The sequence below is a fragment of the Rhodanobacter aciditrophus genome, assembly GCF_050026795.1.
Classification (GTDB): domain Bacteria; phylum Pseudomonadota; class Gammaproteobacteria; order Xanthomonadales; family Rhodanobacteraceae; genus Rhodanobacter_A.
On sequence record NZ_JALBWP010000012.1, the window covers coordinates 957,711 to 1,011,350 of the forward strand.

Annotated in this window: 59 protein-coding genes and 1 tRNA gene (2 of these 60 running past the window's edge); 30 read left to right on the forward strand and 30 right to left on the reverse strand. The window is 69.3% G+C overall.

Annotated features, from left to right (window positions below):
* The 3 genes from gluQRS to ACQGNW_RS17460 form a co-directional block, all read left to right on the forward strand.
* Positions 1-110, forward strand: the end of a protein-coding gene (gluQRS, locus tag ACQGNW_RS17450) for a tRNA glutamyl-Q(34) synthetase GluQRS (protein ID WP_426664652.1). 757 nt of this gene lie to the left of the window's left edge; 110 of the gene's 867 nt are visible here — the last part of the coding sequence; its start codon lies off the left edge, out of view; it ends in the stop codon at positions 108-110.
* A gap of 82 nt (positions 111-192) precedes the next feature.
* Positions 193-933, forward strand: a complete 741-nt coding sequence (gene phbB / locus ACQGNW_RS17455) for an acetoacetyl-CoA reductase (protein WP_426664653.1) — start codon at positions 193-195, stop codon at positions 931-933.
* 198 nt (positions 934-1,131) lie between these two features.
* On the forward strand, positions 1,132-2,466 hold the full coding sequence (locus ACQGNW_RS17460) for a diguanylate cyclase domain-containing protein (RefSeq protein WP_426664654.1): 1,335 nt from the start codon (positions 1,132-1,134) through the stop codon (positions 2,464-2,466).
* 9 nt (positions 2,467-2,475) lie between these two features.
* On the opposite strand, the gene ACQGNW_RS17465 is transcribed toward ACQGNW_RS17460, so the two are convergent.
* Positions 2,476-3,267, reverse strand: a complete 792-nt coding sequence (locus ACQGNW_RS17465; RefSeq protein WP_426664655.1) for a tRNA threonylcarbamoyladenosine dehydratase — start codon at positions 3,265-3,267, stop codon at positions 2,476-2,478.
* 104 nt (positions 3,268-3,371) lie between these two features.
* On the opposite strand from ACQGNW_RS17465, the gene ACQGNW_RS17470 reads away from it, so the two are divergent.
* On the forward strand, positions 3,372-3,761 hold the full coding sequence (locus tag ACQGNW_RS17470; protein WP_426664656.1) for a cytochrome c: 390 nt from the start codon (positions 3,372-3,374) through the stop codon (positions 3,759-3,761).
* Here ACQGNW_RS17470 and ACQGNW_RS17475 read toward each other — a convergent pair.
* From ACQGNW_RS17475 to ACQGNW_RS17500, 6 genes are all read right to left on the reverse strand, one after another.
* Entirely contained in the window at positions 3,758-4,060 is a 303-nt protein-coding gene (locus tag ACQGNW_RS17475) for an Mpo1-like protein (RefSeq protein ID WP_426664657.1), read from the reverse strand. The genes ACQGNW_RS17470 and ACQGNW_RS17475 overlap by 4 nt on opposite strands.
* A gap of 13 nt (positions 4,061-4,073) precedes the next feature.
* Entirely contained in the window at positions 4,074-4,949 is an 876-nt protein-coding gene (locus ACQGNW_RS17480) for a pirin family protein (protein WP_426664658.1), read from the reverse strand.
* 12 nt (positions 4,950-4,961) lie between these two features.
* Positions 4,962-6,020, reverse strand: coding sequence for an NADH:flavin oxidoreductase/NADH oxidase (locus ACQGNW_RS17485; protein WP_426664659.1), 1,059 nt, complete (start codon positions 6,018-6,020; stop codon positions 4,962-4,964).
* Between the two features lie 55 nt (positions 6,021-6,075).
* The gene (locus tag ACQGNW_RS17490) at positions 6,076-6,978 is read right to left on the reverse strand and encodes an alpha/beta hydrolase family protein (protein ID WP_426664660.1); all 903 of its coding nucleotides are present in this window, start codon (positions 6,976-6,978) and stop codon (positions 6,076-6,078) included.
* A 110-nt stretch (positions 6,979-7,088) separates the two neighbouring features.
* Complete coding sequence (locus tag ACQGNW_RS17495) at positions 7,089-7,298, reverse strand: cold-shock protein (RefSeq protein WP_426664661.1); 210 nt, start codon at positions 7,296-7,298, stop codon at positions 7,089-7,091.
* Between the two features lie 487 nt (positions 7,299-7,785).
* On the reverse strand, positions 7,786-7,995 hold the full coding sequence (locus ACQGNW_RS17500; RefSeq protein WP_367845585.1) for a cold-shock protein: 210 nt from the start codon (positions 7,993-7,995) through the stop codon (positions 7,786-7,788).
* Positions 7,996-8,253: 258 nt separating this feature from the next.
* Here ACQGNW_RS17500 and ACQGNW_RS17505 point away from each other — a divergent pair, with 258 nt between their 5' ends.
* A complete protein-coding gene (locus ACQGNW_RS17505; RefSeq protein ID WP_426664662.1) occupies positions 8,254-8,616 on the forward strand; it encodes a hypothetical protein in 363 nt (120 codons plus the stop codon).
* Position 8,617: 1 nt separating this feature from the next.
* On the opposite strand, the gene ACQGNW_RS17510 is transcribed toward ACQGNW_RS17505, so the two are convergent.
* A complete protein-coding gene (locus tag ACQGNW_RS17510; protein WP_426664663.1) occupies positions 8,618-9,877 on the reverse strand; it encodes a winged helix-turn-helix domain-containing protein in 1,260 nt (419 codons plus the stop codon).
* A 148-nt stretch (positions 9,878-10,025) separates the two neighbouring features.
* Between ACQGNW_RS17510 and ACQGNW_RS17515 the strand changes: the two genes are divergently transcribed.
* The 3 genes from ACQGNW_RS17515 to ACQGNW_RS17525 all read left to right on the forward strand — a co-directional run bounded on the left by ACQGNW_RS17515 (position 10,026) and on the right by ACQGNW_RS17525 (position 12,129).
* A complete protein-coding gene (locus tag ACQGNW_RS17515) occupies positions 10,026-10,385 on the forward strand; it encodes a hypothetical protein (RefSeq protein WP_426664664.1) in 360 nt (119 codons plus the stop codon).
* A 123-nt stretch (positions 10,386-10,508) separates the two neighbouring features.
* Positions 10,509-11,588, forward strand: a complete 1,080-nt coding sequence (locus tag ACQGNW_RS17520; RefSeq protein WP_426664665.1) for a phospholipase A — start codon at positions 10,509-10,511, stop codon at positions 11,586-11,588.
* A 79-nt stretch (positions 11,589-11,667) separates the two neighbouring features.
* Positions 11,668-12,129, forward strand: coding sequence for a GNAT family N-acetyltransferase (locus ACQGNW_RS17525; protein WP_426664666.1), 462 nt, complete (start codon positions 11,668-11,670; stop codon positions 12,127-12,129).
* On the opposite strand, the gene ACQGNW_RS17530 is transcribed toward ACQGNW_RS17525, so the two are convergent.
* Positions 12,126-13,298, reverse strand: coding sequence for an FAD-dependent oxidoreductase (locus ACQGNW_RS17530; RefSeq protein ID WP_426664667.1), 1,173 nt, complete (start codon positions 13,296-13,298; stop codon positions 12,126-12,128). The genes ACQGNW_RS17525 and ACQGNW_RS17530 overlap by 4 nt on opposite strands.
* 21 nt (positions 13,299-13,319) lie before the next feature.
* Positions 13,320-13,802: an FKBP-type peptidyl-prolyl cis-trans isomerase gene (locus tag ACQGNW_RS17535; protein ID WP_426664668.1), complete on the reverse strand. Its 483-nt coding sequence runs from the start codon at positions 13,800-13,802 to the stop codon at positions 13,320-13,322.
* 221 nt (positions 13,803-14,023) lie between these two features.
* Here ACQGNW_RS17535 and dacB point away from each other — a divergent pair, with 221 nt between their 5' ends.
* On the forward strand, positions 14,024-15,547 hold the full coding sequence (gene dacB / locus ACQGNW_RS17540; protein WP_426664669.1) for a D-alanyl-D-alanine carboxypeptidase/D-alanyl-D-alanine endopeptidase: 1,524 nt from the start codon (positions 14,024-14,026) through the stop codon (positions 15,545-15,547).
* Positions 15,548-15,553: 6 nt separating this feature from the next.
* Here dacB and ACQGNW_RS17545 read toward each other — a convergent pair whose 3' ends face one another.
* Positions 15,554-16,039, reverse strand: coding sequence for a glutathione peroxidase (locus ACQGNW_RS17545; protein WP_426664670.1), 486 nt, complete (start codon positions 16,037-16,039; stop codon positions 15,554-15,556).
* A 79-nt stretch (positions 16,040-16,118) separates the two neighbouring features.
* Here ACQGNW_RS17545 and ACQGNW_RS17550 point away from each other — a divergent pair, with 79 nt between their 5' ends.
* From ACQGNW_RS17550 to ACQGNW_RS17560, 3 genes are all read left to right on the forward strand, one after another.
* Positions 16,119-17,126 carry a methionine ABC transporter ATP-binding protein gene (locus tag ACQGNW_RS17550; RefSeq protein WP_426664671.1) on the forward strand — a complete coding sequence of 336 codons (1,008 nt, stop codon included), beginning with the start codon at positions 16,119-16,121 and terminating at the stop codon, positions 17,124-17,126.
* Positions 17,123-17,806, forward strand: coding sequence for a methionine ABC transporter permease (locus ACQGNW_RS17555; protein WP_426664672.1), 684 nt, complete (start codon positions 17,123-17,125; stop codon positions 17,804-17,806). Before ACQGNW_RS17550 ends, ACQGNW_RS17555 begins: the two co-directional genes overlap by 4 nt.
* 144 nt (positions 17,807-17,950) lie before the next feature.
* Entirely contained in the window at positions 17,951-18,739 is a 789-nt protein-coding gene (locus ACQGNW_RS17560) for a MetQ/NlpA family ABC transporter substrate-binding protein (RefSeq protein ID WP_426664791.1), read from the forward strand.
* A gap of 95 nt (positions 18,740-18,834) precedes the next feature.
* Here the strand turns inward: ACQGNW_RS17560 and panD are convergent, their stop codons facing one another.
* The 5 genes from panD to pcnB all read right to left on the reverse strand — a co-directional run bounded on the left by panD (position 18,835) and on the right by pcnB (position 22,890).
* Positions 18,835-19,221, reverse strand: coding sequence for an aspartate 1-decarboxylase (panD, locus tag ACQGNW_RS17565; RefSeq protein WP_426664673.1), 387 nt, complete (start codon positions 19,219-19,221; stop codon positions 18,835-18,837).
* 101 nt (positions 19,222-19,322) lie between these two features.
* Positions 19,323-20,168 carry a pantoate--beta-alanine ligase gene (gene panC, locus ACQGNW_RS17570; protein ID WP_426664674.1) on the reverse strand — a complete coding sequence of 282 codons (846 nt, stop codon included), beginning with the start codon at positions 20,166-20,168 and terminating at the stop codon, positions 19,323-19,325.
* Positions 20,169-20,183: 15 nt separating this feature from the next.
* Entirely contained in the window at positions 20,184-20,993 is an 810-nt protein-coding gene (gene panB / locus ACQGNW_RS17575) for a 3-methyl-2-oxobutanoate hydroxymethyltransferase (protein WP_426664675.1), read from the reverse strand.
* Positions 20,994-21,061: 68 nt separating this feature from the next.
* On the reverse strand, positions 21,062-21,544 hold the full coding sequence (folK, locus tag ACQGNW_RS17580) for a 2-amino-4-hydroxy-6-hydroxymethyldihydropteridine diphosphokinase (protein ID WP_426664676.1): 483 nt from the start codon (positions 21,542-21,544) through the stop codon (positions 21,062-21,064).
* A complete protein-coding gene (gene pcnB / locus ACQGNW_RS17585; protein ID WP_426664677.1) occupies positions 21,541-22,890 on the reverse strand; it encodes a polynucleotide adenylyltransferase PcnB in 1,350 nt (449 codons plus the stop codon). Before pcnB ends, folK begins: the two co-directional genes overlap by 4 nt.
* Before the next feature lie 142 nt (positions 22,891-23,032).
* On the opposite strand from pcnB, the gene ACQGNW_RS17590 reads away from it, so the two are divergent.
* Together ACQGNW_RS17590 and fdxA are read left to right on the forward strand one after the other, a co-directional pair.
* A tRNA-Glu gene (locus tag ACQGNW_RS17590) sits at positions 23,033-23,108 on the forward strand.
* Between the two features lie 820 nt (positions 23,109-23,928).
* Positions 23,929-24,252: a ferredoxin FdxA gene (gene fdxA / locus ACQGNW_RS17595; RefSeq protein WP_426664678.1), complete on the forward strand. Its 324-nt coding sequence runs from the start codon at positions 23,929-23,931 to the stop codon at positions 24,250-24,252.
* Between the two features lie 126 nt (positions 24,253-24,378).
* Here the strand turns inward: fdxA and ACQGNW_RS17600 are convergent, their stop codons facing one another.
* Both ACQGNW_RS17600 and dapA read right to left on the reverse strand, forming a co-directional pair.
* Positions 24,379-24,948, reverse strand: a complete 570-nt coding sequence (locus ACQGNW_RS17600; protein WP_426664679.1) for a hypothetical protein — start codon at positions 24,946-24,948, stop codon at positions 24,379-24,381.
* A gap of 51 nt (positions 24,949-24,999) precedes the next feature.
* Positions 25,000-25,926, reverse strand: a complete 927-nt coding sequence (gene dapA, locus ACQGNW_RS17605) for a 4-hydroxy-tetrahydrodipicolinate synthase (protein WP_426664680.1) — start codon at positions 25,924-25,926, stop codon at positions 25,000-25,002.
* An 83-nt stretch (positions 25,927-26,009) separates the two neighbouring features.
* On the opposite strand from dapA, the gene ACQGNW_RS17610 reads away from it, so the two are divergent.
* The 8 genes from ACQGNW_RS17610 to ACQGNW_RS17645 all read left to right on the forward strand — a co-directional run bounded on the left by ACQGNW_RS17610 (position 26,010) and on the right by ACQGNW_RS17645 (position 32,377).
* On the forward strand, positions 26,010-26,570 hold the full coding sequence (locus tag ACQGNW_RS17610) for a glycine cleavage system transcriptional repressor (protein ID WP_426664681.1): 561 nt from the start codon (positions 26,010-26,012) through the stop codon (positions 26,568-26,570).
* Positions 26,571-26,675: 105 nt separating this feature from the next.
* Positions 26,676-27,140 carry a peroxiredoxin gene (locus ACQGNW_RS17615; protein WP_426664682.1) on the forward strand — a complete coding sequence of 155 codons (465 nt, stop codon included), beginning with the start codon at positions 26,676-26,678 and terminating at the stop codon, positions 27,138-27,140.
* 82 nt (positions 27,141-27,222) lie between these two features.
* The gene (locus tag ACQGNW_RS17620; RefSeq protein WP_426664683.1) at positions 27,223-28,602 is read left to right on the forward strand and encodes a PhoH family protein; all 1,380 of its coding nucleotides are present in this window, start codon (positions 27,223-27,225) and stop codon (positions 28,600-28,602) included.
* Positions 28,603-28,677: 75 nt separating this feature from the next.
* Positions 28,678-28,971, forward strand: coding sequence for a GIY-YIG nuclease family protein (locus tag ACQGNW_RS17625; protein WP_426664684.1), 294 nt, complete (start codon positions 28,678-28,680; stop codon positions 28,969-28,971).
* A gap of 118 nt (positions 28,972-29,089) precedes the next feature.
* Positions 29,090-29,875: a bifunctional hydroxymethylpyrimidine kinase/phosphomethylpyrimidine kinase gene (gene thiD / locus ACQGNW_RS17630; protein ID WP_426664685.1), complete on the forward strand. Its 786-nt coding sequence runs from the start codon at positions 29,090-29,092 to the stop codon at positions 29,873-29,875.
* Positions 29,876-29,945: 70 nt separating this feature from the next.
* Positions 29,946-30,884 (forward strand): aspartyl/asparaginyl beta-hydroxylase domain-containing protein, encoded by a 939-nt coding sequence (locus ACQGNW_RS17635; RefSeq protein WP_426664686.1) that lies wholly within the window; start codon positions 29,946-29,948, stop codon positions 30,882-30,884.
* Between the two features lie 58 nt (positions 30,885-30,942).
* Complete coding sequence (sigJ, locus tag ACQGNW_RS17640) at positions 30,943-31,869, forward strand: RNA polymerase sigma factor SigJ (protein WP_426664687.1); 927 nt, start codon at positions 30,943-30,945, stop codon at positions 31,867-31,869.
* Positions 31,870-31,918: 49 nt separating this feature from the next.
* Entirely contained in the window at positions 31,919-32,377 is a 459-nt protein-coding gene (locus ACQGNW_RS17645) for a carboxymuconolactone decarboxylase family protein (protein WP_426664688.1), read from the forward strand.
* 118 nt (positions 32,378-32,495) lie between these two features.
* On the opposite strand, the gene ACQGNW_RS17650 is transcribed toward ACQGNW_RS17645, so the two are convergent.
* Positions 32,496-32,642 carry a hypothetical protein gene (locus tag ACQGNW_RS17650; protein WP_426664689.1) on the reverse strand — a complete coding sequence of 49 codons (147 nt, stop codon included), beginning with the start codon at positions 32,640-32,642 and terminating at the stop codon, positions 32,496-32,498.
* Positions 32,643-32,882: 240 nt separating this feature from the next.
* On the opposite strand from ACQGNW_RS17650, the gene ACQGNW_RS17655 reads away from it, so the two are divergent.
* Positions 32,883-34,271 (forward strand): serine hydrolase domain-containing protein, encoded by a 1,389-nt coding sequence (locus ACQGNW_RS17655; protein ID WP_426664690.1) that lies wholly within the window; start codon positions 32,883-32,885, stop codon positions 34,269-34,271.
* Here ACQGNW_RS17655 and ACQGNW_RS17660 read toward each other — a convergent pair.
* From ACQGNW_RS17660 to grxC, 4 genes are all read right to left on the reverse strand, one after another.
* Positions 34,234-35,379 (reverse strand): helix-turn-helix domain-containing protein, encoded by a 1,146-nt coding sequence (locus tag ACQGNW_RS17660; protein WP_426664691.1) that lies wholly within the window; start codon positions 35,377-35,379, stop codon positions 34,234-34,236. The genes ACQGNW_RS17655 and ACQGNW_RS17660 overlap by 38 nt on opposite strands.
* 144 nt (positions 35,380-35,523) lie before the next feature.
* Entirely contained in the window at positions 35,524-36,537 is a 1,014-nt protein-coding gene (locus ACQGNW_RS17665) for an isocitrate dehydrogenase (RefSeq protein WP_426664692.1), read from the reverse strand.
* Between the two features lie 239 nt (positions 36,538-36,776).
* The gene (locus ACQGNW_RS17670) at positions 36,777-37,187 is read right to left on the reverse strand and encodes a carboxymuconolactone decarboxylase family protein (protein WP_426664693.1); all 411 of its coding nucleotides are present in this window, start codon (positions 37,185-37,187) and stop codon (positions 36,777-36,779) included.
* Positions 37,184-37,447 (reverse strand): glutaredoxin 3, encoded by a 264-nt coding sequence (gene grxC, locus ACQGNW_RS17675; protein ID WP_426664694.1) that lies wholly within the window; start codon positions 37,445-37,447, stop codon positions 37,184-37,186. The genes ACQGNW_RS17670 and grxC overlap by 4 nt, the downstream gene beginning before the upstream one ends.
* A gap of 290 nt (positions 37,448-37,737) precedes the next feature.
* Between grxC and ACQGNW_RS17680 the strand changes: the two genes are divergently transcribed.
* The 7 genes from ACQGNW_RS17680 to lpxH all read left to right on the forward strand — a co-directional run bounded on the left by ACQGNW_RS17680 (position 37,738) and on the right by lpxH (position 47,102).
* Positions 37,738-39,423 (forward strand): M48 family metalloprotease, encoded by a 1,686-nt coding sequence (locus tag ACQGNW_RS17680; RefSeq protein WP_426664695.1) that lies wholly within the window; start codon positions 37,738-37,740, stop codon positions 39,421-39,423.
* A 190-nt stretch (positions 39,424-39,613) separates the two neighbouring features.
* A complete protein-coding gene (gene phoB / locus ACQGNW_RS17685) occupies positions 39,614-40,303 on the forward strand; it encodes a phosphate regulon transcriptional regulator PhoB (RefSeq protein WP_426664696.1) in 690 nt (229 codons plus the stop codon).
* A gap of 94 nt (positions 40,304-40,397) precedes the next feature.
* Entirely contained in the window at positions 40,398-41,654 is a 1,257-nt protein-coding gene (phoR, locus tag ACQGNW_RS17690; protein WP_426664697.1) for a phosphate regulon sensor histidine kinase PhoR, read from the forward strand.
* Positions 41,655-41,708: 54 nt separating this feature from the next.
* Positions 41,709-43,802: a polyphosphate kinase 1 gene (ppk1, locus tag ACQGNW_RS17695; protein WP_426664698.1), complete on the forward strand. Its 2,094-nt coding sequence runs from the start codon at positions 41,709-41,711 to the stop codon at positions 43,800-43,802.
* A 55-nt stretch (positions 43,803-43,857) separates the two neighbouring features.
* Positions 43,858-45,375 (forward strand): Ppx/GppA phosphatase family protein, encoded by a 1,518-nt coding sequence (locus tag ACQGNW_RS17700; protein ID WP_426664699.1) that lies wholly within the window; start codon positions 43,858-43,860, stop codon positions 45,373-45,375.
* Between the two features lie 292 nt (positions 45,376-45,667).
* On the forward strand, positions 45,668-46,366 hold the full coding sequence (locus ACQGNW_RS17705) for a peptidylprolyl isomerase (RefSeq protein ID WP_426664700.1): 699 nt from the start codon (positions 45,668-45,670) through the stop codon (positions 46,364-46,366).
* 7 nt (positions 46,367-46,373) lie between these two features.
* Positions 46,374-47,102, forward strand: coding sequence for a UDP-2,3-diacylglucosamine diphosphatase (gene lpxH / locus ACQGNW_RS17710; RefSeq protein WP_426664701.1), 729 nt, complete (start codon positions 46,374-46,376; stop codon positions 47,100-47,102).
* Positions 47,103-47,176: 74 nt separating this feature from the next.
* Here lpxH and ACQGNW_RS17715 read toward each other — a convergent pair whose 3' ends face one another.
* From ACQGNW_RS17715 to sufB, 7 genes are all read right to left on the reverse strand, one after another.
* Positions 47,177-47,797, reverse strand: a complete 621-nt coding sequence (locus tag ACQGNW_RS17715; protein ID WP_426664702.1) for a sterol desaturase family protein — start codon at positions 47,795-47,797, stop codon at positions 47,177-47,179.
* A gap of 199 nt (positions 47,798-47,996) precedes the next feature.
* Positions 47,997-48,884, reverse strand: a complete 888-nt coding sequence (locus ACQGNW_RS17720; protein ID WP_426664703.1) for an acyltransferase — start codon at positions 48,882-48,884, stop codon at positions 47,997-47,999.
* Positions 48,885-48,993: 109 nt separating this feature from the next.
* Entirely contained in the window at positions 48,994-50,235 is a 1,242-nt protein-coding gene (locus tag ACQGNW_RS17725; protein WP_426664704.1) for a cysteine desulfurase, read from the reverse strand.
* Between the two features lie 109 nt (positions 50,236-50,344).
* A complete protein-coding gene (gene sufD / locus ACQGNW_RS17730; RefSeq protein ID WP_426664705.1) occupies positions 50,345-51,637 on the reverse strand; it encodes a Fe-S cluster assembly protein SufD in 1,293 nt (430 codons plus the stop codon).
* Positions 51,634-52,401, reverse strand: coding sequence for a Fe-S cluster assembly ATPase SufC (sufC, locus tag ACQGNW_RS17735; protein WP_426664706.1), 768 nt, complete (start codon positions 52,399-52,401; stop codon positions 51,634-51,636). The genes sufD and sufC overlap by 4 nt, the downstream gene beginning before the upstream one ends.
* 17 nt (positions 52,402-52,418) lie before the next feature.
* Positions 52,419-52,922 carry a GNAT family N-acetyltransferase gene (locus ACQGNW_RS17740; RefSeq protein ID WP_426664707.1) on the reverse strand — a complete coding sequence of 168 codons (504 nt, stop codon included), beginning with the start codon at positions 52,920-52,922 and terminating at the stop codon, positions 52,419-52,421.
* A protein-coding gene (gene sufB / locus ACQGNW_RS17745; RefSeq protein ID WP_426664708.1) for a Fe-S cluster assembly protein SufB crosses the window boundary here: on the reverse strand, positions 52,919-53,640 show its end. It continues 751 nt past the right edge of the window; 722 of the gene's 1,473 nt are visible here — the last part of the coding sequence; its start codon lies off the right edge, out of view; the stop codon is at positions 52,919-52,921. Before sufB ends, ACQGNW_RS17740 begins: the two co-directional genes overlap by 4 nt.

The window sequence follows — 53,640 nt, forward strand, 5'->3', positions numbered from 1 at the left end:
GCCAGCCGGTGCCCACGGACGCCCCCGACGCACCGGCGCTGCTGGCGGCGGCCCTGTCCCGCTTCGATCCGGCGCTTATTCCACGACGCAGCGGTTGCTTTGCCGGCTGAGCGGTTATAAATCTCTCCTTGGGCCAACGCCGGTCGCCGATCGTCGTGACGCGCGCCCGCAGCGAACCCAAGGAGACTGGACATGATGCAACGCACGGCTTTGGTCACGGGTGGTACCGGCGGCATCGGCAGCGCGATCGTGCGCTATCTGGCCCGGCAGGGGCACCGGGTCGCCACCAACTACCGCAACGCGGACAAGGCCGAAGCCTGGCGCAAGGCGATGGCCGCCGACGGCATCGAAGTGTGCATGGTGCCCGGCGATGTCTCCGACCCCGCTTCCTGCGCGGAGATGATCCGGGCGATCGAGGCGCAGTGCGGCCCGGTAGAGATCCTGGTCAACAACGCCGGCATCACCCGCGACACCACCTTCCACAAGATGAGCTACCAGCAGTGGATCGAGGTGGTGAACACCAACCTCAATGCCTGCTTCAACGTCACCCGCCCGGTGATCGAGGGCATGCGCGCGCGCAAGTGGGGCCGCATCGTGCAGATCAGCTCGATCAATGGCCAGAAGGGCCAGTACGGCCAGGCCAACTACGCCGCCGCCAAGGCCGGCATGCACGGCTTCACCATCTCGCTGGCACAGGAAAGCGCGAAGTTCGGCATCACCGTCAACACCGTCTCGCCGGGCTACGTGGGCACCGACATGGTGATGGCGGTGCCGGAGGAAGTGCGCGAGAAGATCGTGGCGCAGATCCCGGTGGGTCGTCTCGGCAAACCCGAGGAGATCGCCCACGCGGTGGCCTTCTTCACCACCGACGAGGCAAGCTGGATCACCGGTGCCAACCTCGCCATCAACGGCGGGCATTACATGGGCTGGTAGATGCTGCATTTGCGGGATGCGTCGAAGCGCACCCCGCACAGGGACTGCGAGGCCAGGCAGGATGCCGAACGGGCGGCATCGCCGGAATGCCCGTCCGCCGTACGCGGGGACCAGCAGGGCGAGGCGGCGACGCCGCCCTGCAATGGCACAGGACGTGCCCACCGATTCCGGCAGTGCGCCACCACCCGTCTGGAACCGATGGCAACGACCGAACTCACCCCGCTGGACAAGATCCTTGATCTCCTGCTGGATGCCATCTGCGTCGTCGACGCCGAGGGACGCTACGTGTTCGTCAGCGCCGCCTTCGAGCGCATCTTCGGCTACGCCCCCGCGGAGGTGGTCGGCAAGCAGATGATCGATTTCGTGCATCCGGATGACCGCGCCATCACGCTGCGCACCGCCGCGGCGATCATGGGCGGCAGGCCCGAATCCAACTTCCAGAACCGTTACCTGCGCAAGGACGGGGAAGTGGTGCACATCATGTGGTCGGCGCGCTGGTCCGAGGCCGACCGCGTGCGGATCGCCGTCGCCCGGGACATCACCGCGCTCAAGCGCGGCGAATCGATGCGGCAGGCGCTGCACGCCGTTTCCGAGGCAGCGCATGCTGCGCAGGACCTGCCGTCGCTGTTCGAGCAGCTGCACCGGATCATCGGCGGCATCCTGCCCGCGACGGACTTCCTGGTCGCCCTGCACGATCGTGCGACGGACCGCCTGCAGTTTCCGTACGTGGCCCGCGGGTGTGCGGTCCCGCCCGGGCATACGGAGCCCGCCGTCGACGCGCGCATCGCCGAGGTGATCGGCAGCGGCCGGGTCGTGCAGTCGACCGCGACCGTGGCGGAGGCATCCACGCACTGGCTCGGCGCCCCGCTGCAGTCAAAGGACGGCACGATCGGCGCGCTGGTGGTCGAGCATCGCGGCAAGGTCGGCTACACCGGCGCCGACGGCGAGCTGCTGCAATTCGTCGCCACCCAGGTGAGCACCGCGATCGAACGCAAGCAGGCCCAGGCGCAGCTGCACCATCTTGCCCTCCACGATCCCCTGACCGACCTGCCCAACCGCAACCTGTTCCGCCACCGCCTGAAGGCCACGCTGGAAAGCGCGGCGAACGCGAAGACGCGCGTGGCACTGCTCTACATCGACCTGGACGGGTTCAAGCAGGTCAACGACCGTCACGGCCATCCTGCCGGCGACCTGGTGCTGTGCGAAGTCGCCAGCCGCATCCGCGGCTGCCTGCGCGGGCACGATCTCGCCGGCCGCATCGGCGGCGACGAGTTCGTGGTGCTGCTCGATGCGCTTGCCACTCCGGAACAAGGCATGGACATCGCGGAACGGATCCGTGCCGCGCTCGGCCCGGCGTTCCAGCTGCGTGATTGCCCGGTCCACGTCTCGGCGAGCATCGGCGTGGCCATCTTCCCCATCGATGGCGAGGACATCGAGCAACTGGCCAAGGCTGCCGACCACGCCATGTATCTCGCCAAGAAAGCAGGCGGCAACCGTATCCGGCCCGCCAACGGCGATGCGGCCGGCCGCTGACCGTCGCGCCTAGTCGCCGGCCTGCAGCAGCCGCTCCATCACCTTGCCCACCGCAGCGAACGCGAACGCACCGGTGACGTGGGTGGCGGCGCCGAGGCCGCCGCCGCAGGCGAGGTTCAGCGCGTCGCCGCCGGGCGGACGGGTGCCGCAGACGGTACCGTCCGGCTGCGGGTACTGCACGTTCTGCAGCGAGTACACCGCTGGCACTCCGAAGTAGCGCTGCGGGCTGCGCGGGAAGTTGAAGTCGCTGCGGAGCTTCTTGCGGATCAGGCTGAACATCGCGTCGTGCTCGGTGCGCGAGAGGTCGCGCACGCGGATCTGCGTGGGGTCGGTGCGCCCGCCAGCCGAGCCCACGCTGACGATGGGCAGCTTGCGTCGCCGGCACCAGGCGATCGTCTCCAGCTTCACGCGGAACGCGTCGCAGGCGTCCAGCACCGCGTCGTAGCCGCGGTCGAGCAGCTCGTCGAGCGTGGAGGTGGTGAGGAAACGCTCGATCGCCTCCAGCCGCAGCGCCGGGTTGATCGCATGCAGCCGCGCGGCCATCACGCCCACCTTGGGCTTGCCGAACTCGCCGTCCAGCGCATGCAGCTGGCGATTGGTGTTCGATACGCACACCTCGTCGGCATCGATCAGCGTGAGCCGCCCCACGCCGCTGCGCGCCAGCGCCTCGGCGGCCCACGAGCCCACGCCGCCGATGCCCACCACGCAGACGTGGCGCTGCGCCAGCCTCGCCACGCTGCCGGCGCCGTACAGGCGCTCGATGCCGGCGAAACGTTCGTGCGGGAAACGGGTATCGCTCATCGTCACACTCGGGCTGCCGCGTTGCGCAAAGCACCGATTCTATCGTCCCCTCCCGGCGATCCGGGGTATCCTCGCCGGCCTGTCTCCGCAATGGAACCCGTGCGATGCGCGCAGCCCTCCTGATCCTGCTCGGCCTGGCCATCGGCGTGGTCGGCACCGTCAACGTGATGAACGCGCTGGCGGCACGCAACCCCATGCCCGCCGCGGTGATGCATACCATGGGCTACCACATGGGCGAGCTGAAACAGGCGCTCAAGGCGCAGCAGTGCGATGCGGCGAAGGTCCAGCACCACCTGCTGCGCCTGCAGTCCACCGCCACCGACATCCTGCCCACCTTCGGCATCGCCGACAAAGCCTTTGCCGACGACGCGAACCAGCTGCAGACGCGCCTGCAGCAGGCCGCCGTGTCCGCGCCGGCCACCTGCGCGGCGCTGGCCGCGGCGCTGAAGCCGGTGGGCGAAACCTGCCAGAGCTGCCACCAGCAGTACCGCTAGAAACTGACCTTGCCGCGCAGCATCTGCGCGTACATCACCCAGTCACCCATCAGGCTGTAGAACGGGTGGCGGAACGTGGCCGGCCGGTTCTTCTCGTAGACGAAGTGGCCGATCCACGCGCAGCCATAGCCGGCCACCGGCAGCAGCCACAGCCAGGCCCAGCGCCCGCTGGCGACAGCCAGCAGCAGGATCAGCAGCACCAGCGTGCTGCCGACGAAATGCCAGCGCCGGCACATCCGGTTGCCGTGCTCGGCAAGGTAATAGGGGTAGAACGCGCGGAAGCTGGCGAATTCGGGCATCGGGAGCTGCTCCTCAACCGGGCGGCAGCGGAATGAATTCTTCCTCGTCGCCGGGCACCGCGGGGAAGCGTCCTTCGCGCCAGTCGGCCTTGGCCTGCTCGATGCGCGCGGTGTCGGCAGCCACGAAGTTCCACCACAGGTGGCGCTCGCCATCCAGCGGCGCGCCGCCGAACAGGATCGCGCGGCCGGCGCCGGTGGCCCGCAGCGGCGGCACGGACCTGCCCGCCTGCACCGCCATCCGGTCTGCTTCCAGCCGCAGACCGCCCCACGCCAGCCCGCCCTCGATCACGTGCACGCCGTGCTCGGCATGCTCCGTCGGCAAGGCCAGTTCGGCACCGGCCTCGAACCGTGCCTCGGCGAAGTACATCGGCGCGTACACCTTCACCGGCGAGACCGCGCCCCAGCCGGTGCCGGTGATCAGCACCAGATCCACGCCGGACCGGGTGACGCGCGGCAACTCGTTCGCTTCATGGTGATGGAACTCCGGCGCGATCTCCGCGTGGTCGCGCGGCAGTGCCACCCACACCTGGATGCCGTGCAGGCGCTGGCCCGCGGCGCGCGCCTCCGGCGGCGTGCGCTCGGAGTGCACGATGCCACGGCCAGCGGTCATCCAGTTCACCGCGCCGGGGCGGATGTCGGCGAGGCTGCCCAGGCTGTCGCGATGACGGATCGTGCCGTCGAACAGCCAGGTCACGGTGGCCAGGCCGATGTGCGGGTGCGGCCGCACGTCCATGCCGCGGCCGGGCGCGAAGTCCGCCGGCCCCATGTGGTCATAGAACACGAACGGCCCCACGTGGCGCGCCTGCAGCACCGGCAGCAGCCGGCGCACGGCGAAGCCGTCACCGAGATCGTGCAGACGGCCGTCGATCTGGATCGGTTGCGCGTTCATCGTCCCTCCGGTTCACCATGCCCGTCGATATTGCGCCGGAGCGGGCAGCTGCGCACCCAGTTCCTGCGCGGCCCGGCGCGGGAAGTACGGGTCGCGCAGGCTCTCGCGTGCGATCAGCACCACGTCGGCCTCGCCGTTGTCCACGATGTCGGCGGCCTGCCGCGCCCCGGTGATCAAGCCCACCGCGCCGGTGGCGATGCCCGCCTCGCGGCGCACGCGCGCGGCGAAGGGCACCTGGTAGCCTGGTGCCAGCGGGATCTTCACGTGCGGCAGCAGGCCGCCGCTGGACACGTCGACTAGGTCCACGCCCAGCGGCTTGAGTTCGCGCGCCAGCCGCACGCTCTGCTCGATGTCCCAGCCGCCCTCGGCCCAGTCCGTGGCCGAGATGCGCAGCCACAGCGGCAGTTCCGCCGGCCACTCCTCGCGCACCGCGACGGCCACCTCGCGCACCAGCCGGGTGCGGCGCTCGTAGCTTCCGCCGTATTCATCGTCGCGCAGGTTGCTGAGCGGCGACAGGAACTGGTGCAGCAGGTAGCCATGCGCGGCATGCAGCTCGACCAGCCGGAAGCCGGCAGCCAGTGCGCGCCGCGCCGCCGCGCGGAAATCGTCGATCAACTGGCGGATGCCTGCCGCATCCAGCCCCTCGGGCGTGTGCCAGCCGGTGTCGAACGGCAGCGCCGATGGGGCCACCGTGGTCCAGGCCCCCTGTGCCGCGGTGAGCGCACCGCCGCCTTCCCACGGCCGGTGCGCGCTGGCCTTGCGGCCGGCGTGGGCCAGCTGCACGCCGGGCACCGCACCCTGCGCCGCGATGAAGGCGGTGATCGGCCGCCAGGCGGCGACCTGGGCATCGTTCCAGATGCCCGTGTCGCCCGGCGAGATGCGTCCCTGCGCCGACACCGCAGTGGCCTCGGCGATCACCGCGCCCGCGCCGCCCACCGCGCGGCTGCCCAGGTGCACCAGATGCCAGTGCTCGGGCACGCCGTCGACGGCCGAGTACTGGCACATCGGCGAGACCACGATGCGATTGCGCAGGCTGAGGCTGCGCTGCGGGAAGGGTTCGAACAATTTCATCGGACGATAGGCCGGTGGAGGCAAACCCCTACAGTGCAGGCACGCCCGTACCGCATCAAGGGCCGCAGCGTGGCATTGCCGCGAACACTGTGTCGTGTGCGGCGATCCAGTCGGCGATGCGCGCGGCCACCGCCTCCGGCGCCTTCATCCAGCCGAAATGGTCGGCCGGCTGGCCGCCCAGTTCGTCCGGCGTGACCAGTTCGTGGCGGCGCAGCGCGTGCGGCAGCTTGTCCAGCAGCCAGTCCAGCGAGGCGGCCGGTCCCAGCCAGTCGTCGCGCAGGCGCAACGCCAGCACCGGCAGTTCCACGGCGGCCAGCCGCTGCTCGAAGTCCACGTCCATGCCCGTCGCGGCGTAGCGCCCGCTGCGCCCGCTGCGCGCCCAGTCGGCGACGACGCCGCGCGCCTCGTTGCCACCGAAGCCGAGGCGACGGCCGGGCAGATGCCCCAGCACCGTCGCCAGCACCGGCGCCAGCATGTAGGCCAGGCCGATCAGGGTGCCGCGACGGAAGCGCCGCCAGTACGGCGCGCCGCTGGCCACCAGCACGATGCCCGCCATGTCGGCGGGGCCGAGGCTGGCGCAAAGGCAGGCCAGTTGCCCGCCCAGGCTGTGGCCACCCAACCGGGGGCGTGCCTGCGGCCAGTGCGCCCGCATCGCTGCCAGCCCGGCAGGCAAGTCGACCGCCAGCAGTTCGCGGTAGCCCCAGTTGCGGCGACGGCCGGCGCGGAGGTTGCTGGAGCCGATGCCGCGCCACTCGTGCAATGCCACCGCCACGCCCTGCGCGGCCAGCGCCGCGGCCAGCGGCAGGTAATGCTTCGCCGGCACGCCCATCGCCGGCAGCCAGTACACGGCCGCGCGCGGCACGCCGGCTGGCGCCACGCACAGCAACTCCGCGCGCACGCCGTCGGCCATCGCCAGCGGCAGCACGTCGGGTTCGATGACCGCAGTCGTGAGGTTCATTGACGGGTGCGACCGCGAATGGTCGCCATTTGATTTCCGCGATCAAGGACGATCGCAACGGAAAAGAAAAGGCCGGCTCGCGCCGGCCTTTTCCGCTTGCGGTACGGCGATCAAACCGGGGTGACTTCCTCGGCCTGGAGACCCTTCTGGCCGTTCACCACCTTGAACGTCACCTTCTGGCCTTCCTGCAGGCTCTTGAAGCCCGTGCCGGTGATGGCACGAAAATGCACGAACACGTCGGGGCCGTTCTCACGGCTGATGAAGCCGAACCCCTTGGCGTCGTTGAACCACTTGACGGTACCTGTTTCACGATCCGACATGACTCACTCCGATCCATTCCTGACGCTTGAGACGAGCCGACCTCCGCGGGTCGACGGCTTACTGGGCATGCCGGGGTCGGGTGTAGCGACATGGAATCGACAGGGGTTCCATACCGGGCACGCACGTGGCCAAGCAGACGCAGTGGGGCAAGCATAACGGAATTTCACGAATGCAAGCGACATGTCAAGCGTCATTTTCCGGGGCACGCCCCGATTAACCCGGCGGCCGGCGACAGGAGGCCCGGGCAGCCCCGGACCGGCATGCATGGTGCGGTCCGGACCGGGCTGTCCGGGCCGGTTATCCCCGCGCAGTCGAAACGGTGGTGCTGGTAGCGGGATCGATCACCGAAAGTGTCCGCGGACACAAAATCGCAGGAAGCGATTTTCGGCATCACGCCAGCCTGGGTCCGAAGGGCGCCAGCCACGAATGGCGGGCACAAAAAAACCGGGCATCGCTGCCCGGTTCCGGATGACGCGTGAACGGCAATCAGGCGGGGGTCACTTCGTCGGCCTGCAGGCCCTTCTGGCCCTGCACCACCTTGAAGCTGACCTGCTGGCCTTCCTGAAGGCTCTTGAAACCGTTGCCGGTGATCGCGCGGAAATGCACGAACACGTCCGGGCCGTTGTCGCGGGCGATGAAACCGAAGCCCTTGGCATCGTTGAACCACTTGACGGTACCGATCTGACGATCAGACATTTGAATCACTCCACTGGGTATTTCGAATCAAAGGAGACTCGACCGCCACGACATGCGGCAGCCGGCTTACTGGTGTGCAAAGGAAAACAACCCCGGGGTGAACAGATGAGGCAGATCGCGGATCGGCTGCATCGGGCCACCGGTGCTTGGCGACCCCGGCAAACTCAGCCCTGCAATGGTAACCGATAACCGTAGCGGATATCCGCAAGCGGGGACCGCGTGAATATCATGTCCACCCCATCCGCAGGACTCCCCACCTTGAGCATCCGCCTGCTGTTCCCGCTGTGCGCCGGCCTGCTGCTGGCCGCCTGCGCCACCACCCGGCCATCCCGCCCCGCCGCACCGCCGGTGCCCGCAGCGATCACCGGCGTCCCGTCCTGCGACGCCTACCTGGCGAGCTACCTGGCCTGCCACCGTGCTGCGGCAACCTTCCCGGCCGACCAGTTGCAGGCCCGCTACCAGGCCATGCGCGACAGTCTGCAGCAGGCCTCGCGCGACCCGCGGACCCGTCCCTACCTGGACGCCCGCTGCCGGCTGCTGTCCGGCCAGCTGCACCAGAGCCTGCAGAGTCGCCCGTGCAGTCCCATCGCCCCGGCGGCCACCGCCACGGCGACGCACTGACTCAACCCTGCGCCCTCCAGAGGCGGCGCAGGGCCGGCGCCAGTGCCGCCGGGCGGCAGCGCCCCAGGCGAACCCGCGGCGTGCCGTGCCAGCGCGCGGTGCGCGCGATCGCCGCAGCCGCTTCCTCAAGCAGCCGTGGCGAGGCGTCCACGCCGTCCTCCAGGTACAGCGCCTTGATCTCGAACACGCCCTCGGCACGATGCGCCTTGGCGTCCAGCCGGCCGACCAGCGCGCCGCGATGCAGGATCGGCAGCACGTAGTAGCCGTAGCGCCGCTTCGGTGCCGGCACGTAGCACTCGATGCGATAGTCGAAACCGAACATCGCCAGGGCGCGGGCGCGATCCCACACCAGCGGATCGAACGGCGACAACAGCGTGGTGTGGGTCGCGCGCAGGCGGCCGCCGCACGCGCGATCCAGCGCTCCGGCATGCTCGCGGTGCACGTAGGCCGGCGCGTCCCAGCCGCGCACCGCCACCTCCAGCAAGTCGCCGCCGGCTACCAGCGGCGCCAGTTCGCGCGCGCTCACCGCAGGCTTCAGGCGGAAGTAGTCGGCGATCCAGCGCGCCTGCGCGATGCCCAGCGCGCGCACGCCGTCGAGGATGAAGTGCCGCCGCAATTGCGCCGGATCGAGCGTGCTGGGCTCGAACGGCGGATCGAGCTTCGCCAGCACCCGCTCGGCGAGGTCGTACACGCGCTGGAAGCGCTCGCGCCGCGGCACCATCAGTTCGCCCAGCGCGAACCAGGCTTCCAGCCAGCGCTTCTCCGGTTTCCATTCCCACCAGCCGGAGGCACCACGATCCTCGCGCGGAAAGTCCGACGCCAGTACCGCGCCGCCGTCGCGGATGCGCGCGAGCAAGGCGTCCATCGCCGGGCGATGTTCGCGGTGCATGCGCTCGGCGTGGCGCTGTGCCCAGTGGCTGCCGCGCTCGCGCCAGGCGCGATGCGCGGCGAGATCCCGCGCGGCGACGAAACAGGCCTCGTGCGCCCAGCACTCGGCGACGCGGCCGTCGGCCAGCGCCTCGTCCAGCCACGCCATCGGATAGTCGCCGAGGCGCGAATGCAGCACCAGGTACGGGCTGCGTGCGACCACGTGGATGGAATCGATCTGCAGCAGGCGCATGCGTTCGATCGCCGCCACCACGTCGTCGCGCCGCGGGCGGCGGCGCGGCGCCTGCAGCAGCCCCTGCGCGTGCAGTTGCAGCGCGCGCGCCTGTGGCAGGCTCAGCGCGGCCGTGTTCGCTGAAGCGGCGATCAACGGCACGCCGCCTTCACATCGGTTCGACAAGAATGTTGCGACGACATTTATGCAGCCTCTGCTAGCGTCCTTTACAGGTCCCGCGAACCACGGCGCCATCTTGTCGCCCGCGAGGCTCGCACTCCCTCGGACATTCTGGCATGGAGTAATCGTCATGAAAGCACGCAACGCCCTGTTGCCCGCACTCGCCGCCTGCACCCTGTTCTTCGCCGGCACTTCCTTCGCCCAGGACAACACCGGCCAGACCCCGCCGCCCTCGCAGGACACCATGCAGCCGGCGCCCCCGCCCGCACAGACGCCACCACCCGAAGTGACCGTGCGCAGCGTGCCGCCGGCCGCGCCGCAGATCGCCCCCCCGCCGCCGTTCAGCCAGCTCTCCGGCGGCGGCAAGTGGATCACCGAGGAGCAGGCCGCCGCCTATCCGCCGCTGGCGAACGACTTCCTGCACGCAAGCCACAACGGCAAGCGCATCAGCAAGACCCAGTACGAAGCCTGGGTCAAGCAGATGAAGTAAGACCTGCATGACGAACCGGCCACATCGACGATGTGGCCGGTTTTTCGTGCCCGTTCGAAAAACTGCCTCGGCGCATCCCCTAGACTTCGGCCATCCCCGCTGGACCGCGCCACCGGAGTCCCCATGAAACACCGCGCCTTGTTGCTGGCCGGTTGCCTCGCCGCCGGCATCTGCCATGCGCAGAATCCCGACCCGATGGACATCCGCGCCTGCACCGCGATCGAGAGCGATGCGCTGCGGCTGGCCTGCTACGACCACGCCACCGGTCGCGACCAGCTGCCGGCAGCGCAGAAACGCAATGGGCAGCCCGTCACCGCCGACGACGGCGTGTTCGCGCACGACCGCCAGGCCGGCGCGGCCGCTGCGGCCAAGTCCGGGGTATCGCCGCCGCTGTCGCTGCTGGACAGCCGCTGGGAGCTGTCGCCGGAGAGCAAGCTCGGCACCTTCAACCTGCGCGGCTACAAGCCGGTGTACGCACTGCCGCTGTTCGCCACCAGCCACCAGAACACCGAACCGGAGAGTCCGAATCCCGACAACACCGTGCGCACGCCGCAGCAGCTGCAGAACGTCGAGGGCAAGTTCCAGCTCAGCCTGAAGACCAAGTTGTGGCAAGGCGTGTTCGGCGACGCCGGCGACCTGTGGCTGGGCTACACCCAGAGCTCGCGCTGGCAGGTCTACAACGCGCGGGTGTCGCGGCCGTTCCGCGAGACCGACTACGAGCCCGAGGCGCTGCTGGTGTTCGACACGCACTACCGCGTGCTGGGCTGGGAGGGGCGCCTGTTCGGCATCGGCATCGACCACCAGTCCAACGGCCGCAGCAATCCGCTGTCGCGCAGCTGGAACCGGGTGATCGCCGACTTCGGCTTCGAACGCCCCGGCTGGACCGTGATTGTCCGCCCCTGGTGGCGCATCCCCGAGGCGCGCAGCACCGACGACAACCCCGACATCAGCGACTACATCGGCCGCGCCGACATGCAGATCGTGCGCGAGTGGCACGGCCAGGAATTCGGCATGATGCTGCGCCACTCGCTGCGCGGCGGCAGCCACAGCCACGGCGCCGCGCGCTTCACCTGGAGCTTTCCGGTCGCCGGCAACCTGCGCGGCTACATGGAGCTGTTCAAGGGCTACGGCGAGAGCCTGATCGATTACAACCACAACGCCACCTACCTCGGCGTGGGTGTGTCGCTGCTCGACTGGTATTGAGTCCGCGCCGCACGCCACTGGTGCGGCGCCGGCGCGACGTGCATGCTGCGTCATCGACATCCGCAGCAGCGAGTGCCCCGTGAACCACACGATCTCGATCCGGCCCGTGACGGCGGCCGACTACGCCGGCTGGAAACCGTTGTGGGACGGCTACAACGCATTCTACGGACGCCGCGGTGCCACCGCGCTGCCCGAGGACATCACCCGCACCACCTGGGCGCGCTTCCACGATCCGGCCGAGCCGGTGCACGCGCTGGTGGCCGAACGCGACGGCGAGTTGCTGGGCCTGGCGCACTACCTGTTCCACCGCAGCACGATCCAGATCGGACCCAGCTGCTATCTGCAGGATCTGTTCACCGTGACGGAAGCACGCGGCCTCGGCGTGGGCCGCGCCTTGATCGAGCGCGTCTGCGAACTCGCGCAACGGGCGAAGGCGCCGCGCGTGTACTGGCAGACCCACGAAAGCAACGCCACGGCGATGCGCCTCTACGACCGGGTTGCCGAGAAGTCGGGCTTCGTGGTCTATCGCAAAATGCTTTAACGCCACCATCCCTGCTTGGTGCCGGTGAGGATGCGCAGCATCTGTCCGCGCGCCAGCGGCAAACGCCCAAGCGGGCCGAAAGCGAGGTCACGCAACCGCGCCAGGCCATCGTGCCTCGACTGGAACAGCGGCGTGAGCCAGCGGCTCATGGACTGGTACACCTGCAAGTGGCGGCGGCGCGCGCGCACATGGGCGCGCAAGGCCTGCGCGAGATCGTCGTGCGTGGCCAACGCGTCCGCCAGCGACTGCGCGTCCAGCAGCGCCATGTTCACGCCCTGCCCGAGCTGCGGACTCATTGCGTGCGCCGCATCGCCGAGGAACACCACGCGCCCGCGATTCGGCACCGGCATCACCACGTCGCGATAGCGCGCACGCTGCAACTGCTCCGGCGCCTCGATGCCGGCCAGCAGCGGCAGCACCTGCGGCCACAGTGCCGCCACCCGCTCGCGCAGATGTGCGAGCGCCACATCGTCGAACGCGTCCACCCGCTTGCCCGGCAGGCTGAAGTAGAAGGTCAGCCAGCGGCCGTGGCGGTCGGCACGGTACCCTACCGGCAGCACGCCGACCATCTCGCGCGCGCCGGCATAGCGTTGCTGCAGGGTGTCGGCATGCGGCCAGCCTTCGGCCGGCAACAGGCACCACACCGCACCCCATGGATAAAGCGCATCGCGGGTGGCCAATCCGGGCAGGCTGGCGCGCAGGCGCGAACCCGCGCCGTCGGCAGCCACGACCAGATCGAACGGACCATGGCTTCCGCCGTGCTCGTCGAACAACAGGCCGGCTTCTGCGTCCACGCCCACCATGCGCGTGCCGACATGGATATCGCGGGCCTCGGCATATGCATCGCGCAGCAGCGAAAACAGGCTGCCGCGACTCATGCCCAAGCCGTAGCAATCCGGCGCGTGGTCGGCATAGCGCATGGCCATCACTTGCCGGCCGTCCATGGTGCGGCCATGCAGTGATTCGATACGTTGGCCCTGCGCCAGCGCCCGTTCGCGCAGACCGAGCCGTTCCAGCACCGCCAGTCCAATGGGTTGCAGCAGGAAACCTGCGCCCACCGGCCCCGGCGCGTCGGCCTGCTCGAACACGCTCAGGTCGTGACCTTGGCCTGCCAGAAACAACGACGCCGCCTGACCGGCGGCGCCGTAACCCACGATGGCGACCTTCATGCGTCCCTGCATGATCGTGCGTCAGTGGTGATGGCCACCCGCGCCGTGCACGTGGCCGTGCGACAGCTCCTCCTCGGTGGCCTCGCGCACCCCGGTCACCTCGATCGCGAAGTGCAGGGCCTTGCCGGCCAGCGGATGGTTGCCGTCGATGTGCACCTTGTCGTCCTCGACCCTGGTTACGGTGACGTTGATGACACCCTGCGGGCCGTGGCCCTGGAACTGCATGCCTGGCTGGATGTCCGCCACGCCCTGGAAAGCCTCGCGCGGCACTTCCTGCACCAGTTCCGGGTGGCGCACGCCGTAGCCTTCCTCCGGCGTCACGTGGGCGTCGAACTTGTCGCCGGTCCGGCGCCCTTCCATCTGCTTCTCCAGGCCCGGCACGATCTGGCCCTGGCCGTGCAGATAGGCCAGCGGCTCGCGACCGGCGGAGCTGTCGACGACCTGACCGTCATCGTCGGTAAGCGTGTAATGGAAGGTGGCGACGGTGTTCGGGGCGATCTGCATGACGGTTTCCGGTGACGGTGAATGAACCGGCTTCGCACCGGCACGAACGGCCAGCCTAGCAGATCGGCGTCCCCGCACCCGGGAGACGCGCCGCTTCGCCTTCCCTCCTTCATCGCGGTGCGCGCGCCGAGCCGGATCGCACCGCGGCCGCCGCGTCGCCATGCACGGATCGCCGTGCCGGCATCTGGCTGAGCGCGACGCCGCTGCGGGATACTCGGCGGATGAATCGGATCGCACGCCGGACCGCCCTGCTGCTATGCCTGCTGCTGGCCATCAGCCAGCCGACGGCAGCCACCGCGCCACAGGTGCGACCGGCGCTCGCCGCGCAGATCGACGCGATCATCCGCCAGCCGCGCTACGCCGCCGCCGATTGGGGCATCGCGGTGGTCTCGCTCGACAGTGGCCGCACGCTGTACGAACACCAGGCCGGCAAGCTGTTCCAGCCCGCCTCGACCGCCAAGCTGTTCACCGCAGCGCTGACCCTGTCCACGCTCGCCGCGGATTACCGCATCCCCACCCGTCTGCTCTCGGCCGCACCGATACGGCACGGCCGGCTGGACGGCCCCCTGCTGCTGTACGGCATGGGTGACCCGACCCTCGGCACGCCGGACGCGAACCCGGACTGGGCCGACGATCTCGCTGCGCAACTGGCTGCACGCGGCATCCGCAAGGTGCGCGGCGACCTGGTCGCCGACGCCACCTATTTCTCCGGCCCGCGGTTCGGCAACGGCTGGGAGGCGAGCGACCTGCTGGGCTGGTTCGCCGCGCCGGCCTCGGCGCTCAGCGTGCACGAGAACATGGTGTCGCTGACGGTGACGCCTGCGACCAGGGCGGGCCAGCCGCCGCTGCTGGCGTTCTCGCCCGCCGTGGCGGCGCCGCCGCTGGCCGACACGCTGGCCACGGCGACAGCGCACGAGCCCGACGACATCAACCTCTACCGCGCATTGGGCGATCCGCTGCTGCATGCCTTCGGCAGCGTCGCCGCCGGCACGCCCCCGCGCACCTACCGCCTGGCGATTCCCGATCCGGCGCGACAGGCCGGCGAGGAGCTGCTTGCCGCGCTGGCACGCCGCGGCGTGCGCCTGCAAGGTGGCCTGCGCGTGCTGGCCTGGCCACAGAACGACGCCGCGCTGCGCGCAAACGCACGGATCCTGGCCGAGGTGCTGTCGCCGCCGGTGAGCGACATCCTCGCCCAGGGCCTCAAACGCTCGCAGAACCTGTACCTGCAGAACCTGCTGCAGATCGACGGCGTCGGCGCGCAGGCCGCGGCGGCGAACGAGCCCGATGCGCCAGTCGGCTTCCTCGGCAGCGCGGCCTGGGGGCTGCACGCACTGCACGGCCTGCTCGAACGCATCGGCATCGCGCCGTCCTCGGTGCTGCTGGAGGAAGGCACCGGGCTGTCGCGCGACGACCTGGTGACACCCGCGGCGATGGTGCGGCTGCTGCAGTACCTGGCCGCACAGCCCTGGGCCGCCGCGCTGCGCGGCATGCTGCCGATGGCCGGCGTGGACGGCACGCTGGAGTGGCGCATGCGCGACGGCCCGGCCACCGACCGCGTGCAGGCCAAGACCGGCAGCATGACCCATGTGCACAGCCTCGCCGGCTACGTCACCACGGCCGACGGCAAGCCGCTGGCGTTCGCGATCCTGCTCAACAACTACCAGCGCGCCCCCGATGGACCGCGCGCCAACCAGGACATCGACGCGATCGTGGAGTTGCTGGCCGGCTGGCGCGGCGGCGAGTGATCGCGCTCAATCCGCCAACAGGCGGTCCAGCTCCCTGCCGATCTTCTCCGGCGTGTCCGCGGGGGCATAGCGCTTGACCACGTGGCCGTGGGCATCGACCAGGAACTTGGTGAAGTTCCACTTGATCGCCTCGCTGCCAAGGATGCCCTTGCCCTCGTGCTTCAGCCACCGGTACAGCGGGTGCGCGTGCTCGCCGTTCACCTCGATCTTGGCGAACAGCGGGAAAGTCACGCCGTAGTTCGCATGGCAGAAGCCGCGGATCGCCGCCTCGTCGCCCGGCTCCTGGTGGCCGAACTGGTCGCACGGGAAGCCCAGCACCACCAGGCCGCGGTCGCGCCCGTTCCGCCACAGCTGTTCCAGGCCGGCGTATTGCGGGGTGAAGCCGCACTTCGAGGCCACGTTCACGATCAGCAGGGCCTTGCCCCGCCACTCGGACAACGAACGCTCGTTGCCGTCGATGTCGCGCGCGCTGAAGTCGTAGATGCTGCTCATGGCCGGTGTTTCCGTGGATGGACGTATGGAAGTCTACGCCAGACGCTAGAATGGCCGCCCGTCCCGATGCCGAACCCCCGTGATCCGCTTCCTCGACGTACACAAGTCCTACCGCGTGGACGGCAAGGACATCCCCGCGCTGCAGCCGTTCAGCCTCGACATCATGGATGGCGAGGTGTTCGGCATCATCGGCCATTCCGGCGCGGGCAAGTCCACCCTGGTCCGGCTGATCAACCTGCTGGAACGGCCCAGCGGCGGGCGCATCCTGATCGGCGAGACCGAGATGACCGCACTGGACGAGCCGGCGCTGCGCGCACAGCGGCGGCGCATCGGCATGATCTTCCAGCACTTCAACCTGCTCGCCTCGCAGACGGTGGCCGACAATGTGGCGTTCCCGTTGCGCCTCGCGGGCGAGCGCGACGCGGCGACGATCCGCGCCCGCGTCGGCGAGCTGTTGCAACGCGTGGGCCTCGGCGAGCACGCGACCAAATATCCCGCGCAGCTCTCAGGCGGCCAGAAGCAGCGCGTGGGCATCGCCCGCGCACTGGCGAACCGGCCGGAGATCCTGCTCTGTGACGAGGCCACCAGCGCGCTCGATCCGCAGACCACCGCCTCGGTGCTCGACCTGCTCGCCGCGATCAACCGCGAGCTCAAGCTCACCATCGTGCTGATCACCCACGAGATGGACGTGGTGCGCCGCATCTGCGACCGCGTGGCCGTGCTCGATGCGGGCCGCATCGTGGAAAAGGGCACGGTGGCCGACGTGTTCCTGCACCCGCGGCACGCCACCACGCGGCGCTTCGTCAACGAGGCGCTGCCGGAGGAAGCCGCCAGCGCGCAGGCGCCACTGGCCCAGGTGGGGGGCCGCATGCTGCGCCTCACGTTCCGCGGTGCCACCACGCTCAGTCCGGTGCTGAGCCAGGTGATGCGCGAGAGCGGCGTGGACTTCAACCTGCTCGCCGGCCGCATCGACCGCATCAAGGAGCTGCCCTACGGCCAGCTCACGCTGACGCTGGAAGGCGCGAATACCGACGCCGCGCTCGCCGCCTTGCGCGAGGCGGGCATCGAGATCGAGGAGCTGCCATGACCACGCCGCTGCTGCAGACGCTGTTTCCCAACATCGACGACTGGGGCGAGCTCGGCCGCGCCTGCATCGACACCCTGCTGATGCTGGGCGGCGCGCTGGCGCTCACCGTGGCCATCGGCCTGCCGCTGGGCGTGCTGCTCTACCTCACCGGCCGGGGCCAGCTGCGCGCGATGCCGAAGCTGTACGGCATCGTTTCGCTGGCGGTGAACGTGCTGCGCTCGGTGCCCTTCATCATCCTGATGATCGTGCTGATGCCGGTGACCTACGTGCTGGTGGGCACCAAGCTGGGCGTGCGCGGCGCGATCCCGCCGCTGGTGATCGGCGCCGCACCGTTCTTCGCGCGCCTGGTGGAAACCGCGCTGCGCGAGGTGCAGCAGGGCGTGATCGAGGCGGCCCAGGCGATGGGCGCCAGCACCTGGCAGATCGTGCGCCACGTGCTGCTGCCCGAGGCGCGCGCCGGCATCGCCGCTGGCATCACGGTGACCGCCATAGCGCTGGTGGGCTACACCGCGATGGGCGGCGCGATCGGCTCCGGCGGCCTGGGCGACCTTGCCTACCGCTACGGCTACCTCAGCTACAAGTCCGACTACATGCTGGTCACCGTGGTGCTGCTGGTGGTGCTGGTGCAGCTGCTGCAGATGCTCGGTGACCGCATCGTGGCGCGTTATAAGCGCCACTGATCCGGTTATTTCCCCACCAAGATTTGGACGTCTAGTCTGGACCCGCCCCTGGAAACCGCCATGACCGATGCTGCTCCCCGCGATCTCCGCCATTCTCGCCCTGTTGCTGCTCGCCGGCTGCGCCCGCAAGCCGTCGTGACGCGGATGCTGCGCGCCGCCGGCTGCGCGGCCTTCGCCCTGCTTCTCGCGGCCTGCTCGGCACCGAAGGAGGATGCGAACACGCTCACCGTCGCCGCCACCGCGGTGCCGCACGCGGAGATCCTCAAGCAGGCGCAGCCCATCCTGGCGAAGGAGGGCGTGAAGCTGGAGATCAAGGTGTTCGCCGACTACGTGCAGCCGAACACCCAGGTGGTCGAGAAGAACATCGACCTGAACTACTTCCAGACCAAGCCTTATCTGGATGCGTTCAACCGCGAGCACGGCACCCACCTGACATGCATCACGGGCGTGCACATCGAGCCGTTCGGCGCCTACTCGCGCAGGATCAGGAGCATCGACCAGTTGCCCGTGGGCGCCACCGTGTCGCTGCCCAACGACCCCAGCAACGAGGGCCGCGCCCTGCTGCTGCTCGCCAAGCACGGGCTGATTACGCTGAAGGACCCCGGCAACGCGCTGGCCACGCCGAAGGACGTCACGGTCAACCCGAAGCAGCTCAGGTTCAAGGAGCTTGAGGCGGCGATGCTGCCGCGCACGCTGGACGAGGTGGACCTGGCCCTGATCAACACCAACTACGCGCTGGCGGCCGGGCTCAATCCGACCCGGGACGCCCTGCTGATCGAAGACAAGGACTCGCCCTACGTGAACTGCCTGGTGGGCCGCCCCGACAACCAGGACGACCCGCGCGTGCAGAAGCTGGCGAAGGCGCTGACCAGCCCGGAGATCAAGGCCTTCATCGAGCAGAAGTACCGGGGCGCGGTGCTACCGGCGTTCTGATTCACCTGCAGGAGCGCACCCTGTGCGCGCATGCCTTGACGCTTGATCGAAGCCGAAAGCATTCGCGCACAGGGTGCGCTCCTGCAACAGCCGGCTCAGGCAGCCGCCATCTGCTTCGGGATCGAGCGGTTGGTATGGGTGATGCGGTTGTCCGCGTCCACGTAGACGCAGGTGGGCTGGAACTGGGCCAGCTCCTTCTCGTCGACCTGGGCGAACGCGGCGATGATGATGAGGTCGCCCACCTGCACGCTGCGCGCGGCGCTGCCGTTCACCGAGATGATGCCCGAGCCTTCCTCGGCACGCAGCGCGTAGGTGACGAAGCGCTCGCCGTTGTCGATGTCCCAGGCATGGATCTGCTCGTACTCGCGGATGCCCGCGGCGTCGAGCAGGTTGCCGTCGATCGCGATCGAGCCCTCGTAATGCAGCTCGGCGTGGCTGACGGTGGCGCGGTGGATCTTCGCCTTGAACATGTTCAGGTGCATGACTTCGGTTTCCTGCGGGAACGGTCCGCGTGGCTGCGCATTATCGAACCGTCGACATTGCACCGCAACATCGCGCGTTCAGCCAGCGAAATGCGGGCATTTCAGTCGAACTGCAAGTTGTCGATCAGGCGCGTCGTGCCCAGCCGCGCGGCGATCAACGCCACCAGCCCCGAGTCCTCGCCGGCTTCGGGCTCGGTCAGGTCCTCGGCGCGGCGGATCGCCACGTAGTCGGGCACGAAGCCTGCGCGCTCGAGCCTGGACTGCGCGGCTTCCTCGACGATGCGCCGTGCATGGCCCTTGCCGACCAGCTCGCGCATCTGCAGCAGCGTGGCATGGATCTGCGGCGCCAGCGCACGCTCCTCCGTCGACAGGTACTGGTTGCGCGAGCTGAGCGCCAGCCCGTCGTCGGCGCGCTGGATCGGCGCACCCACCACTTTCACCGGCAGCGCCAGATCGCGCACCATGCGCTCGATCACCTTGAGCTGCTGGAAGTCCTTCTGGCCGAACACCGCGAGATCCGGCTGCACCAGGTTGAACAGCTTGCACACCACGGTGGCCACGCCGTCGAAATGGCCGGGGCGGTGGGCGCCTTCCAGCGTGTCGGTGATCTGCGGAACGTGGATGCTCACGCCCTGTTCGGGACCGAACGGATACATCGTCGCCACCTCGGGCGCGAACAGCAGGTCGCAGCCGTTCTCGGCCAGGCCCGTCTGGTCCTGGACCAGCGTGCGCGGATAGCGCTCGAAATCCTCGCTGGGGCCGAACTGGGTGGGATTGACGAACACGCTGGCCACGACCCGGTCGGCGCGCGCGCGCGCCAGCTTCAGCAGCGAATAGTGGCCCGCGTGCAGGTTGCCCATGGTGGGCACCAGCCCCACGGTCTGGCCCTGGCTCCGCCAGCTGCGGATCGCGGCGCGCAGGGCCGGAAGGTCTTGCACAGTCTGCATGGAAACCGCCGTCGGTCAGTTGAAGCAGTGCTCGGGCGCGGGGAACGCGCCGCTGCGCACGTCCGCCGCATAGGCCGCGATCGCCGCCGCCACAGAATCGCGACCGGCAAGGAAATCCTTGCTGAACTTGGGTCGCTTGCCCGGCGTGATGCCCAGCATGTCCTGGATCACCAGCACCTGGCCGTCGCAATGCGGGCCCGCGCCGATGCCGATCACCGGGATCGCCAGCGCCCTGGTCACCCGTTCGCCCAGCGCGGTGGGCACGCCCTCCAGCACCAGCAGGTCCGCGCCCGCCTCCTGCACCGAGCGCGCTTCGGCCAGGATGCGGTCGGCGGTTTCCTGCTCGCGGCCCTGGATGCGGAAGCCGCCGAACTTGTGCACCGATTGCGGGGTGAGGCCCAGATGCGCGCAGACCGGGATCGCGCGCGCCACCAGCGCGGTGGTCGCGTCGAGGATGTGCGGCGCGGCGCCCTCGATCTTCACCATCGCCGCGCCGGCCTCGCCCACCAGCCGCGCGCCGGCTTCCAGCACGTGCGGCAGGTCGCGGTCGGCCATGAACGGCAGGTCGGCGACCAGCAGCGTGGCCGACAGCCCGCGCGCCACCGCCTGGGTGTGGTAGACCATGTGGTCCAGCGTCACCGGCAGGGTGCTCCGGTGGCCCTGCACCACCATGCCCAGCGAGTCGCCGACCAGGGCCACGTCGATGTCGGCCAGTTCCAGTTGCGCGGCGAGGCTGTAGTCGTAGGCAGTGAGCATCACGATGCGGCGGCCTGCGGCTTTCATCGCGTGCAGGCCGGGCACGGTGACCGGCTTGCGGGCGGGCATGTTGGCGGGGTCCACGTACACGGCGTCGTCTCGCAGGAGGGGGGCGGTCGATTATCCGCTGCACCGCATCATTCGGCCAGACGTTCGCAACCCTGCGTGTCCACCGTGGCGAGCAGGTCCGCCACGCGCCCCTGTCCCGGCAGCAGCAGGTCCGGCGCGAGATCGTTGAGCGGCAGCAGCACGAAGGCGCGCTCGGCGATGCGCGGATGCGGCAAGGTCAGCCTTTCATCGTCGAGTCGCACGCCCTCCATGTGCAGCAGATCGAGGTCCAGCGTGCGCGGGCCGTTGCGCTCCGCACGCACGCGGCCGGCGTTTTGCTCGATCGCCAGCAGCGCATCGAGCAGCGCGTGCGGCGCGAGCGTGGTCTCCAGCAACGCCGCGGCATTGACGAATGACGGCTGCTCCAGCACGCCCCAGGGCGGCGTGCGGTACAGGGACGAGCGGCGCAACAGGCGCGTGCCAGGCAGGTGCGCCAATGCGTCCACGGCATCCAGCAATTGCCGCCGCGGGTCGCCCAGGTTGCCGCCCAGCGCGATGTAGGCCGCGGTCACGCCGGCTTGGACTTCGTCGCGGGCCTGCGCCGGCGCCGCTTGCGCGCCGGGCCGGCGGCCGGCGCAGCCGGCTCGGGCTCGCTGCCGCCATGCGCCGGCAACGCCGCCGCCAGCGTCTCGTGCGGCAACTGCTGGGCGTGGTCCCACCACTGCCCCAGCTCGCGGATCGCCGGCGATTCGTGCGCGCGCAGCAGCAGGAAGTCGAACGCGGCACGGAAACGCGGATGCGCCAGCAGGCGAAACACCTTCTTGCGCTGCACCTGCTCGAAGCGCGGCTGCAACGACCAGATCTCCTCCATGGTGAAGGTGAAACGGCGCGGGATCGCCACGCGCTGGCATTGCTCGCCCACCACCTGCAGCGCGGCGCGCGCCCAGGCCTCGTTGACGTCCTTGCCGCCGGCGATCAGGTGGTGCGCCAGGTCGCGCACCTCGCCCCACAACAGCACCGCGAACAGGAACGCGGGCGTCACCGACTTGCCCTCGGCAACGCGTGCGTCGGTATTCGCCAGCCCCTGCTCGACCAGTGCGCGCAGCGCCTCGTCGCCGCGCTTCAGCGCACGGGCGGTGGCCGGGAACAGGAACTTCAGCAGGCCGCACTGCTCGAGCATGCGGAAGCTCTTCAGGCCGTGCCCGGCAAGGAACATCTTCAGCGATTCGTCGAACAGCCGCGCCGGCGCGGCCTCGGCCAACAGCGGCCCCAGTTCCTCGAACGGCGCGGCAGCGGCCGCGTCGATGCCGAAGCCGAGCTTGGCGGCCAGCCGCGCCGCGCGCAGCATGCGCACCGGGTCCTCGCGGTAGCGCGTGGCCGGCTCGCCGATCAGGCGCAGCACCCGGTCCTCCAGGTCCCGCATGCCGCCCACGTAGTCGCGCACCGAGAAATCGCTGATGTCGTAGTACATCGCGTTGACGCGGAAGTCGCGGCGCAGCGCATCCTCCTCGATCGTGCCCCACACGTTGTCGCGCACGATGCGGCCATCCACGATGTGCCGCTCGCCCTCCGCGCCCTCCTCCTCGCCGGTGCCGCGGAAGGTGGCCACCTCGATGATCTCCGGCCCGAACACCACGTGGGCCAGCCGGAAGCGGCGGCCGATCAGCCGGCAGTTGCGGAACAGCCTCTTCACCTCTTCCGGCGTGGCGTTGGTGGCCACGTCGAAGTCCTTGGGATGGCCGCCAAGCAGCAGGTCACGTACCGCACCGCCGACCAGGAACGCGTCGTAGCCGGCCTCGTTGAGGCGGTAGAGCACGCGCAGTGCGGCCTTGCTGATGTTCTTGCGGGAAACCGTGTGCTGCTCGCGCGGAATGATGCGCAACGCGGGCCTGGCGTCGTTCCTGGCTTCGGGATTCAAGCGTATGGAGTCCTTGCGGGTATCGTGTCCGGCGCGGCCAGGGCGGCGGCGCAACGGCCTGCAGCCGTCCATCTTACCTGCCGTCGCCGGGGCATTGCCGGGCGAAACATTTCCGCTATACTAGCGCGCTTCGCGTCAATCCGCTCCCATCGTCTAGTGGCCCAGGACACCGCCCTCTCAAGGCGGGAACACGAGTTCGAACCTCGTTGGGAGCGCCATTCGCCTTGCTTTTGCGGTCTTCCGTGATCGCGGCAACATGGCAGCAAGCAGCAGGAGCTCAGTTATTCGCCCTGTTCAAGCGCCAACCGCGGCCATCCATGGCCGCACTGCTCAGTAACTTGTGCGATTCGTCCGGAATCGCGGCGCGATGTGGCGGTACGGCAAGCTTCAAGCGTTCGCCCTGCTCCAGCGCCAACCGCGGCCATCCATGGCCGCACTGCTCAGTGACTTGTGCGATTCGTCCGGAATCGCGGCGCGATGTGGCGGTACGGCAAGCTTCAAGCGTTCGCCCTGCTCCAGCGCCAACCGCGGCCATCCATGGCCGCACTCTTCAAGAACAGCCGGCACGATCAAGCGATCGTGCCGTTTGTTTTTGGAGCAACATCAACGGCAATGGCAATCGCTTTTCGACCTCGGTTTCCGGATGCGGCGCGGCATGGCCGCATCGTCTATCGCGCAGGCGGGAGTGGCTCCACAGCCCTCGACACAGCCTGCCCGTAGTGTCGGCGGATTGAACGGGGCCATTTCTCGGGGTTATTTCTCTTGACTCCGGGCATCCGGCCCTCCGCCCTTCGGGCCGGCTTCGCGGTCCGCCGCCGCTCCTGCGGCGGCGTGGGCCAGCAAAAAGAAGTGATTCGGGCGCCGGCAGGCGACCGAAACCGCCTTCTAGCTTGCGTAGGCGCGAGGACAAAAGCCCCTCTCCAGCAACCCCTCCCTGCAAGCGGGCAAGGGGACAACCCGCAAGCCGCGCCAGCGACTTCTCACCCGGCGCGCGTTGCAGTCATACTTGCCAACGCCACAACGCAAGAGCCCCGCCCCATGACCTTTGTCGTCACCGACAACTGCATCAAGTGCAAGTACACCGACTGCGTGGAAGTCTGCCCGGTCGACGCCTTCCACGAAGGCCCGAATTTCCTGGTGATCGATCCGGACGAATGCATCGACTGCACGCTGTGCGAGCCGGAATGCCCGATCAACGCGATCTACCCGGAGGACGACGTGCCCGCCGGCCAGGAGGGTTTCGTGGCGCTGAATGCCGACCTGGCGAAGGCCTGGCCGGTGATCACCGAGCGAAAGGACGCCCCCGCTGACGCCAAGGACTGGGAAGGCAGGCCGGACAAGCTCAAGCTGCTCGAACGCTGAGGCCTGGAATGACCTTGCGATCATCCATGATCGCGAGAATCAAACGGGCAGCCATCCCTGGCTGCACTACCCAACGAAAATGCCGCCCTCGGGCGGCATTTTCGTTGGCGAGAAGAGCCTTGGCGGTCAGCCGCCGAGGCGTCCCTTCAGCACGTCGATCACCTTGGCGACCGCACCGGCGTTGCCCTGCGCGCGCACCTCGCTGGCACTGGTGCCGCTGGCGCCCACCGTGATCTGCACCGGATGCGTGGCGCCGCCGAGTTTGGTCGCGCTCTTGTCGTGGTGCCCGAACAGCCGTCCGAAGAAGCCCTTCCTGGGCGCCGGCGCCTCGCCGCCCACCACATTCACCGTGTAGCTGTGCGTGCTGTCGTCATGGCTGACCAGCTGGCCAAGGCTGCCGCTCTCCAGCGCCTGGCCCACCTTCTGGTAGGTGTTGTCCACGGTATCGGACACCACGAAGCCGTCGGCGATCTGGCCGCCGCCGGCGGGCGTGACCTGCGGCTGGTTCGAGCCGGGCGGCGGGATCACCAGCGCGGCATTCGCCGGCGGAGTGTCCAGGCCCGGCGGGATTTCCAGCGGGGATTCCTGCTTGGCCGTCTCCCACGCCTTCGTGGAGCGGAACATGCCGCAACCGGAGAGCAGCAGGCCCGCGAAGGCCAGCGCCGGCAGGGTCACGAGGAGCGAGGATTTCTTCATGCAAGGGTTTTCCGTGGAAGGTTCGTTGATGGCCGCCAGCGCGGCTTTCGGTCAGGCTGCGTGCGCCAAGGATGCCAGACTGGACAGCGCCTCGCGCAAACGGGCGCGGTCCGCGCCTTCCGCGAGCTCCACCAGCGGCAGCCGCGGCAGCGCCGAACCCAGCCCCAGTTCCGGCAAACCGGCCTTCACCGCGATCGGGTTCGGCGCGCAGTTCAACGCCTGCACCAGGGGCGCCAACGCATCGTCGCAACGTGCGGCGGCGGCGCGGTCGCCAGCGGTCGCCGCATCGCACAGCGCGCGGAACGCCCTGGGCACCAGGTTCGCCACCACCGACACGGTACCGGCGGCGCCGGCCAGCATCGCCTGCCCGGCCGTGCCGTCGTCACCGGAGAGATAGACGAAATCCGGCCGCGCAAGTTCCGCCAGTGCGGCGATGCGCCCGGCATCGGCACGCGCCTCCTTGATGCCGACGATGGCCGGGTGCCCGGCGAGCTGTGCCACCGTCTCCGGCAGCAGGTCGCAGGCAGTGCGGCTGGGCACGTTGTACAGCACCACCGGCAGGCCGCCGTGCTCGGCCACCTCGAGGAAATGCCGGCGCATGCCTTCCTGGGTGGGACGCACGTAGTACGGCGTCACCACCAGCGCCGCATCGGCGCCCAGCGCCTTGGCACGACGCGTGGCGGCCACGGTTTTCGCGGTGCCCGCCTCGCCGGTGCCGGCGACCACCGGCACGCGGCCGGCGACGTGCTCCACCGCGAACGAAAGCAGGCGGTCGAACTCGTCGTGCTCCAGCATGTGCGCCTCGCCGGTGGAACCGGCCACCACCAGTGCCTGCGTACCGCCGGCAAGCTGGTGGTCGAGCAGGCGCGCGAACGCCGGCAGGTCGAGCGCGCCGTCGGGCGCGAACGGCGTGGCCAGCGCGCAGATGCTTCCGCGAATGTCCAAGGTGGGATACCGCATGGGAATCGGGTCTTGCATGTTACTTGCGGGCTTGCGGGAGCGGCAAGTAAGCTGGCCGGCGCGATTCCCGCGCCGCGCGGGATCCGGCACAGGCCAACCCATTGAAACCGACGCCCTCCGCCCGTTCGGGCAGTGACAACCAGTTGCTGATCCACGCGCTGACCTCCGCCGCCCATTCGCCGCTCACCGCGCTGACCCGCCGCATCGCCGACGCCGGCTGCAGCCTGGCCGAATCGCGCGTGGCCACGATCGGCAACGAGGTATCGATCATGCTGTTGGCCAACGGCGCCTGGGACGCACTGGCCAAGCTGGAGACGGCGCTGAACAAGCTGGCGCGCGACGAGAACCTGCGGCTCAGCCACTACCGCACCGCACCGCGCGAGCCGAATTCGCACCTGCTGCCCTACATGGTCGAGATCATCTCCGCGGACCGCCCCGGCATCGTGGCGCGCATCGTGGAGTTCTTCAGTCAGCAGGGCATCAGCGTGGAGCAGTTGCACTCCACCCGCTACCACGCGATGCAGACCGGTGCGGAGATGTTCCAGGCGCAGTTCACGATCGGCATTCCGGCCGACGTACACATCGCCGCCTTGCGCGACGATTTCCTGGAACTGTGCGACGGCCTGAACCTGGACGCGATCATGGATCCGGTGAAGTTCTAGCTTGCGCCTGCACGGCGTGCCTGACAAGGCTGTCATCCGTAACATCCATCGCGCTAGTCTCTGCCCCGGACACAGGCGAAACCCCGCCGGGTTTCCGGAGAGACCATGCCAGACATCGGAAAGAAGGCCCCTGCCCTCAGCGGCATCACCGGCGCCGGCAGCGCGCTGAAGCTCGCCAGCCTCAAGGGCCAGTGGGTCGTGCTGTATTTCTACCCCAAGGATGCCACCCCCGGTTGCACCAGCGAGGCGAAGGACTTCCGCGACCTCTACACCGGATTCCGCGAGCGCAATGCCGAGATCGTCGGCGTCTCGCGCGACTCGGCGAAATCCCACGCCAACTTCGCCGCGAAGCAGCAACTGCCGTTCCCGCTGGTATCCGACGCGGACGAAACCTGGTGCCGGGCCTTCGACGTGATCCACGAGAAAGTGCTCTACGGCAAGCGCCACATGGGCGTGGTGCGCAGCACCTTCCTGATCGATCCCGACGGCAAGCTCGCCGCCGAATGGCGCGGCGTGAAGGTGCCGGGCCACGCGCAGGCCGTGCTCGACGCAATCCCCGCCGGCAAGTGACCGACACCCTTTTCCCCATCGCGCCCGCGGCATCCGTCATGCCGCGCCCCCTTCGTACTGCCCCTCGCGAGGTTCCCGCCGCATGACCGGAAGCAAGCGCATCTACGCCCTCGACACCAACGTGCTGCTGCACGACCCCACCTCGCTGTTCCGTTTCGAGGAACACGACGTGTTCATCCCGATGACGGTGCTGGAGGAACTGGACGAGAAGAAGAAGGGCGCGTCGGAAGTCTCGCGCAATGGCCGCCAGGTCAGCCGCTTCCTCAACGAACTGATCGTGCGCGGCAACGGCCACGGCATCAGCAACGGCCTGGAGCTGGCCAGCCCGCAGGGCATCAACCTCAAGCGCGGCGCCGCGGTGGGGCGCCTGTACTTCCAGCAGCGCACCAGCGCCAACCACGGCAAGGCGGACAACCTGATCCTCGCCGCGGTGATCGAACTGCGCGACCAGAACCCGGACCGCGCGGTGATCCTGGTCAGCAAGGACATCAACCTGCGCATCAAGGCGAAGATCTACGGCATCGATGCGGAGGACTACGAGAACGACCGCGCGCTGGACGACTTCGCGCTGCTCTACACCGGCTCGGCAGCGCTGCCCGAGGATTTCTGGGACCGGCACCCCGAGGTGGAGTCGTGGAACGAGCGCGGCCGCACGTACTACAAGCTCGACCGCCACGACGACGAGGACTGGTACGCCAACGAGTGTCTGTACCTGCCCGGCGAGGGCGGCGTGGAACTGCGCGTGCTGCAGGTGGACGAGCGCAAGGCCACGCTGCTGCTGCTGGACGACCACAGCCACGCGAACCACCACGTCTGGGGCATCGCCGCGCGCAACCGCGAGCAGAACTTCGCGCTCAACGTGCTGATGGACCCGGACGTGGATTTCGTCACCCTGCTCGGCACCGCCGGCACCGGCAAGACGCTGCTGGCGCTGGCGGCCGGCCTGGCCCAGGTGATGGACCAGCAGCGCTACCGCGAGATCATCATGACCCGTGCCACGGTCTCGGTCGGCGAGGACATCGGCTTCCTGCCCGGCACCGAGGAGGAGAAGATGACGCCGTGGATGGGCGCGCTCACCGACAACCTCGAGGTGCTCGCCAACCCCGAGGAGGGCGGCTCGTGGGGCCGCCAGGCCACCAACGACCTGCTCGCCTCACGCATCAAGATCCGCTCGCTGAACTTCATGCGCGGACGCACCTTCCTGTCGCGCTACCTGATCATCGACGAGGCGCAGAACCTCACGCCCAAGCAGATGAAGACGCTGATCACCCGAGCCGGCCCGGGCACCAAGATCGTCTGCCTGGGCAACGTGGAGCAGATCGACACGCCCTACCTCACCGAGACCACCTCGGGCCTCACCTACGCGGTGGACCGCTTCAAGCAGTGGGAACATTCGGCGCACGTCACCCTGCGGCGTGGCGAGCGCTCGCGACTGGCGGATTTCGCGTCCGAGGCGCTGTAAAGCTTGTGATCGTCATGCCGGCGTAGAGCCGGTCCCGAACCTGATTCGGGGTCGGCATCCAGTGGAGGCCATGCCATGGATCGGCGACAACCTTGTGTGTACATGCTTGCCAGTCGACAAAACGGCACGTTGTACATCGGCGTCACCAGCTACCCGGTCGGCCGCATATGGCAGCACCGCAATGAAGTCATCGCAGGCTTCACATCGCGCTATCACGTCCACGATCTGGTCTGGTACGAGCTACATGTAACGATGGAGTCCGCCATCCTGCGCGAGAAACAACTCCAGGAGTGGAAACGGGCGTGGAAACCGCGATTGATCGAGGCTGAGAATCCCGAATGGCGCGATCTTTACCCGACACTACTGTGACTGGATTCCGGCCTGCGCCGGAATGACGAGCAGAGAACCCGCTCCGCTTTTGGTCGTCATTCCGGCATAGGCCGGAATCCAGTTGAAAACCGCAGCCATACCAAGACGCCGCCTCAACATGCCCCACCCCACGCTCCCCATCGCCCTCACCATCGCCGGCTCCGACTCCGGCGGTGGCGCGGGCATCCAGGCCGACCTGAAGACCTTCCAGGCCCATCGCGTGCATGGCCTGTCGGCGATCACCGCGATCACCTCGCAGAACACGCGCGGCGTGACCGCGGTGCACCCGGTGCCGCTCAGGCACATCCGCAGCCAGATCGCCGCGGTGTTCGACGACTTTCCGGTCGCCGCGGTGAAAACCGGCATGCTGGGCAGCGCGGCCATCGTGCGGCTGGTGGCGCGGGAGATGGCGGCGCGCAGGCCCGCGTGGCTGGTGGTCGATCCGGTGATGATCGCCACCAGCGGTGCGCGGCTGCTGGACGAGGATGCCATCGCGGTGCTGGTGAACGAGCTGATCCCGCTGGCCGACGTGCTCACGCCCAACCTGCCCGAGGCCGAGGCGCTGCTGGGTTATCCGGTCCGCAGCGCGAAGGATTGCGTCCGCGCCGGCAACGAGCTGCGCGAACTGGGCGCGCGCAGCGTGCTGCTGAAGGGCGGCCACGGCAGCGGTCGCGACGTGGTGGATCGCCTGTTCGACGCGCGCGGCGTGCTGGAACTGCGCCATCCGCGGCTCAAGCTGGAGGCGCACGGCACCGGCTGCACGCTGGCCTCGGCAGTTGCCGCCGCGCTGGCGCTGGGACACCCGCCCCGCCGTGCCGTGCGGCGCGCGGTGGCCTACGTGCAGCGTGCGCTGGCCCGTGGCTACCGGCCTGGCGGCGCGCCGCTGCGCGTGCTGTCGCACTGATCCGGCGCTGCGGCGGTTCACGGCGCGGGCGCTAGAATGGCGCCTTGCCCGCCCCGCCCGACTGCCTCCGATGACCCCGCGCCTCGTCCTGCTGATCCTGATCCTGCTGTTCGCGCTGTGCGTGCTGCTGGTGCACCTGCGCGGGCGGGCACGGCTGCGCTTCGACCGCCAGCTGGTGGACCACTCGGCGATCTTCGCGCCCTACAACCTGCTGATGTACGCGTTCTCCGCGGTGCCGGCGCGGCCCATCCTCGACCGCCGCGGCTTCCCGCAGCTCGACCTGCTGCAGGCGAACTGGCAGACCATCCGCGCGGAGGCGCTGTCGCTGTTCGACGAGGGCCACATCCGCGCGGCGCAGGGCGGCAACGACGCCAGCTTCAACAGCTTCTTCAAGCAGGGCTGGAAGCGTTTCTATTTGAAGTGGTACGGCGAGCCGCTGGCCTCGGCCGAGGCGCTCTGCCCGAAGACGGTGGCGCTGCTGAAATCCATCCCCAGCATCAAGGCCGCGATGTTCGCCACACTGGCGCCGAACAGCCGGCTCAACCCGCACCGCGATCCGTTCGCCGGCTCGCTGCGCTACCACCTCGGCCTGATCACGCCGAACTCGCGCGACTGCCGTATCTTCGTCGATGGCGAGGAACACGCCTGGGGCGACGGCAAGGACGTGGTGTTCGACGAGACCTACGTGCACTGGGTGGAGAACAAGACCGACCAGACCCGGGTGATCCTGTTCGCCGACGTGGAACGCCCGCTGCGCACGCGCTGGATGAGCGCGATCAACCATCGCGTGGGTGCGTTCATGGGCAAGATCACCGCCTCGCCGAACACCGAGTCGCCGGAAGAGAAGACCGGCTTCGTCAACCGCGTGTTCGCGCTCAACCAGCGCAACCGCGAGCGCAATCGCGCATTCAAGAAGAAGCACCCGAAGCTGTTCCGCACGCTGAAGTACCTCGGCATGCTGGTGCTGCTCTGGCTGATCTTCCTGGCGCCGTGGCCATTCTTCCGCTGAGCCTGTCACGTTCGCGCACGCTGGTACGTCCTTGCACCGATTCCCCGAGGAAATCGTCATGGACCCGCAAACCGCCCTGTTCCAACGACACCGCCGACGCCTGTTCGGGCTGGCCTACCGCATGCTTGGCACGCCCGCCGACGCCGAGGACGTGCTGCACGACGCCTGGCTGCGCTGGCACGCGCAGGACACCGCCGCGCTGGACGATCCCGAGGCCTGGCTGGTCACCGTGACCACGCGCCTCGCCCTGGATCGCCTGCGCCGCGCCAGGACCGAGCGTGAGCACTACCCCGGCCCCTGGCTGCCCGAACCGCTGGTGGATGAAGCCGCGCCGGCCGACCGCAGCGGCGCCGAGACGCCCGAAGCCGCGCTGGAGCGCGACCAGACCCTCACGCTGTCCTTCCTCACCCTGCTGGAGCGGCTGGGCCCGGACGAGCGCGCCGCCTTCCTGCTCAACGAGGTGTTCGACTACAACCACGCCGAGACGGCTGCCATCCTCGGCATCACCGAGAACGCCTGCCGCCAGCGCGTGCATCGCGCCCGGGCGCGGCTGCGCGAGGACCGCCCACGCTTCAGCGTGGACGCGCGCGCCCAGCAACGCCTGCTGCAGCGTTTCGTGGCCGCGATGGAGCAGCCCACGCTGGACTCGTTGCGCGCGCTGTTCGCCGAGGACGCCATCCACATCTCGGACGGCGGCGGCGTGGTGTCCGCCATTTTGCATCCGCTGCATGGCGCCGAGCGGCTGGCGCGACTGTACCTGCAGATCGCCCACAACACGCGTCTGCAGCCGCTGCGCTACAGCCTGCTCACGCTCAACGGGGCGCCGGCCCTGCTGGCCTGGTCCGGCAGCACGCTGACCACCGCGATCTGGATCGAAGGCGACGGCGAACGCATCTCCGCCATCCACGCGCTGCGCCATCCGGGCAAGCTGGCGCGGCTCGCGGCGACGGTAACGAATCCGGAAGCCGGTGCGTCCTTGCACTGAACGGCCCATTCCGGCCGACATCCGCCAACCGAAACAGGAGTTCCCTCCCATGACCCGCATTTCCGTCCAGCGCCACTACGCCGTCATGCAGCCGCTGATCCAGCTCGGCCAGGAGATCCGCCAACGCGGCCATCTCGACGCGAAGCTGACCGAGCTGGTGCTGATGCGCTGCTCGCAGATCAACGGCTGCGCCTTCTGCCTCGACATGCACAGCAAGGACGCCCGCGCCGCCGGCGAAACCGAGCAGCGCCTGCACCTGCTGCCCGCCTGGCGCGAGACCAAGCTGTACAGCGAGGCCGAACAGGCCGCCCTGGCCTTCGCGGAGGAACTTACCGAGCTGCCCTCCCACGAGTCGGTCTCCGATGCGCTCTACGAGCGGGTGCGCCAGCACTTCGACGACGCGGCCGTGATCGATCTGGTCCTGCTGATCGGCCTGATCAACACCTGGAACCGCCTCAATATCGCCGTGCGCACGGAAGGCGGCCACTACAAGCCCGCCGCGCACTGATCCCCGGCGCATTCGCGCAGGCCTCACCCGCTTGCGCGGATGCGCCCGATGGCCAGCCGCAACCTTCCCCGCAAGGCGTCCCGCCAGCCCTCGCCGCCGGCGTTGGCGGGGCATGTCCCTAGATCACCAGGCTCGCCGCCAGCAGCCGCAACAGCAGGAAGTTGTCGCGGCCACTGGCCTGGCCGTCGGCGATGGTGGCGATGCGACCCGCCGCCGCACGGCGGCGGCCGTTCCACAGGCCCGGCAGCCACCCGCTCGCCTTCATGCGCCTCCCTCCATCGGCATCCGGCCCCTCCGGATGCCTGGGGACGAGCGCCCATGGCAGCCACCCTCCCGCCCAGGCAGCAGCCTGCGGCCGTCGCCCCCATTCCGCATGTCCACGGCGTCCGGTCCGGCCGGATCGCACCCGGACGGCGCGCGCCCGCGTACGATTCCGCCGCCCCGGACGCCACCGCCCGGACCGCGCCGCCATGCTGGCCCCTCCTTTCCCAGGCGGACGCCCACGATGCAGCGCACCCTCAGGTTCACCCTCCTCGCACTTGCCGTGGCCCTGCTGGCCGCCGCGCTATGGCTCGGCACCTCCGGCGGGGATCTGCTGCGGCTCGCCACCGGCTCGGTCAGCCGCGGCGTGTGCGACGCGGCCTTCGTCAGCCGGGTCGATCCCGGCGGCGTGTTCCGCGAACAGCACGCGCCGCAGATGCGCGATATCGACTGGGCGATCCGCTGGCACGTGGACAGGGCACGGCGGGAGGCTGACGCCAGCGTGCTGGGCGCCTTCGCTGCCCACGCCGTGTTCCGCCCCGGGCTGGGCTGCCTGCTGTTGCACGGCGACGGCACACCGGCGGAGTCCGCCGGTTTCACTCCCGCGCCGATCGTCAGCCCGTACCCGGACCGCGTGGTCGCATCGGACGACCCGGCGATCCGCGCCGCGATCGATCGCGCTTTCGCCGAGCCCGACCCCGCGCACCCGCGCAACACCAAGGCCGTCGTCGTGCTGCACGATGGCCAGCTGCTCGCCGAGCGCTACGCCCCCGGCTACGGGCCGGACACGCCGATCTGGGCGCACTCGCTGACCAAGTCGCTGACCAATGCTCTGGTCGGCATCCTGGTGCGCGAAGGCAAGCTGCGGCTGGACCAGCCCGCCCCGGTGCCGGCCTGGCGCCAGGCGGGCGACCGGCATGGCGCCGTGACCGTCGACCAGCTGTTGCGCATGGACAGCGGCCTTCCGTTCGACGAGACCAACGGTGCGCTGAGCCCGCTGACACGCATGATCTTCCTCGAGCGCGACATGGCCGCCTACGCATCGCGGATGCCGCTGGCACATGCGCCCGGCACCGCCTGGGGCTACAGCAACCTGGGCTACGTGCTGCTCGGCCGCATGGTTACCGACGCCGCCGGCGGCAGTGAGGTGGCCGCCGAGCGCTTCGCGCGGCGCGAACTGTTCGCACCGCTGGGCATGGCACACACGCTGATCCAGACCGACGCCGACGGCACCCTGATCGGCTCGGGTGGCAGCTACGGCACGGCGCGCGACTTCGCCCGCTTCGGCCAGCTCTATCTTGACGATGGCGTGGTCGACGGCAAACGCGTCCTGCCCGAGGGCTGGGTGGCCTACAGCCATTCTCAGACGCTCGACACGGGCTATGGCGCCGGCTTCTGGCTGAACGTCAGGAACGACACCCGGGTACCGGTGTGGAACGCGCCCTGGGGCATGCCGCAGGTGCCGAAGGACATGTACTACGCACGCGGTGCGTTCGGGCAGTACGTGGTGATCGTGCCGTCGGAGAAACTCGTCGTGGTGCGCATGGGCATCTCGCTGGACTACGGCGACCACACCGGCGACCTGGTGGCGGCGGTCATCGCGGCCCTGCACCACCCGCCGTATCGCCGGTGAGCTGCCGGGCCGCCTTGCGGTAGCTGCTGGGTGTCTCGCCCACCTGGCGCTTGAACGCGGCATTGAAGGTGGACTTGGAGGTGAAGCCGCAGGCGTAGGCGATGTCGAGAACGGTGCGCGCGTCCCCGGCGTCGGCGAGACGGGCGCGAGCCGCCTCCACGCGCAGCCGGTTGACGTAGTCCCAGAACGTGCCGCCGAAGCGGCGGTTGATCACCGCCGACACCAGGTACTCGGGATAGCCACTGCGCTTCGCCACCTGGCCGATGGTCAGCGCCGGCTCCAGGTACAGCGGCGCGGCGCCTTCCATCAGGGCCGCGAGACGCGCCTGCACTGCGTCATAGCGCACATCGTCCCGTTCGGCGGCCGCGGCCGGCGCCACGGCGTCCTCTCCCGCCGGAGCGGCCTCGGGCTCGGTCGCCACCGGCGGCTGGTTCAGGCTGAACCAGCCAACCACGCACACCCAGCCCGCCACCAGGCCGAACAACAGCATGTAATTCACCACCGGCATCCACACCACCGCCTGCACGATGGCGACGATCCAGATCACGATCTGGCACAGCGCCATCGCATCGATCCAGCGCAGCGAATGGCGGTCGGCGTCCGAACGCCGCTCGCGCAACTCGCGCCGGTGGCGGTGCACGCGCACCAGCGCCGCCGCCACGTAGGACAGGCTGTAGACGAACAGCGGCCCGTCGAACCACGCGCCGACGTTGCGCTCGCCGGCGATCCAGCGCGCCGACAGCGTCGCGATCCGCGCATGATCCATCGTCCACACGTAACCGTCAGCGACGAACATCGCGCCGAAGCCGAGCAGGTGCACGCAGTCGCGCCACCGGAAGCCGCGCCCCTGCGTCAGCGCGCGTACGTAGAGGTAGAACAGGCTGCCGTAGAGGAACGGGAACAACGCCACGAAGCGGTAGGCGCGGAACCACTCCGGTGCCAGCGTGTGCCAGTAAGTCGCCTTCACCGCCAGGTCGAGCCCGGCCAGCGCCACCCATACGGCGAGCAGTCGGTTCGCCTCGCGGTTGGCGGACCGCCGCCACAGCGCCAGCGCGAGCAAGCCGGCCTGCAGTGCCGCGGCAACATAGAGGAAAACCCAGAACGTCATGCGCGCGAGGACGGGCGAAGGCACGGAGGCGGCCGGAGCCATCGATGCTAACGAAGCGGGCGACGCCGTTCCAGAACACGCCACTCCAGAAACGCGAAGGCCGCGGACGGTGCCGCGGCCTTCGGGGACTTCCTCGCGGAACGATCAGCCCTTGACGCGTTGCGCGATGGCCGCGCCGAAGCTCTCGGTGGAGCCCTTGCCGCCCAGGTCCGGCGTCACGCTGTCGCGGTCGTTCGCCATGGTGTCGCGGATCGCGGCGCGCAGCTTGTCGCCCTTGGCCACCATGCCGAGGTGGTCGAGCATGTCGGCCGCGGCCAGCAGCAGCGCGCAGGGGTTGGCGATGCCCTTGCCGGCGATGTCCGGCGCCGAGCCGTGCACCGCCTCGAAGATCGCCGCGCCTTCGCCGATGTTGTCGCCCGGCGCCAGGCCCAGGCCGCCGACCAGGCCGGCGCAGAGGTCCGACAGGATGTCGCCGAACAGGTTGGTCGTGACGATCACGTCGAACTGCTCGGGCTTCATCACCAGCTGCATGCAGGCGTTGTCCACGATCATCTCGTTGAACTCGATCTGCGGGTATTCCTTCGCGATCTCGCGCGCCACGTTGAGGAACAGGCCCGAGGCGGTCTTGATGATGTTCGCCTTGTGGACGGCGGTGATCTTCTTGCGGCCCTTCTTCACCGCCAGCTCGAACGCGTAGCGCACGATGCGCGCGCAGCCCTTGCGGGTGACGCGGATCAGCGAGGTGGCGACCTCGCCGTCGTCGGACAGCGTCTGCCCCTCGGACAGGTAGGCACCCTCGGTGTTCTCGCGCACCGTGATGATGTCGATGTTCTCGAAGCGCGCCCTGGTACCCGGGAAGCTGATCGCCGGACGCACGTTGGCGTACAGGTCGAAATGGCGGCGCAGGGTGACGTTGATCGAGGTGAAGCCGCCGCCGATCGGGGTGGTCAACGGGCCCTTCAGCGCCACCTTGTGCTCGGCGATCTTGTCCAGCGTGGCCTTGGGCAGCAGGTCGCCGTGCTTCTCCAGCGCCACCATGCCGGCATCGGCGAAATCGTAGGCGAGGCCGCAGTCCAGCGCGTCGAGCACGCGCAGCGTGGCGGTCATGATCTCCGGGCCGATGCCGTCGCCCGGGATCACCGCGATGGTCTTGCTCATGGGGGAAACTCCTTGGGGAATGGAACCGTCGACCGGCGCCGGCCGCGGCGCGCAGGATCGACAATCCTGCAATTATCGCCCATCGCCACGGCAGCGAACAGCGGCGAGCCCGCGCAAGGCGTTGAAAATCCTCGCACGGAGCGTTGCGTGAAATGGCATGCCGCGCCTTGCATCGGCGTTCCGGCGAGACCCGCCCGTCGCCCCAACCCTCCCCCGAGGGGGAGAGGGTGAAAAGCGCGTCAGGCGTGGTCGGCGCAGCCGGCGGGCGCGGCGTCGCCCGCCTCCAGCTGGTCGAGGAAATCCACCGCGCGGCGCAGATGCGGGATCACGATGGAACCGCCCACCACCAGGCCGACGCCGAAAGTCTCGAAGAATTCCTCGCGCGTGACGCCGGCTTCCTTGCACTGTGCCACGTGGTAGCTGATGCAGTCGTCGCAGCGCAGCACCATCGAGGCGACCAGGCCCAGCAGCTCCTTCGTCTTCACGTCCAGCGCGCCGGGCTTGTAGGTCTGCGTGTCCAGCGCGAAGAAGCGCCTTACCACCTGGTTGTCTTCGGCCAGGATGCGCTCGTTCATGCGCTGGCGGAACGCGGTGAACTCGGCCACGCGATCCTTTCCGCCGCGGTTGCCGTCGTCGTTGCCGCCGCTCATGCGGCTTCGCCCAGCAGTTCGGCCAGCCGGCCGCTGCGGTCGGCGGCGACGAGGTCGTCGTAACCGCCCACGTGCTGGCCGTTGATGAAGATCTGCGGCACCGTGCGGCGGCCGCCGCTGCGCGCCAGCATCGCGTCGCGCTGGACCGGGTCGGCATCCACGCGGATGTCCTCCCAGGTCAGGCCCTTGGCCTTGAGCAGGTTCTTGGCCGCCACGCAGTACGGGCACACGGCGGTGGAATACACTTCAATCTTGGACATCACGAAACTCCGATTGCCTGCGCCGCAAGATGGGGGTCGGAATCCCACGGAACAAGCCATTGCGCGCGTGGTCTCTATTGAAAAGTGCGGCCATGGATGGCCGCCCGTTTGATCCTCGCGATCATGGACGATCGCAATAACACCTCAAAGTGCGGCCATGGATGGCCGCCCGTTTGATCCTCGCGATCATGGACGATCGCAATAACACCTCAAAGTGCGTCCATGGATGGCCGCCCGTTTGATCTTCGCGATCAAGGATGATCGCAAAAGTTGCCCATTGTCGCCCACGTATGCCCATGCCGCCACGACGTCCCGCCACGCGCCTGCTGACCGCCCTGATCCTCGCCGGCCTCGCCTTTGCCGCCGGGGCTCAGGACAACGTGCGCCTGCCCGACCTCGGCAGCTCGGCGAATGCGCTGATCTCGCCGCAGGAGGCGCAGGACTACGGCGCCGCGATGCTGCGCCAGATGCGCGCGCTGGGCATGGTGGTGGACGATCCCCTGCTGGACGACTACCTCAACGACCTCGGCTTCCGCCTGGTCGCTGCCTGCGCCAAGCCGCGCGACCACTTCGCGTTCTTCATCGTCAAGGACGACCAGATCAACGCGTTCGCCGCGCCGGGCGGCTACATCGCGGTGAATTCGGGCCTGATCACGATCACCCGCAACGAGAGCGAACTGGCCGGCGTGATCGCCCACGAGATCGGCCACATCACCCAGAATCACCTGCAGCGCGCGTTCGAGGCCTCGAAGAAGGATGCTCCGCTGATGGCGCTGGTACTGCTGGGCGCGATCGCCGCCGGTGCCGGCAGCAAGAGCGGCGACGCCCCGATGGCGGTCCTGGCCGGCGGCCAGGGCCTGCTGGCGCAGAAGCAGATCAACTTCACCCGCAAGGACGAGATCGAAGCCGACCGCGCCGGCATCCAGACGCTCGCCAACGCCGGCTTCGACCCGGACGCGATGGCCGCGTTCTTCCAGCACATGGAGGACGTGCTCAGCACCGGCGCGGGCGGCCAGGCGCCCTCGTTCCTGCAGGACCACCCGGTCACCACCGACCGCATCGCCGACGCCAAGGCGCGCGCCGGCGCGCTGATCGCCGCGCAGAAGCTGCGCCCGTCCGGCGACACCCTGCTCAAGGGCCAGTGGGAGCAGATCACCGTGCCGATGCCGTTCGTGCACGCGCCGATCCGGCTCGGCAGGAGCGCGGCGGATCCGGACGGCCTGAGCACCTATGCGCTGATGCGCGAACGGGTGCGCGTGCTGTCCGGCAACGCGATCCGGCTGGCTGCCTGGTACAGCACCAACCTCAAGGACCACCCGGAGTTCGACACGCCGGCCAACCGCTACGGCTATGCGCTGGCGCTCACCCGCAGCGACCGCGGTGCGCAGGCCGTGGCGCAATTGCAGCCGCTGCTCAAGGCACACCGGGGCAGCCTGATCCTCGACCTGGCACTCGCCGACGCCGAGTTGCAGGCTGGCCAGCGCGACGCCGCGCTGGCGCTGTACCGGCAGCTCAACCAGCGGTCGCCGCGCAACCGTGCGGTGGCGCTGGCCTATGCCACCGCGCTCACCGACGGCGGCGACAGGCAGCAGGCCGCCACCGCGGCGGACCTGCTGCGTCCGCTGCTGGAAAACAGCGACCAGCCCGAGATCTACAGCGCCTACGCCCGCGCCAGCGAAAAGGCCGGCGACAGCGAGCGCGCCGGCGAGGCGTTTGCCGACGCCAGCTACTACTCGGGCCGCCCGTTCGACGCGATGGAACAGCTGAAGCGCCTGCTCAGGCGCGACGACCTCAGCTACTACGCCCGTGCGCGCATCCAGGCCCGCATCGCCGAGCTCACCCCGCTGGTGCTGGAACTGCGCAAGCGCAGGATCGAGACACCGGACAACCCCGCCACCCGGGACGGCTCGCAGCAACTGCAGGACGAACGCTGCGCGGGGCGACTGTGTCTCGGCCTGGATGCAGGCTCACGCTGACAGTGCCACCATGGATGGTAGCCGCTTGATTCTCGCGCCGGGATGAGCGCAGATGCACCACGGGTGCGGCGATGGTTGGCCGCTTGTCGGTTTCGGCGCTCACGGACAGGCGCGCAGATGATCCATGTCATCGCCGCGTAACATTTCTCCTCTGCAATACCACGGTCACAGGCCAACGGACGCTGCCCGCGTGCACAAACGCATCCTGATCGTCGAAGACGAGACCTCGATCCGCGACATGATCGCGTTCGCCCTGCGCAAGGCGGACATGGAGGCGATGCAGGCCGCCGATGCCCGCGCCGCCCAGCTGGCCATTTCCGAGCAGGTACCCGACCTGATCCTGCTGGACTGGATGCTGCCGGGCATGAGCGGGCTGGAGCTGGCGCGCCGCCTGCGCAAGGAGGAGCTGAGCCGGGAGATCCCGATCATCATGCTCACCGCACGCGGCGAGGAGATGGACCGCGTCAACGGCCTGGAGGCCGGCGTCGACGACTACGTGGTCAAGCCATTCTCCACCCGCGAGCTGATCGCGCGGATCAAGGCGGTGCTGCGGCGCAGCCATGGCGACGATGGCTCCGGCGTGGTGGAGCTGGGTCGGCTGCGCATCGACGGCCCCGCGCACCGCGTGTTCGCCGGCGACGAGGCGGTGACGATCGGCCCCACCGAATACCGCCTGCTGCACTTCTTCATGACCCACCCCGAGCGCGTGTACTCGCGCGCGCAACTGCTCGACCACGTCTGGGGCGGCAGCGTCTACGTGGAGGAGCGTACCGTGGACGTGCACATCCGCCGTCTGCGCAAGACGCTGGAACCGTGGCAGCTGCAGGACATGGTGCAGACCGTGCGCGGCAGCGGCTACCGCTTCTCGGCCAGCGCCTGACCCTCATCCCCCGGGCACTGCATGGCCGGGAGGCCCGGGGCGGGCGCCCCTGTAAGCTCTGTACCCAGCCCGCCAACTGCCCGGCCCTCCATCGATGCCTACCACCCGCCGCTGGAAACTGCCCACTGCCTGCTTCGCCGCGCTTGCCGCCGGCGCGCTGCTGGGCTGGCTGGCCGACGGTCATGTCGCGGCCGGCGTGGCGATTGTCGCCGTGGCGGAAATCGTCTTCCTGCTGACCCGCGACGGTCATCTGGCGCGCCCCATCATGGCGACGACCGCCGCCGCGAAACACGACCGCCTGATGACGCGTACCCACCGCCTCGCCTCCAGCCTGCGCGACCTGCGCCGCACCGCCAGCCAGCTGCCCGACGCGGTGGTGCTGCTCGATCCCGACCAGCGCGTGCGCTGGTTCAACCACGCCGCGGAAAACCTGCTGGGCCTGCGCGCCCCGCAGGACCGCGGCGTGACGCTGGGCCGGCGCCTGCCGGCCTCGGAGCTGGCCGAGTGGCTGCAGCAGGACGAACGCGAGCCGCTGCACGACACCATCGCGCCCGGGCGCCCGGACAGCCAGATCAGCGTGAGCCTGCTGCCGTTCGGCCGGCGCCAGCAGGTGCTGCTGGCGCGCGACACCAGTCACGTCACCCGGCTGGAGCAGATGCGCCGCGACTTCGTGGCGAACGTCTCGCACGAGCTGCGCACGCCGCTCACCGTGATCCACGGCTACCTCGAGCTGATCGATCCCGAGGACGCGCCGGCGCTGGCGCCGGTGCTCGACGAGATGCGCGCGCAGTCCAAGCGCATGGGGCAGATCGTGGAGGACCTGCTCACCCTGTCGCGGCTGGAAACCCAGCACCACATCGAGGACGAGCGCGTGCCGATGGCGCCGCTGCTGGCCAGCCTGCGCAAGGAGGCGGAGGCGCTCAGCCAGGGCCGCCACACCATCGCGGTGGAGGCCGACACCGGACTCGACCTGCTCGGTTCGCCGAAGGACCTGCACAGCGCGCTGTCGAACCTCGTCAGCAACGCGGTGCGCTACACCCCGGCCGGCGGCAGCATCACGATCCGCTGGCGGCGCAGCGGCGACGGCGCGACGTACTCGGTCAGCGACACCGGCTACGGCATCCCCTCCAGCCACCTCGCCAGGCTCACCGAACGCTTCTACCGCGTCTCCTCCAGCCGCTCGCGCGGCACCGGCGGCACCGGGCTCGGCCTGTCCATCGTCAAGCACGTGCTGAACCTGCACCAGGCGCGGCTGAGCATCGAAAGCGAACCGGGCCGCGGCTCCACCTTCGCCTGCCATTTCGGCCCCGAGCGCCTGCTTCCCGCCGCCAGCGGCCACGACGAAAGCTGAAGCACAGCGAGCCACGTCGCGCACCAGCCGCCGCGCATGCGCCAGAATGCGGGCATGCCACGCCACGACACCCATGCCACCGGGCATCCCGACCTCACCGCGCCCGAGCTCTACCTCAGCCGCGAGCTTGCCGCACTGGAGTTCAACTTCAGGGTGCTGGCGATGGCGCGCGACGCCACGGTACCGCTGCTGGAACGGCTGCGTTTCCTCAGCATCGTGGCGAACAACCTCGACGAGTTCTTCGAGGTGCGTGTGGCGATGCTCAAGCACCATCACGCCTACGGTTCGGCCGCGCCGGGTCCGGACGGGCTGTCGCCGCCGGAACTGCTCTCGCGCATCCGCGCCCGCGTGCTGGAACTGGTCGCCGAGCAGTACGCGATCTGGCAACAGGAGCTGCGCCCGCAGCTGGAATCCGAACGCATCCGCGTGCTCACCCGCGCGCAGTGGACGCCGCGCCAGCGGCGCTGGCTGCAGGGCTACTTCGAGCACGAGGTGCTGCCGGTGCTGTCGCCGCTGGGGCTGGACCCGGCGCACCCGTTCCCTCGCATCCTCAACAAGACGCTGAACATCGCGGTGGTGCTGAAGGGCCGCGACGCGTTCGGCCACGAGGGCCACATGGCGCTGGTGCGCGCGCCGCGTTCGCTGCCGCGGATCATCCGCCTGCCCGCCGAGGTGTGTGGCGAGGGCGATCACTTCGTGTTCCTCGCCGAGCTGCTGCAGGCCTTCGTCGACCTGATGTTCCCCGGCTTCAAGGTGGTCGGTTCCTACCAGTTCCGCGTCACCCGCAACAGCGAGCTGATCGTGGAGGAGGCCGAGGTGGACAACCTCGCCCGCGCGCTCAGCGAGGAGCTGCTGGGGCGCGGCTACGCGCGGCCAGTGCGGCTGGAGATCGCCAACGACTGCCCGCAGGCGATCACCGCCATGCTGACGCAGAACTTCCAGCTGGAGGAAGCCGACGTCTACCGCTGCGACGGCCCGGTCAACATCATCCGCGCCGGACTGATCTGCGACTGGCTGGAGCGCCCCGAACTGAAGTACCCGCGCTTCACCCCGCAGCTGCCGGCCGGGCTGGAGACCAGCCGCGACAAGTTCGAGCAGATCGCCCAGCGCGACGTGCTGCTGCACCACCCCTACCAGAGCTTCGCCGCGGTGGTGGACCTGCTGCGCCAGGCCAGCACCGACCCCAGGGTGCTGGCGATCAAGCAGACGCTGTACCGCGCCGGCGAGGACACGCCGCTGGTGGATCTGCTGGTGGAGGCCGCGCGCCACGGCAAGGACGTCACCGTGGTGGTGGAGCTGCGCGCGCGCTTCGACGAGGAGGCCAACATCCGCCTCGCCACGCGCCTGCAGGAGGCCGGCGTGCAGGTGGTGTACGGGGTGGTGGGCTACAAGACCCACGCCAAGATGATGCTGATCGTGCGCCGCGAGGACGGCGTGCTGCGCCGCTACGCGCACCTCTCCACCGGCAACTATCACCAGATCAACAGCCGCAGCTATACCGACATCGGCCTGATGACCGCCGACCCGGAGATCGGCGAGGACCTGCACAAGGTGTTCCAGCAGCTCTCGGGCCTGGGCCCGCGCATTGCGCTGAAGCGACTGCTGCATTCGCCGTTCACGCTCTACGCCGGCGTGATGGAGCGCATCGAGCGCGAAACGGAGCTGGCGCGCGCCGGCCGTCCCGCGCGCATCGTGGCCAAACTGAACGCGCTCAACGAGGCGCACGTGATCGAGGCGCTGTACCGCGCCTCGCAGGCGGGCGTGGAGATCGACCTGATCGTGCGCGGCGCCTGCACGCTGCGCCCCGGCCTGCCCGGCGTCTCCGAGCGCATCCGCGTGCGCTCCATCGTGGGCCGCTTCCTCGAGCACAGCCGGGTGTACTGGTTCGGCAACGACGGCCAGCCCGAGCTCTATTGCGCCAGCGCCGACTGGATGGAACGCAACCTCATGCGCCGCATCGAGATCGCGTTCCCCATCCGCGACCCCGAGCTGGCCGCACGCGTCTACGAGGAAACCCTCGCCAACGGCCTCGCCGACAACACGCAGGCCTGGCTGCTCGATGCCGATGGCCGCTACCACCGCGCCACGCCGGGCCGGCATGCGCCCTACAGTGCGCAGCAGGCGCTGCTGGACAAGCTGTGCCCGTGAGCGCGGCGATGCGGCATCATGGGCGGACCGGCGCCGACCCGCAAGGAGCCCACGCTTGAGCCAGGCCGACCAGACCCCGATCCGCGATGGCGAGCTGCTGGCCGCGGTGGACATGGGCTCGAACAGTTTCCACCTGATCGTGGCGCGCATGGAGCACGGCGAGCCGCGGGTGATCGACCGCCTGCGCGACAGCGTGCGCATGGCCGCGGGGCTGCGCAGCGACGGCTCGCTGGACGCCGACCGCCGCGCCCGCGCGCTGGATTGCCTCGCCCGCTTCGGCCAGCGCATCGCTGGCCTGCCCTCGCAGCGGGTGCGCGCGGTGGCCACCAACACGGTGCGCCGGCTGGCGGCGCCGCAGGCCTTTCTCGCCGCCGCCGAGGCCACGCTGGGCCATCCCATCGAGGTGGTCTCCGGCCGCGAGGAGGGCCGCCTGATCTTCCTCGGCGCCGCGCACGACCTGCCCACCTCGCGCGAACCGCGGCTGGTGATGGACGTGGGCGGCGGCAGCACCGAGTTCGTGATCGGTCGCGGCCTCGCGCCGCTGCACACCGAGAGCGTGCAGGCCGGCTGCATCGCCTCCACGCTGCGCTTCTTCCCCGGCGGCAAGCTCAACCGCAAGCGCTGGCAGCGCGCGCGCGGCGAGATCGGCGTGCTGCTGCAGCAGTTTGCCGAGGATTACCGCGAGTCGGGCTGGCAGGAGGCCTATGGCTCGTCCGGCAGCGCCAAGGCGATCGGCGCGGTGGTGCAGGCGATGAAGCTCAGCGACGACGGCATCACGCCCGCCGCGCTGGCCGGGCTGCGTGACGCGATCCTCGCGCAAGGCACCGTCACCGCGCTGAAATTGCCCGGCCTGACGGAAGAGCGCGCGCCGGTCCTCGCCGGGGCGGTGGTGATCTTCGAGGCCGCGTTCGAGGCGCTGGGCATCGCGCGCATGCGCGTGTGCGAGAGTTCGATGCGCGAAGGCCTGCTGTGGGACCTGCTCGGCCGTGCCGCCGGCAGCGACCCGCGCACGGGCAGCATCGACGCGCTGGCCAGCCGCTACGGCGTGGATCGCGCGCAGGCGCGGCGCGTGGAATCCACCGCGCTGCAGCTGTTCGACCAGGTCGCCAAGGCCTGGAAGCTGGACGGCGAGGCACGCGAATGGCTGTCCTGGGCCGCACGCGTGCACGAGATCGGTCTCGCCATCGCGCACAGCCAGCACCACCACCACGGCGCCTACATCCTGCGCCACGCCGACCTTGCCGGCTTCTCGCGACAGGAGCAGCAGCTGCTCGCCGCCGTGGTCGAGCTGCACCGGCGCAAGCCGGACAAGGCGGTGATCGCCGCGCTGCCGCAGCGCTACCGCCAGCTGGCCCGCTACAGCACGGCGCTGCTGCGCCTCGCGGTGCTGTTCCGCCGCGGCCGGCGCGCCGAATCGCTGCCGCCGCTGAAGCTCGCGGCCACGCGCCAGCGGCTGCGACTGAGCCTGCCGGCCGCGTGGCTGGAGCAGCACCCGCTCAGCGAGGCCGACCTGCAGCAGGAGGAGGCGCCGATGGCCGAACTGGGCCTGGAGCTGGAACTGTCCGCGGCTTGATTTTTGCGATTCGCACGGAATCGCCGTGGCGTGCAGGCGGCGGCGAGTTTCCAGCTCCCGCTCCGCCCTCGCGCCACCAGCGGCCATCCATGGCCGCACGCTGGTACTGGTGCGATTCGTCCGGAATCGCCGTGGCGTGCAGGCGGCGGCGAGTTTCCAGCTCCCGCTTCGCCCTCGCGCCACCAGCGGCCATCCATGGCCGCACTCCTCAAGAACACTCCCTGAACTCCGAGAGGCACACGTACCGGCGTGGCCGCGTATCATGCGCGGACAGTCCGAAGCACCCATCGCCATGCCCAAGCTCAAGTACGCCCTGCTGTTCCTGTCCGCCGCCCTGCTCGCGCCCGTGCTGCAGGCGCAAGAGGCCAAGCCCGTCGCCACAGCCGATCCCGAGGTGGTGCTGCACACCTCGCAGGGCGACATCACGCTGGAGCTGTACCCGGACAAGGCGCCGAAGAGCGTGGCGAACTTCCTGCAGTACGTGCGCGACGGCTTCTACGCCGGCACGGTGTTCCATCGCGCGATCCCCGGCTACCTGCTGCAGGGTGGCCTGTACACCCGCGAGCTGCAGCCGCGGCGCACCCGCCCGGCGATTCCCAGCGAAGCGGACAACGGGCTTTCCAACCTGCGCGGCACCGTGGCGGTGGCGCGCGGCGCCGATCCGAATTCCGGTACCTCGCAGTTCTTCATCAACCTGGTCGACAACCGCCGGCTGGACTTCGTGGGCAACCAGAGCGGCCTCACCTGGGGCTACGCGGTGTTCGGCAAGGTCATCAAGGGCATGGACGTGGTGGACAAGATCGCCGCCCTGCCCACGCGCGGCATCGGCCCGTTCGCCGCCGACGTGCCCAACCCGCTGGTGGTGATCGAGAGCGCCCAGGTCGTCGGCGAGGCCGCACCCGCCGCGGCCAGCACCCCGGCCCCGGCCGTACCCGCCACCACGGCCAAACCGGCAAAACGCGGCGCGCGCAAGCCCGCGCACGGCGGCTAAGCGACCGATGGGCACGCTGTTCATCGCCGACCTGCACCTGGACGACAGCCGGCCGCAAATCACCGCGCTGTTCGAGCGCTACCTTGCCGGCGACGAGGTGCGCCGTGCCGACGCGCTGTACATCCTCGGCGACCTGGTCGAGGCATGGATCGGCGACGACGACGACGCGGAACTGCCGCAGCGCATCGCCGCCGCCACCCGCGCGGTACGCGAGGCCGGCGTGCCGGTGTACTTCATGGTCGGCAACCGCGACTTCCTTCTCGGCAAGGATTACGCCCGCCGCGCCGGTTTCGAGCTGCTGGACGACGGCAGCGTGCACGACCTGTACGGCCGCCCCACCCTGCTGATGCACGGCGACGTACTGTGCACCGACGACACGGCCTACCAGGCGGTGCGCAAGCAGGTGCGCATGCCGGAATGGAAGGCGCAAATCCTCGCCATGCCGCTGGAAGCGCGCCGCGCCTTCGCAGCGAAATCGCGCGCCGAAAGCCGCGCCCACACCGGCAGCACGATGGAAGCGATCATGGACGTCAACGCCGACGCCGTGGCGGAGGCCATGCGCCGGGCCGGCACGACGCGGCTGATCCACGGCCACACCCACCGTCCCGCCATCCACCGCTTCGAGCTCGACGGCGCGCCCGCCGAACGCATCGTGCTGGGCGACTGGTACGACCAGGGCTCGGTGCTGCACGTGGACGCCGACTGCGTGGAACTGCGCGGCCTGCCGCTGGGCTGATGGCCGCGCTCATCTGAAAGTGCGGCCATGGATGGCCGCCCGTTTGATCTTCGCGATCAGGGATGATCGCAAAGTTACCGCGCCCGCACCTTGCTCTTGGACACGTACCAGGTGCCCAGCAGGAAATCCCACAGCGGCGACGTGACGCCGTAGTTCTTGTCGGGGTGGTAGTGGTGCACGTGGTGCACCGCCGCCCACTTGCGCGCGAGCGGGTGATTGAAACGGCGGCGGTGGATGATCAGGTGGCTGAAGCCGTACAGCGCGTAGCCCAGCGCGATCGCGCCGGAGAGCAGCAGCGCCACCGCAGCCGGCAGCACCAGCGTCAGCACCGCCGCGAGCAGCAGCACCACCGCCGGCGGGAAGAAGAACGGCAGCGAGTCGTAGCCCAGCGGCTTCTCGTGGTGCAGGGTGTGGCCCTGCTCGAACAGCGGCACCGGCCCGTGGAACAGCCAGCGATGGAAGGCGTATTCGATGAAGCTGAAGATGAACAGGCCCAGCAGCAGCACCAGCGCGGACTGCAGCGGGCCGCTGTGGTCGATCCAGAACGCCGCGCCGAGCAGGGCGAAACTGACCACGAAATCGGCGGCCTGGCCGACCAGGTAATTCGCCCGGGTGGACGACATCCGCGCGATGGCCTGCAGCACACCCGAACCGCGGGCCTCGCCGGGCCCCGTCGACAGGCGCTTCTCACCCATGGGCGAACCTCGCGCACATCCGGGTTGTCTGGCCTCGATCCAGCGTCATCCTCCACCCCTTCGACCGGTTCCGCGGCAGTTCCATGGCTGCCCTCACGACAGCATCGCCACCCTCGAAGCTTACCGCGCCTGCCCGACGACGGGCGTGGCGCCGGTTCGCCGCCTCACGCGGTATTCATGTCGCGCACTACCGGCGCGATTATTCCAGCAGTTGCCCGATCCGCGCATCCTGCTCGCGCCACAGGGCGTTGACCCAGGCCTGGAAGCGCTGGCGGAACGCCTCGTCGCGTTCGTAGTCGCCGCGCAGGCCGGGCCCGATCGGCCGCTGGCGCAGGCTCACCCGCACCTCGCGCAGGCGCCCGCCGATCAGGTCGGACAGGCTGCACGGGCCGCCGGGGTAGACGATGGCGACCTCGAGGATCGCCTGCAGGCCGTCACCCATCGCGTCCAGCACGAAGGCCACGCCGCCGGCCCGCGGCCGCAGCAGGTGCCGGTACGGGGAACGCTGCGCGTCGTGCTTGGCCGGCGTGAAACGGGTGCCCTCGACGAAGTTCATCACCGACACCGGCAACTGGCGGAACTTCGCGCAGGCGCGGCGCGTGGCCGCCATGTCGCGACCGGCCAGCCCTGGATGCCTCGCCAGGGTTTCCCGCGAATAGCGTTTCATGAAGGGGAAATCCAGCGCCCACCATGCCGGCCCCAGCAGCGGCACCCAGATCAGCTGGCTCTTGAGGAAGAAGCGCAGGAACGGGATGCGCCGGTTCAGCACCTTCTGCAGCACCGGGATGTCCACCCAGCTCTGGTGGTTGGCCAGCACCAGGTAGTTGGCGTCGCGGCGCAGGCCCTCCAGTCCGTCCACCTGCCAGCGGATGCGCGTGAACAGGTCGAACAGCGCGTTGTTCACGCCGATCCAGCTCTCCGCGATCGCCACCAGCCCGCGCGAGCAGGCGCGACGGAATCCGGCCAGCGGCAGCAACAGCTTGGCCAGGGTCAGCGCGAACAGCGGCAACACGTGCAGCAACACATTGAGCAGGAGCAGCAGCACGACCAGCGGCACGCGGATCAGGCCGGGCAGGAAGGCGAACATCGGAACCCCTGTGGCAGACGAGGCCCAAGCATACTTGCCCGGACCGCCGCGGCGGACGGAGCCTGTCGCACATCCCCGCGCGGCTCGCGCGGGGCCGTCGGACAGGCTCTCAGCGCAACAGCGCGCGCACCTTGTCGAGCGCGGCGGCGAAGGCGTCGACTTCCTCGTGCGTGTTGTAGAACGCCAGCGAGGCGCGCAGCGTGGCCGGCACGCCGTAGAACTGCATCAGCGGATGCGCGCAATGGTGGCCGGAGCGCACCGCCACGCCCTCGAGGTCGAGCAGGGTGGCGAGGTCGGTGGCTTGCGCCCCCTCGACCAGGAACGAGATCACCGGCTCCTTCTCCGCCGCCTCGCCCACGATGCGCAGGCCCGGGACTTCGCGCAGGCGTGCGGTGGCGTGGTCGAGCAAGGCGCGCTCGTGGGCGCGGATCGCCTCGAAGCCAAGGGATTCGACATAGGCGATCGCGGCGCCGATGCCGGCGAAGCCGGCGATGTTCGGCGTGCCCGCCTCGAAGCGGTGCGGCGGCTCGGCGAACGTGGTGCCGGAGAACCGCACCTCGCGGATCATCTCGCCGCCGCCGAAGAACGGTGGCATCGCCTCCAGGTGTTCCTTCTTCGCCCACAGCGCGCCGGTACCGGTGGGCGCCAGCATCTTGTGGCCGGTGAGCGCGTAGAAGTCGCAACCCAGCGCCTGCACGTCCACCGGGCGATGCGGCGCCGCCTGCGAGCCGTCCACGAACAGCGGGATGCCGCGCCGGCGGCATTCCTTCGCCAGTTCGTGCACCGGGTTCACCGTGCCCAGCACGTTGGAGACGTGCGTCACGCAGGCCAGCTTCACCTCGGGCGTGAGCATCTCGACGAACCGTTCCACGATCAGCTCGCCGCTCGCGTCGATCGGCGCCGCCTTCACCGTGGCGCCCGCGCGGGCGGCCACGATCTGCCACGGCACGATGTTGGCGTGGTGCTCCATCGTGGTGGTGAGGATCGCATCGCCGGGCCTGAGCCGCGGCAGCACGAAACTGTAGGCCACCAGGTTGGCCGACTGCGTGGTGCCCGAGGTGAGCACCAGCTCGTTGCGCGAATGCGCGTTGATGAAGCGCGCCAGCGCGTCGCGCGCGCCCTCGTAGGCCGCGGTGGCCTCCTCGCCGAGCAGGTGCACGGCGCGCGACACGTTGGCGTTGTGCTCGCGGTAGTGGCGGTCCACCGCCTCGATCACCTGGTGCGGCTTCTGGCTGGTGTTCGCGTTGTCGAAGTACACCAGCGGCTTGCCGTGCACCGTGCGCGCGAGCAGCGGAAAGTCCGCGCGGACGCGCCGGACGTCGAAGGCTGGCGTGCTGGCTTGTGCATTCATCTCGACGGTTCCCGTTTCATGGACTGCGCGGCGCCGCAGGAGCGCACCCTGTGCGCGGCGGCCCGGCGCCTGATCAAAGGCAAAGGCGTTCGCGCCCCGGGGCGCGCTCCTACACCACCAATTGCGCGGCGAGGTGTTCGCGCAGCGCCGCGTTCGGCAGGTCGTCCAGCACCGCACGGCAGAACGCGGCGGTGAGCAGCGCGCGCGCCTCGTCCTGCGGGATGCCGCGCGAGCGCAGGTAGAACAGCGAGCGCTCGTCGAGCTGGCCCACCGTGGCGCCGTGCGCAGCCTTCACCTCGTCGGCGTAGATCTCCAGCTCCGGCTTGGTGTCGATCTCCGCCTGGCCGGACAGCAGCAGGTTCTTGTTGCTGAGGCTGGCGTCGCTGCCGTCGGCGCCGGGCGCCACCAGGATCGCGCCGCGGAACACGCCGCGTGCGCGCTGGTCGGCCACGCCGCGCCAGACCGAATCCGAGGCCGTATTCAATGCCTGGTGGCGGATCGCCAGCTGGGTGTCGATGTGCTGGCGCCCGTGCGGCATGAACACGCCGCGCGTATCCAGCCGCGCGCCGTCGCCCGCCAGCTCGGCGCGAAGCTCGTGGCGCGCCAGCGCACCGCCCAGCTCCAGCACGTGCAGCGTGGCCTGCGACCGCGCACCGAGATGCAAGCGGCTGCGCCGTATCAGGCTGCTGCCGATGCCGGCGTTTTGCAGCAGCACGTGCCGCAGCACCGCAGCTTCGCCCAGGCGGATGTCGCCCACCGAGGTGCCGAGGTGCGACTGCTCGCCACCGGCGGCGTGGTGTTCCACCAGCGCCAGCTCGGCGCCTTCGCCCAGCTCGATCACGTGGCGCAGGTGCCAGGCGAGATCGGCATCCGCCGGCGCGCCGAGGAATACCAGGTGCACGGGTGTGGCGACCTTCGTGCCGGCCGCCACTTTCAACGCCACGCCGTCGGCGGCCAGCGCGGCATTGAGCCGCACGAAGGCATCGCCACGCTCCGGTTCGTGGCGCGACAGCACGAAACGCAGCGGCTCGGCGTCTTGCCGCAAGGCCTGCGACAGCGGCTGCAGCGCGAGCCCTGCCGGCAGCTCGTCCAGCGCGGAGAGATCGGCGCGGAACACGCCGTTGACGAACACCAGCCGCGGCCCGTCAACGCCCGGCAGGGCAAACGCGGAAGGGTCGACCGCCCGCGTCGCCGCCAGGGCATCGCCGGCGTCATAGCGGCGCTGGCCCAGTGCACGCAGCGCGGTGTACTTCCACGCCTCCATGCGCGTATCGGGCAAACCGGCGGCAGCGAAGGCATCGAGGTGTTCGCGGCGCAGCGCATCCAGCCACGCGATGCCGCTGGCCGGGAGCCGCGCCTCCAGCAGCGACGCGACGAAAGGCACGGGAGCCGGCTGGTTCATGCCGACGCCCCGGCCGGCTCGCCGTGTGCGCGCACCCAGGCGTAGCCGTGTTCTTCCAGCTTCAGCGCCAGCGCCTTGTCGCCGCTCTCGACGATGCGGCCGCCGGCCAGCACGTGCACGAAGTCGGGCTCGATGTAGTCGAGCAGGCGCTGGTAGTGCGTGATGACGAGGAACGAGCGTTCCGGCGAGCGCAGCGCGTTGACACCCTGCGCCACCTGTTTCAGCGCGTCGATGTCCAGGCCGGAGTCGGTCTCGTCGAGGATCGCGAGCTTCGGTTCCAGCAGCGCCATCTGGAAGATCTCGTTGCGCTTCTTCTCGCCGCCCGAGAAACCCTCGTTCACCGCGCGGTGCAACAGCTCGTCGGAGATCCGCATCACCTTGAGCTTCTCGCGCACCAGCTTGAGGAACTGCATGGAATCCAGTTCCTGCTCGCCGCGCGCCTTGCGCTGGGCGTTGAGCGCGGCGCGCAGGAAATAGGTGTTGTTGACGCCGGGAATCTCCACCGGGTACTGGAACGCGAGGAACACCCCGGCAGCGGCGCGCGCTTCCGGTTCCAGCGCCAGCAGGTCGATGCCGTTGTAGGTCACCGAGCCGGTGGTGACCTCGTAGCCGTCGCGGCCGGAGAGCACGTTGCCCAGCGTGGACTTGCCCGCGCCGTTCGGCCCCATGATGGCGTGCACCTCGCCGGGGTTCACCGTCAGCGTGAGGCCCTTGAGGATTTCCTTGCCCTCGACACGGGCGTGCAGGTTTTCGATCTTCAGCATGATGTGATTCCGTTTCGTTACGCGGCGACCGCCGCCAGCGCCTCGAGTGCCTCGCCCTCGACACGGCAACCGATCCATTCCGGGGTGAGCTTCGCGCCGAGCGCCTTGTAGAAATCGATGGACGGCTGGTTCCAGTCCAGCACCGACCACTGGAACCGCGCGAGCCCTTCGGCCGCGCAGCGCTTCGCCAGGGCGACGATCAGTGCCTTGCCGATACCCTGGCCGCGATGGGCCGGACGTACGAACAAGTCTTCCAGGTAGAGTCCGTGGCGGCCGCGGAAGGTGGAGTAGTTGTAGAACCACAGCGCGAAGCCGGCCGGCTCGCCATTCCACTCCGCGATCTCGGCGAATACGCGCGGGCGTTCGCCGAACAGGTCGCGCGCGACGTCCTGTACGGTGGCATCGACCTCGTGGCGCAGCTTCTCGTAGTCGGCAAGTTCGCTGATCAGCGCGTGGATCAGCGCTGCGTCGTCGGGCCGCGCCGCACGGATCAGTAGTGATTTGCAGTGGCCGTCCATCATCCGACGGCCCCTTCCAGCGACACTTCCAGCAGCTTCTTCGCCTCCACCGCGAATTCCATCGGCAGTTCGCGGAACACCTGCTTGCAGAAGCCGTCGACGATCATCGACACCGCGTCTTCCTCGCCGATGCCGCGCGAGCGGCAGTAGAACATCTGGTCGTCGGAGATCTTCGAGGTGGTGGCCTCGTGCTCGACGATGGCGGTGGGGTTCTTCACTTCCATGTACGGGAAGGTGTGCGCGCCGCACTGCTTGCCGATCAGCAGCGAGTCGCACTGGGTGTAGTTGCGCGCGCGCTCCGCGCCCTTCTCCACCTTCACCAGACCACGGTAGCTGTTGTTGCTGCGCCCCGCGCTGATGCCCTTGGAGACGATCTTCGACTTGGTGTCCTTGCCGATGTGGATCATCTTGGTGCCGGTGTCGGCCTGCTGGAAATGGTGAGTGAGCGCCACCGAGTGGAACTCGCCCACCGAGCGGTCGCCGCGCAGCACCACGCTGGGGTATTTCCAGGTGATCGCCGAACCGGTTTCCACCTGGGTCCAGGTGATCTTCGAGTCGTCGCCGCGGCAGTCGCCGCGCTTGGTGACGAGGTTGTAGATGCCGCCCACGCCGTTCTCGTCGCCGGGATACCAGTTCTGCACGGTGGAGTACTTGATCTGCGCGCGCTCCAGCGCCACCAGTTCCACCACGGCGGCGTGCAGCTGGTTCTCGTCGCGCTTCG

Bases quoted from the DNA above. Each gene is read 5' to 3' on its own strand.
- ACQGNW_RS17625 (WP_426664684.1), top strand. From the start codon at position 28,678: ATGGATCGGCGACAACCTTGTGTGTACATGCTTGCCAGTCGACAAAAC.
- sufC (WP_426664706.1), bottom strand. From the start codon at position 52,401: ATGCTGAAGATCGAAAACCTGCACGCCCGTGTCGAGGGCAAGGAAATC.
- ACQGNW_RS17485 (WP_426664659.1), bottom strand. From the start codon at position 6,020: ATGAAATTGTTCGAACCCTTCCCGCAGCGCAGCCTCAGCCTGCGCAAT.
- ACQGNW_RS17655 (WP_426664690.1), top strand. From the start codon at position 32,883: ATGCAGCGCACCCTCAGGTTCACCCTCCTCGCACTTGCCGTGGCCCTG.
- ACQGNW_RS17535 (WP_426664668.1), bottom strand. From the start codon at position 13,802: ATGCAGATCGCCCCGAACACCGTCGCCACCTTCCATTACACGCTTACC.
- ACQGNW_RS17520 (WP_426664665.1), top strand. From the start codon at position 10,509: ATGAAACACCGCGCCTTGTTGCTGGCCGGTTGCCTCGCCGCCGGCATC.
- ppk1 (WP_426664698.1), top strand. From the start codon at position 41,709: ATGCCACGCCACGACACCCATGCCACCGGGCATCCCGACCTCACCGCG.
- ACQGNW_RS17600 (WP_426664679.1), bottom strand. From the start codon at position 24,948: ATGAAGAAATCCTCGCTCCTCGTGACCCTGCCGGCGCTGGCCTTCGCG.
- ACQGNW_RS17555 (WP_426664672.1), top strand. From the start codon at position 17,123: ATGACCACGCCGCTGCTGCAGACGCTGTTTCCCAACATCGACGACTGG.
- ACQGNW_RS17475 (WP_426664657.1), bottom strand. From the start codon at position 4,060: ATGCCCGAATTCGCCAGCTTCCGCGCGTTCTACCCCTATTACCTTGCC.
- ACQGNW_RS17680 (WP_426664695.1), top strand. From the start codon at position 37,738: ATGCCCATGCCGCCACGACGTCCCGCCACGCGCCTGCTGACCGCCCTG.
- ACQGNW_RS17660 (WP_426664691.1), bottom strand. From the start codon at position 35,379: ATGACGTTCTGGGTTTTCCTCTATGTTGCCGCGGCACTGCAGGCCGGC.
- ACQGNW_RS17490 (WP_426664660.1), bottom strand. From the start codon at position 6,978: ATGAACCTCACGACTGCGGTCATCGAACCCGACGTGCTGCCGCTGGCG.
- ACQGNW_RS17495 (WP_426664661.1), bottom strand. From the start codon at position 7,298: ATGTCGGATCGTGAAACAGGTACCGTCAAGTGGTTCAACGACGCCAAG.
- ACQGNW_RS17500 (WP_367845585.1), bottom strand. From the start codon at position 7,995: ATGTCTGATCGTCAGATCGGTACCGTCAAGTGGTTCAACGATGCCAAG.
- fdxA (WP_426664678.1), top strand. From the start codon at position 23,929: ATGACCTTTGTCGTCACCGACAACTGCATCAAGTGCAAGTACACCGAC.
- thiD (WP_426664685.1), top strand. From the start codon at position 29,090: ATGCCCCACCCCACGCTCCCCATCGCCCTCACCATCGCCGGCTCCGAC.
- ACQGNW_RS17650 (WP_426664689.1), bottom strand. From the start codon at position 32,642: ATGAAGGCGAGCGGGTGGCTGCCGGGCCTGTGGAACGGCCGCCGCCGT.
- ACQGNW_RS17720 (WP_426664703.1), bottom strand. From the start codon at position 48,884: ATGTTCGCCTTCCTGCCCGGCCTGATCCGCGTGCCGCTGGTCGTGCTG.
- phoR (WP_426664697.1), top strand. From the start codon at position 40,398: ATGCCTACCACCCGCCGCTGGAAACTGCCCACTGCCTGCTTCGCCGCG.
- panB (WP_426664675.1), bottom strand. From the start codon at position 20,993: ATGCCCGCCCGCAAGCCGGTCACCGTGCCCGGCCTGCACGCGATGAAA.
- ACQGNW_RS17460 (WP_426664654.1), top strand. From the start codon at position 1,132: ATGGCAACGACCGAACTCACCCCGCTGGACAAGATCCTTGATCTCCTG.
- ACQGNW_RS17645 (WP_426664688.1), top strand. From the start codon at position 31,919: ATGACCCGCATTTCCGTCCAGCGCCACTACGCCGTCATGCAGCCGCTG.
- ACQGNW_RS17615 (WP_426664682.1), top strand. From the start codon at position 26,676: ATGCCAGACATCGGAAAGAAGGCCCCTGCCCTCAGCGGCATCACCGGC.
- ACQGNW_RS17470 (WP_426664656.1), top strand. From the start codon at position 3,372: ATGCGCGCAGCCCTCCTGATCCTGCTCGGCCTGGCCATCGGCGTGGTC.
- ACQGNW_RS17725 (WP_426664704.1), bottom strand. From the start codon at position 50,235: ATGAATGCACAAGCCAGCACGCCAGCCTTCGACGTCCGGCGCGTCCGC.
- sufD (WP_426664705.1), bottom strand. From the start codon at position 51,637: ATGAACCAGCCGGCTCCCGTGCCTTTCGTCGCGTCGCTGCTGGAGGCG.
- ACQGNW_RS17530 (WP_426664667.1), bottom strand. From the start codon at position 13,298: ATGAAGGTCGCCATCGTGGGTTACGGCGCCGCCGGTCAGGCGGCGTCG.
- ACQGNW_RS17545 (WP_426664670.1), bottom strand. From the start codon at position 16,039: ATGAGCAGCATCTACGACTTCAGCGCGCGCGACATCGACGGCAACGAG.
- ACQGNW_RS17620 (WP_426664683.1), top strand. From the start codon at position 27,223: ATGACCGGAAGCAAGCGCATCTACGCCCTCGACACCAACGTGCTGCTG.
- ACQGNW_RS17465 (WP_426664655.1), bottom strand. From the start codon at position 3,267: ATGAGCGATACCCGTTTCCCGCACGAACGTTTCGCCGGCATCGAGCGC.
- grxC (WP_426664694.1), bottom strand. From the start codon at position 37,447: ATGTCCAAGATTGAAGTGTATTCCACCGCCGTGTGCCCGTACTGCGTG.
- ACQGNW_RS17715 (WP_426664702.1), bottom strand. From the start codon at position 47,797: ATGGGTGAGAAGCGCCTGTCGACGGGGCCCGGCGAGGCCCGCGGTTCG.
- ACQGNW_RS17670 (WP_426664693.1), bottom strand. From the start codon at position 37,187: ATGAGCGGCGGCAACGACGACGGCAACCGCGGCGGAAAGGATCGCGTG.
- ACQGNW_RS17740 (WP_426664707.1), bottom strand. From the start codon at position 52,922: ATGATGGACGGCCACTGCAAATCACTACTGATCCGTGCGGCGCGGCCC.
- sigJ (WP_426664687.1), top strand. From the start codon at position 30,943: ATGGACCCGCAAACCGCCCTGTTCCAACGACACCGCCGACGCCTGTTC.
- dapA (WP_426664680.1), bottom strand. From the start codon at position 25,926: ATGCAAGACCCGATTCCCATGCGGTATCCCACCTTGGACATTCGCGGA.
- ACQGNW_RS17705 (WP_426664700.1), top strand. From the start codon at position 45,668: ATGCCCAAGCTCAAGTACGCCCTGCTGTTCCTGTCCGCCGCCCTGCTC.
- phbB (WP_426664653.1), top strand. From the start codon at position 193: ATGATGCAACGCACGGCTTTGGTCACGGGTGGTACCGGCGGCATCGGC.
- lpxH (WP_426664701.1), top strand. From the start codon at position 46,374: ATGGGCACGCTGTTCATCGCCGACCTGCACCTGGACGACAGCCGGCCG.
- panC (WP_426664674.1), bottom strand. From the start codon at position 20,168: ATGCAGACTGTGCAAGACCTTCCGGCCCTGCGCGCCGCGATCCGCAGC.
- dacB (WP_426664669.1), top strand. From the start codon at position 14,024: ATGAATCGGATCGCACGCCGGACCGCCCTGCTGCTATGCCTGCTGCTG.
- ACQGNW_RS17635 (WP_426664686.1), top strand. From the start codon at position 29,946: ATGACCCCGCGCCTCGTCCTGCTGATCCTGATCCTGCTGTTCGCGCTG.
- ACQGNW_RS17480 (WP_426664658.1), bottom strand. From the start codon at position 4,949: ATGAACGCGCAACCGATCCAGATCGACGGCCGTCTGCACGATCTCGGT.
- ACQGNW_RS17515 (WP_426664664.1), top strand. From the start codon at position 10,026: ATGAAAGCACGCAACGCCCTGTTGCCCGCACTCGCCGCCTGCACCCTG.
- panD (WP_426664673.1), bottom strand. From the start codon at position 19,221: ATGCACCTGAACATGTTCAAGGCGAAGATCCACCGCGCCACCGTCAGC.
- ACQGNW_RS17665 (WP_426664692.1), bottom strand. From the start codon at position 36,537: ATGAGCAAGACCATCGCGGTGATCCCGGGCGACGGCATCGGCCCGGAG.
- ACQGNW_RS17560 (WP_426664791.1), top strand. From the start codon at position 17,951: ATGCTGCGCGCCGCCGGCTGCGCGGCCTTCGCCCTGCTTCTCGCGGCC.